General features: G+C 73.7%; 48 protein-coding genes and 1 pseudogene. 33 read left to right on the top strand and 16 right to left on the bottom strand.

Annotated features, from left to right (window positions below; translation table 11 throughout):
- Positions 1-631 (top strand): annotated as a pseudogene (locus AKI01S_RS23320) (hypothetical protein); the annotation flags it as partial.
- Positions 632-637: 6 nt separating this feature from the next.
- On the opposite strand, the gene AKI01S_RS23315 reads toward AKI01S_RS23320, so the two are convergent.
- Positions 638-1570, bottom strand: coding sequence for a pyridoxal-phosphate dependent enzyme (locus AKI01S_RS23315; RefSeq protein WP_084000124.1), 933 nt, complete (start codon positions 1568-1570; stop codon positions 638-640).
- Between the two features lie 123 nt (positions 1571-1693).
- On the opposite strand from AKI01S_RS23315, the gene AKI01S_RS23310 reads away from it, so the two are divergent.
- Positions 1694-2632: a DUF5996 family protein gene (locus AKI01S_RS23310; RefSeq protein WP_067821787.1), complete on the top strand. Its 939-nt coding sequence runs from the start codon at positions 1694-1696 to the stop codon at positions 2630-2632.
- On the opposite strand, the gene AKI01S_RS23305 is transcribed toward AKI01S_RS23310, so the two are convergent.
- From AKI01S_RS23305 to AKI01S_RS54325, 5 genes are all read right to left on the bottom strand, one after another.
- On the bottom strand, positions 2609-4762 hold the full coding sequence (locus tag AKI01S_RS23305) for a transglutaminase TgpA family protein (protein ID WP_157420066.1): 2154 nt from the start codon (positions 4760-4762) through the stop codon (positions 2609-2611). The genes AKI01S_RS23310 and AKI01S_RS23305 overlap by 24 nt on opposite strands.
- A 94-nt stretch (positions 4763-4856) precedes the next feature.
- A complete protein-coding gene (locus AKI01S_RS23300) occupies positions 4857-5990 on the bottom strand; it encodes a DUF58 domain-containing protein (protein ID WP_067821782.1) in 1134 nt (377 codons plus the stop codon).
- Between the two features lie 31 nt (positions 5991-6021).
- The gene (locus AKI01S_RS23295) at positions 6022-7044 is read right to left on the bottom strand and encodes an AAA family ATPase (protein ID WP_245681739.1); all 1023 of its coding nucleotides are present in this window, start codon (positions 7042-7044) and stop codon (positions 6022-6024) included.
- 33 nt (positions 7045-7077) lie between these two features.
- Positions 7078-9456, bottom strand: coding sequence for a fibronectin type III domain-containing protein (locus tag AKI01S_RS23290; protein ID WP_157420064.1), 2379 nt, complete (start codon positions 9454-9456; stop codon positions 7078-7080).
- A gap of 299 nt (positions 9457-9755) precedes the next feature.
- A complete protein-coding gene (locus tag AKI01S_RS54325) occupies positions 9756-11339 on the bottom strand; it encodes a CocE/NonD family hydrolase (protein ID WP_084000122.1) in 1584 nt (527 codons plus the stop codon).
- Positions 11340-11566: 227 nt separating this feature from the next.
- On the opposite strand from AKI01S_RS54325, the gene AKI01S_RS23280 reads away from it, so the two are divergent.
- The 14 genes from AKI01S_RS23280 to AKI01S_RS23215 all read left to right on the top strand — a co-directional run bounded on the left by AKI01S_RS23280 (position 11567) and on the right by AKI01S_RS23215 (position 25425).
- A complete protein-coding gene (locus AKI01S_RS23280) occupies positions 11567-12277 on the top strand; it encodes a M50 family metallopeptidase (protein ID WP_067821802.1) in 711 nt (236 codons plus the stop codon).
- Positions 12278-12431: 154 nt separating this feature from the next.
- The gene (locus tag AKI01S_RS23275) at positions 12432-12869 is read left to right on the top strand and encodes a nuclear transport factor 2 family protein (protein ID WP_067821778.1); all 438 of its coding nucleotides are present in this window, start codon (positions 12432-12434) and stop codon (positions 12867-12869) included.
- 32 nt (positions 12870-12901) lie between these two features.
- Positions 12902-14425: a phytoene desaturase family protein gene (locus tag AKI01S_RS23270; protein WP_067821775.1), complete on the top strand. Its 1524-nt coding sequence runs from the start codon at positions 12902-12904 to the stop codon at positions 14423-14425.
- A 174-nt stretch (positions 14426-14599) separates the two neighbouring features.
- Positions 14600-15013, top strand: a complete 414-nt coding sequence (locus AKI01S_RS23265; RefSeq protein WP_067821772.1) for a hypothetical protein — start codon at positions 14600-14602, stop codon at positions 15011-15013.
- 52 nt (positions 15014-15065) lie between these two features.
- On the top strand, positions 15066-16262 hold the full coding sequence (locus AKI01S_RS23260) for a cytochrome P450 family protein (protein WP_067821769.1): 1197 nt from the start codon (positions 15066-15068) through the stop codon (positions 16260-16262).
- A gap of 126 nt (positions 16263-16388) precedes the next feature.
- Complete coding sequence (locus AKI01S_RS23255) at positions 16389-17360, top strand: LLM class flavin-dependent oxidoreductase (protein ID WP_067821766.1); 972 nt, start codon at positions 16389-16391, stop codon at positions 17358-17360.
- Positions 17361-17756: 396 nt separating this feature from the next.
- Positions 17757-18476 carry a Crp/Fnr family transcriptional regulator gene (locus AKI01S_RS23250; protein WP_067821764.1) on the top strand — a complete coding sequence of 240 codons (720 nt, stop codon included), beginning with the start codon at positions 17757-17759 and terminating at the stop codon, positions 18474-18476.
- A gap of 83 nt (positions 18477-18559) precedes the next feature.
- Positions 18560-19306, top strand: a complete 747-nt coding sequence (locus tag AKI01S_RS23245) for a nucleotidyl cyclase domain-containing protein (protein WP_157420060.1) — start codon at positions 18560-18562, stop codon at positions 19304-19306.
- Complete coding sequence (locus AKI01S_RS23240) at positions 19296-21422, top strand: hypothetical protein (protein WP_067821758.1); 2127 nt, start codon at positions 19296-19298, stop codon at positions 21420-21422. The genes AKI01S_RS23245 and AKI01S_RS23240 overlap by 11 nt, the downstream gene beginning before the upstream one ends.
- Positions 21419-22315: a hypothetical protein gene (locus AKI01S_RS23235; protein ID WP_067821755.1), complete on the top strand. Its 897-nt coding sequence runs from the start codon at positions 21419-21421 to the stop codon at positions 22313-22315. The genes AKI01S_RS23240 and AKI01S_RS23235 overlap by 4 nt, the downstream gene beginning before the upstream one ends.
- On the top strand, positions 22312-22794 hold the full coding sequence (locus AKI01S_RS23230; protein WP_067821752.1) for a Pycsar system effector family protein: 483 nt from the start codon (positions 22312-22314) through the stop codon (positions 22792-22794). Before AKI01S_RS23235 ends, AKI01S_RS23230 begins: the two co-directional genes overlap by 4 nt.
- Before the next feature lie 23 nt (positions 22795-22817).
- On the top strand, positions 22818-23459 hold the full coding sequence (locus AKI01S_RS50790) for a hypothetical protein (protein ID WP_157420058.1): 642 nt from the start codon (positions 22818-22820) through the stop codon (positions 23457-23459).
- A 114-nt stretch (positions 23460-23573) separates the two neighbouring features.
- Complete coding sequence (locus tag AKI01S_RS23220) at positions 23574-24173, top strand: DUF6891 domain-containing protein (protein WP_084000116.1); 600 nt, start codon at positions 23574-23576, stop codon at positions 24171-24173.
- 124 nt (positions 24174-24297) lie between these two features.
- The gene (locus tag AKI01S_RS23215; RefSeq protein WP_067821742.1) at positions 24298-25425 is read left to right on the top strand and encodes an epoxide hydrolase family protein; all 1128 of its coding nucleotides are present in this window, start codon (positions 24298-24300) and stop codon (positions 25423-25425) included.
- Between the two features lie 52 nt (positions 25426-25477).
- On the opposite strand, the gene AKI01S_RS23210 is transcribed toward AKI01S_RS23215, so the two are convergent.
- On the bottom strand, positions 25478-26422 hold the full coding sequence (locus AKI01S_RS23210) for an AraC-like ligand-binding domain-containing protein (protein ID WP_067821738.1): 945 nt from the start codon (positions 26420-26422) through the stop codon (positions 25478-25480).
- A 213-nt stretch (positions 26423-26635) separates the two neighbouring features.
- On the opposite strand from AKI01S_RS23210, the gene AKI01S_RS23205 reads away from it, so the two are divergent.
- Positions 26636-27295 (top strand): dioxygenase family protein, encoded by a 660-nt coding sequence (locus tag AKI01S_RS23205; RefSeq protein WP_084000112.1) that lies wholly within the window; start codon positions 26636-26638, stop codon positions 27293-27295.
- A 70-nt stretch (positions 27296-27365) separates the two neighbouring features.
- On the opposite strand, the gene AKI01S_RS23200 is transcribed toward AKI01S_RS23205, so the two are convergent.
- Entirely contained in the window at positions 27366-28319 is a 954-nt protein-coding gene (locus AKI01S_RS23200; RefSeq protein ID WP_157420068.1) for a helix-turn-helix transcriptional regulator, read from the bottom strand.
- A gap of 67 nt (positions 28320-28386) precedes the next feature.
- Between AKI01S_RS23200 and AKI01S_RS23195 the strand changes: the two genes are divergently transcribed.
- The 5 genes from AKI01S_RS23195 (at position 28387) to AKI01S_RS23175 (ending at position 32236) form a co-directional block, all read left to right on the top strand.
- Entirely contained in the window at positions 28387-28983 is a 597-nt protein-coding gene (locus AKI01S_RS23195; RefSeq protein WP_067821732.1) for a DinB family protein, read from the top strand.
- 1 nt (position 28984) lies between these two features.
- Complete coding sequence (locus AKI01S_RS23190) at positions 28985-29422, top strand: VOC family protein (protein ID WP_067821728.1); 438 nt, start codon at positions 28985-28987, stop codon at positions 29420-29422.
- Between the two features lie 94 nt (positions 29423-29516).
- Positions 29517-31043 carry a sensor histidine kinase gene (locus AKI01S_RS23185; protein WP_084000110.1) on the top strand — a complete coding sequence of 509 codons (1527 nt, stop codon included), beginning with the start codon at positions 29517-29519 and terminating at the stop codon, positions 31041-31043.
- A complete protein-coding gene (locus tag AKI01S_RS23180; RefSeq protein ID WP_067821724.1) occupies positions 31040-31495 on the top strand; it encodes a GerMN domain-containing protein in 456 nt (151 codons plus the stop codon). Before AKI01S_RS23185 ends, AKI01S_RS23180 begins: the two co-directional genes overlap by 4 nt.
- 207 nt (positions 31496-31702) lie before the next feature.
- On the top strand, positions 31703-32236 hold the full coding sequence (locus AKI01S_RS23175) for a hypothetical protein (protein WP_067821721.1): 534 nt from the start codon (positions 31703-31705) through the stop codon (positions 32234-32236).
- Between the two features lie 54 nt (positions 32237-32290).
- Here the strand turns inward: AKI01S_RS23175 and AKI01S_RS23170 are convergent, their stop codons facing one another.
- Positions 32291-33007: a dienelactone hydrolase family protein gene (locus tag AKI01S_RS23170; RefSeq protein ID WP_067821718.1), complete on the bottom strand. Its 717-nt coding sequence runs from the start codon at positions 33005-33007 to the stop codon at positions 32291-32293.
- A 166-nt stretch (positions 33008-33173) separates the two neighbouring features.
- Entirely contained in the window at positions 33174-33899 is a 726-nt protein-coding gene (locus AKI01S_RS23165; protein WP_067821715.1) for a helix-turn-helix transcriptional regulator, read from the bottom strand.
- Between the two features lie 116 nt (positions 33900-34015).
- Here AKI01S_RS23165 and AKI01S_RS23160 point away from each other — a divergent pair, with 116 nt between their 5' ends.
- From AKI01S_RS23160 to AKI01S_RS23140, 5 genes are all read left to right on the top strand, one after another.
- Positions 34016-34516 (top strand): DUF2231 domain-containing protein, encoded by a 501-nt coding sequence (locus AKI01S_RS23160; RefSeq protein WP_067821712.1) that lies wholly within the window; start codon positions 34016-34018, stop codon positions 34514-34516.
- 65 nt (positions 34517-34581) lie between these two features.
- Positions 34582-34989, top strand: coding sequence for a hypothetical protein (locus AKI01S_RS23155; RefSeq protein WP_067821709.1), 408 nt, complete (start codon positions 34582-34584; stop codon positions 34987-34989).
- Between the two features lies 1 nt (position 34990).
- On the top strand, positions 34991-35668 hold the full coding sequence (gene folE / locus AKI01S_RS23150) for a GTP cyclohydrolase I FolE (protein ID WP_084000108.1): 678 nt from the start codon (positions 34991-34993) through the stop codon (positions 35666-35668).
- A 12-nt stretch (positions 35669-35680) separates the two neighbouring features.
- Positions 35681-36052, top strand: coding sequence for an ArsC/Spx/MgsR family protein (locus AKI01S_RS23145; RefSeq protein ID WP_067821706.1), 372 nt, complete (start codon positions 35681-35683; stop codon positions 36050-36052).
- A 75-nt stretch (positions 36053-36127) separates the two neighbouring features.
- Positions 36128-36493 carry a helix-turn-helix domain-containing protein gene (locus AKI01S_RS23140; RefSeq protein WP_067821702.1) on the top strand — a complete coding sequence of 122 codons (366 nt, stop codon included), beginning with the start codon at positions 36128-36130 and terminating at the stop codon, positions 36491-36493.
- A 3-nt stretch (positions 36494-36496) separates the two neighbouring features.
- Here AKI01S_RS23140 and AKI01S_RS23135 read toward each other — a convergent pair whose 3' ends face one another.
- The 3 genes from AKI01S_RS23135 to AKI01S_RS23125 form a co-directional block, all read right to left on the bottom strand.
- Positions 36497-37099, bottom strand: coding sequence for a ClpP family protease (locus AKI01S_RS23135; protein WP_067821698.1), 603 nt, complete (start codon positions 37097-37099; stop codon positions 36497-36499).
- Complete coding sequence (locus tag AKI01S_RS23130; RefSeq protein WP_067821694.1) at positions 37096-37725, bottom strand: ClpP family protease; 630 nt, start codon at positions 37723-37725, stop codon at positions 37096-37098. The genes AKI01S_RS23135 and AKI01S_RS23130 overlap by 4 nt, the downstream gene beginning before the upstream one ends.
- Positions 37726-37807: 82 nt before the next feature.
- Positions 37808-38356: a GNAT family N-acetyltransferase gene (locus AKI01S_RS23125; RefSeq protein WP_067821691.1), complete on the bottom strand. Its 549-nt coding sequence runs from the start codon at positions 38354-38356 to the stop codon at positions 37808-37810.
- A 203-nt stretch (positions 38357-38559) separates the two neighbouring features.
- On the opposite strand from AKI01S_RS23125, the gene AKI01S_RS23120 reads away from it, so the two are divergent.
- Positions 38560-38958, top strand: a complete 399-nt coding sequence (locus AKI01S_RS23120) for a DUF3592 domain-containing protein (protein ID WP_067821688.1) — start codon at positions 38560-38562, stop codon at positions 38956-38958.
- Between the two features lie 82 nt (positions 38959-39040).
- Here AKI01S_RS23120 and AKI01S_RS23115 read toward each other — a convergent pair whose 3' ends face one another.
- On the bottom strand, positions 39041-39862 hold the full coding sequence (locus AKI01S_RS23115; protein ID WP_067821685.1) for a hypothetical protein: 822 nt from the start codon (positions 39860-39862) through the stop codon (positions 39041-39043).
- A 422-nt stretch (positions 39863-40284) separates the two neighbouring features.
- Between AKI01S_RS23115 and AKI01S_RS23110 the strand changes: the two genes are divergently transcribed.
- Together AKI01S_RS23110 and AKI01S_RS23105 are read left to right on the top strand one after the other, a co-directional pair.
- Entirely contained in the window at positions 40285-40725 is a 441-nt protein-coding gene (locus AKI01S_RS23110; protein ID WP_067821682.1) for a MarR family winged helix-turn-helix transcriptional regulator, read from the top strand.
- Between the two features lie 85 nt (positions 40726-40810).
- Positions 40811-41896 carry an FAD-dependent oxidoreductase gene (locus AKI01S_RS23105; protein ID WP_067821679.1) on the top strand — a complete coding sequence of 362 codons (1086 nt, stop codon included), beginning with the start codon at positions 40811-40813 and terminating at the stop codon, positions 41894-41896.
- On the opposite strand, the gene AKI01S_RS23100 is transcribed toward AKI01S_RS23105, so the two are convergent.
- Positions 41872-42255: a hypothetical protein gene (locus AKI01S_RS23100; RefSeq protein WP_218009781.1), complete on the bottom strand. Its 384-nt coding sequence runs from the start codon at positions 42253-42255 to the stop codon at positions 41872-41874. The two genes, AKI01S_RS23105 and AKI01S_RS23100, sit on opposite strands and share 25 nt — an antisense overlap.
- Before the next feature lie 343 nt (positions 42256-42598).
- Here AKI01S_RS23100 and AKI01S_RS23095 point away from each other — a divergent pair, with 343 nt between their 5' ends.
- Positions 42599-43015 carry an NUDIX hydrolase gene (locus AKI01S_RS23095; protein ID WP_067821676.1) on the top strand — a complete coding sequence of 139 codons (417 nt, stop codon included), beginning with the start codon at positions 42599-42601 and terminating at the stop codon, positions 43013-43015.
- A 4-nt stretch (positions 43016-43019) separates the two neighbouring features.
- Here AKI01S_RS23095 and AKI01S_RS23090 read toward each other — a convergent pair whose 3' ends face one another.
- Complete coding sequence (locus AKI01S_RS23090) at positions 43020-43445, bottom strand: ATP-binding protein (protein WP_157420056.1); 426 nt, start codon at positions 43443-43445, stop codon at positions 43020-43022.
- 128 nt (positions 43446-43573) lie between these two features.
- Between AKI01S_RS23090 and AKI01S_RS23085 the strand changes: the two genes are divergently transcribed.
- Both AKI01S_RS23085 and AKI01S_RS23080 read left to right on the top strand, forming a co-directional pair.
- A complete protein-coding gene (locus AKI01S_RS23085) occupies positions 43574-44392 on the top strand; it encodes a helix-turn-helix domain-containing protein (RefSeq protein ID WP_067821669.1) in 819 nt (272 codons plus the stop codon).
- Positions 44389-44580 carry a DUF397 domain-containing protein gene (locus AKI01S_RS23080; protein ID WP_067821666.1) on the top strand — a complete coding sequence of 64 codons (192 nt, stop codon included), beginning with the start codon at positions 44389-44391 and terminating at the stop codon, positions 44578-44580. The genes AKI01S_RS23085 and AKI01S_RS23080 overlap by 4 nt, the downstream gene beginning before the upstream one ends.
- The last annotated feature ends 94 nt before the right edge of the window (positions 44581-44674 follow it).

Raw genomic sequence — 44674 nt, 5'->3', positions numbered from 1 at the left:
GGGCGCGCGGACGCTCCCGCCCGCACCGCACCCGCCCGCACCGCACTCGCCCGCACCGCAGCCGTTCACGCCACAGCCGGTCATGCCGGGCGGGAACACCTCGCCCTCGTGGCCGCCCGAGGCCCCCCGCCCGGCCGAACGCGCCGGACCGCGCCGGGGCCTGATCGTCGCGGCGGCCGTCGCGCTGGTCGGCGGCGCGGCCGTGGGGATCGGCGCGCTCGCCCTGACCGGCGACGAGGAGCCGAAGCGGAACGGGCGGACCGCCGCCCAGAACGGCGGGCGGCCCACCACCGCGTCCGGGGCCCCGGCCCGGCCCATCGGGAAGCAGCGCTACCTGGAGACCCGCCCCGTCGGGCTGGCGGTCAAGGCGGCGGGCCGCAACGCCGTGCTGTCCTGGCGGCTGCGGCCCGAGGCCCGGGAGCTGCCGATCATCGTGCAGCAGGCCCCCTACGGGAAGGTCGCCTTCGTCAACGCGGGCGTCGGCGGTGAGAGCGCGACCGTCTCCGGCCTGGACCCCCGCAAGGGCTACTGCTTCCGGGTCGGCGCGGTGCTGCGCATCAACCCGGGCAAGGAGCCGAACGTCTCCTGGTCGGCCCCCCGGTGCGTCCGGGGCGCCAAGCCCCGCGCCTGACCGGGCTCAGTCGCGGGTCAGTACCTCCGCGTACGCCGGGGCGGTGAGGTTGCGGCCCGACAGCACGGCCACGACCCGCCCGGTGACCTCGACCTTCCCGGCCAGCAGCGCGGCCAGGGCCGCCGCCCCGGCCCCCTCGGCGACCAGGCCGTGCACGGTGAACAGGGCGCGCAGGGCGGCGCGGATCTCGGCGTCGGTGACGGCGACCAGGTCGACGCGGCCGCGCAGCACGCCGGGGGTGACGCAGCCGGGTTCGAGGTTGCCGACCAGGCCGTCGGCGAGGGAGTCGCCGACCTCGACGGGCACGACCCTCCCGGCGGCCACGGCGGCGGACACCGCGCGGGAGGCGGCCGACTCGACGCCGACCACCCGCACGCCGCCGCGTTCGCGGGCCCACAGGCTCAGCCCGGCCAGCAGCCCGCCGCCGCCGACCGGCGCGACCACCGTGAGCGGGCCGGGGGCCTGCGCGTCGAGCTCGGCGCCGATCGTGGCCTGGCCCGCGATGACGTGCGGGTCGTTGTAGGGCGAGACGTAGTGGCCGGGCAGGCCCAGCGCGTGCGCCTCGGCGTCGTCGTAGGACTCGCCGTGCTCGACCAGCCGCACCGGGAACGCGCCGATCCCGGCGACCTTGGCCCGGGAGGCGCGGGTGGAGACCACCACGGTGACGTCGGCCCCGGTGCGGGCCGCCGCGTAGCCCATGCCGAGACCGTGGTTGCCCGCGCTGGCGGTGACGGCGGGCGTGCCGGGCGGCAGCGCGGCGAGGGCCGCCAGCGCGCCCCGGACCTTGAACGACCCGGTCGGCTGGAAGGTCTCCAGCTTCAGCAGCCCGTCCGGGACGAGCCCGGTCGCGACGACCGGGGTGGGTTCCAGCACGGCGCGCACCGCCTCCCGGGCCCGGGCGAGGTCGGCGGCGATGGGTGGGCGGGCGGTGTGCGGCATGGCGTCCTCCGAACGGGTCCGGCCGCGCCATCCTCCCGCCCCCGCCGCCCGGGCCGCACCGCCCGACCGCAAAATCCTCGCCAACCGGGTCCGGGGCCATCGCGCGCGGGAAGGAACCGGGGCATGGACGCCACCCTTCCGGACCTGCCGTACCCCGCGTGGGCGGACACCAAGGACACCCTGCACCTGTGGACCCAGATCGTGGGGAAGATCCAGCTGGCGTCCGCGCCGCCCCGCAACCACTGGTGGCACACCACGTTCCAGGTGACCGAGCGCGGCTACTCCACCGGCCCGATGGCCCACGACGGGGTGCGGTTCCGGATCTCGTTCGACCTGGTGTACCACCGGCTGGTGGTGCACACCGAGCAGCGGGAGGACGCGATCCCGCTGCGGGACGGGCTGACGGTCGCCGACTTCCACCACGGCCTGCTGACGATGCTGCGGGAGCTCGGGATCGACGTCAAGATCAGGGCGAGGCCGTACGGGGTGCCGATGACCACGCCGTTCCCCGACGACGTCGGGCACCGCTCCTACGACCGCGCGCGGATCGAGGCGTTCCGGCGGGCGCTGGTGTGGGTGGACGAGGTGTTCCGGGAGTTCCAGGGCTGGTTCAACGGCAAGGCCAGCCCGGTGCAGCTGTTCTGGCACAGCTTCGACCTGGCCACCGCGCGGTTCTCGGGGCGGCCCGCGCCGGCCGGTGGCGGGGACCCGGTGGCGGCCGAGGCCTACAGCCACGAGGTGATCAGTTTCGGGTGGTGGCCGGGCGACGCGGCCCATCCGAGGGCGGGGTTCTACTCCTACACCCACCCCGAGCCCGCGGACCTGACCACGATGCCGCTCAGCCCCGAACCGGCCGCGTGGGCGGCGACCGGCCCGACCCACCAGGCGCGGCTCGACTGGGACGTGGTCCGGGCGTCCGGCGACCCGCGCGCCACACTGCTGGGGTTCCTGCAGAGCGCCTACGCCGCCGGGGCGGTCTGCGGGAGGTGGCCCTACGACGGGTTCCACTCCTCGTGGTGCCCGCCGCAGGGCCGGGTGTCAGGGCGCGCCGCGCCGCAGTGACCGGGGGTGCAGGCGGCGGCCCAGCCGCCGCGCCCGTCCCGCCTTCGCGGTCACCAGGCGCCCCACCTCGTCGCTGTGCTCCCACGCCCGGTCGGCGGCGCGCGGGTCGGGCTCGCCCGCGCCGAACCGGGTCCGGTTGACCAGGTCCGCGAGCGGCTGGAGGTGCCGTCGCGCGGCCTCCCCCAGGTGCCGGGCGCCGAACCCGGCGACCTCGTGCGCGGTGAGGGTGCGGGCGGTGGTCAGGCCGACGTCGGCGAGGTGGTCGAGGGCCTGGTGCCAGGCCCCGGCGACGCGCTGGGCGGGGGTGCCCGAACGCCGCCGGCGCCGCCGCAGCGCGGGAGCGGCCAGCACCGCCAGCACGTACCCGGCGGCCGACAGCCCGCCCGCGGCGGCCGCGTACACCCACCAGGGCAGCGGCTCGTCCGCGGCGGTCCGTTTCGGCACGGGCGGCGGGACCTGGTCGGTCGCGCCGGGGCCGTTGCCGCGTCTGGCGGAGGCGGCGTTCTTCTGGGCCTCCTCCAGCTTCCGTGTCTCGCCGGAGGCGACGGCGTCGTTCCGCCGGGTCTTCCCGGCCTGGTCGGGCGTGGGGTTGAACGGCACCCAGCCGATCTCCTCGAACTTCACCTCCGGCCACACCATCACGTCGCCGGACCGCACCCGCACGCCGCCGTCGGCCGGGACGCCGCCCCGGAACCCGACCCTGATCCGGGTGGGCAGGCCCAGCGTGCGGGCCAGCACGGCGTAGGCGGTCGCGAAGTGCTCGGGCGTCCCGGCGCGGCCCTCGCTGAGGAAGTAGTCGAGCTGCCGGTAGCCGTGGCCGGGCGGCGCGGTGACGCTGTACCTGGCGTACCGGCGCAGGTGCATCGCCAGCCGGGCGGCCTGCTGGAACGGCGACGCCGCGCCCTCGGTGGCCCGTTCGGCGAACCGCCGGAACTCGGCGACCTGCACCGGCTCCCGCGTCGCGCCCGGCCCCCACGGCAGCCCGGCGGCGGCGCGGGCCTCGGGGTCGGTGGCCAGGGACGCGGCGGCGAGGTCGTCGGCGTTCCAGCGCGGCACCCGCGACCGCACCCGGTAGGTCTGGCCCGGCCGGAGCGGCTGGGCGGCGGCGGCCACTCCACTGGCGGGGTCCACGACGACGGTGACGCCGTCGATCTGGCGGGGCCGGTCGGCGGCGGGCAGCCACACGCCCGGCAGGTCCCCGACGGTGATGGTCTGGTCGAGGTCGCGGCGTTCCACGACGGTGCCGTCCTCGGGGACGCTGCGGCCGGTCGGCGCGAACTTCGCCGTCGAGGTCCAGGTCACCCCGTCGAAGCGGTCGAGCGCCACCAGCCGCCACTCCCCCGCGTTCCCTCCCCGCGCGGTGAACATGACCTGGTCGGGGCTGAGCAGCCACCCGCCGACCCGGTCCAGGGGGCTGATGCTGTCGCGGCGCTGCGGCGGCGGGGCCTGCACCTGCTCGCGCGGGTTGTAGGGCTCGGCGCTGACCGGCACCAGCGGCGCGGCCAGCCACGCCATCGTCCCCAGCGCCGCCGCGACCGGCAGCCCGAGGGCCAGGGGCCGCCAGCCCTGGTCGGCGCGCAGCGGCACCAGCACGACCAGCAGCACGACGGTCCCGGCGGCCAGCGGCAGGTTGGAGCCGGGCCCGTCCACGCCCAGCAGCAGCGCGACACCGAACACCGCCAGCGGCGGCAGGCCGGGCGCGGCGCGCAGCCCGGTCCGCAGCGCCAGCTCCGCCGACGCGAACGCCGCCAGCCACACCAGCACGTGCACCAGCACCAGGAACTCGGGCCGGGCGGGGGCGGGCAGCAGCGTGGTCAGGATCGACTTCCACGAGCCGAGCAGCCCCTCCCGCAGCGCCGCCGGCAGCGTCCCGTCGGACAGGGCGGGCCGCAGCACGGTCACCGCGACCGTCCCGAACCACGCCGCCACGGTCAGCACGAGCGAGATCCACAGCGGCCGGACCCCCTTCTTCCGGGGACCCGACAGCGCCGCCGACAGCACCGTGGGCACGACCGCCGCGACGCCCGCGACCGGCAGCACCGGCCCGAGCCCGAACACCCGCTGGAACGCCAGCCCCGCCACCGCCGCGAGCAGCGCGGTGACCGGCAGCGCCAGATACCGGCGGTTCACCGCCCCCACCCCGAACACGGCCACCCGGCGGCCAGGCCGTCCAGGTCGGGCACGCCGATCGACAACGCGGTGGCCGGTGGTCCCGGGTGCCGCCTCATCGGCCCCTCCCCAGTCGCGGCCACACGGCGGCCAGGGTGTCCAGGTCGGGCACGTCGGCCAGCAGCACGCCGGGCGGGGCCGAGGCGGGCGCGCCGGGCCGCACGCGCAGCACCACCAGCCGGTCGAACCGGCTCCGCACTGCCGCGATCCGCCCCAGCTCGGCCCCGTCCTGCACGATCACCACGAGGGAGCCCCCGGCGCGGACCCGCCGGGCGGCGTCCACGACCGTGTTCGGACTCTCGGCGAGGGTCACGCCGGTCAGCCGGTCCAGCAGCTCCTCCACGTCGTCGGGGCCGCCGCGCGTGTCGGCGACGGGCCCGGAGCCGGTGAGGACGCGGACGGGGAAGTTGGCGCGGGCGGCGGCGACGGCGACCGACGCCGCCGCGTCCACGGCCAGCTCGAAGTCGTCGGGGTCGCGCCAGGCGTCCGGGCGGGTCTCCAGCACGACGGTCGTGGTCGGCAGGCTGGCGTCCACGAGCTGCCGCACCATGAGCGTCCCGGTGCGGGCCGAGGACTTCCAGTGGACGTGCCGCATCTCGTCGCCGACGACGTACTCGCGCAGCGCGTGGAACGTGGTCGTCCCGGCCGGGGACCGGTCGCTGGTCGGGCCGTCCAGGTGGTGGGCGCGGCCGGACGGCAGCAGCGACAGGTCCACGGTCCGGGGCCGCACCAGCAGCGTCCGCGGCGTTCCGTACTCGCGGACGCGCCGCGCCAGCTGCAACGGGTCGGCGCGCACCAGCCGCAGCGGCCCCACCGGGATCCGCCCGCGCCGGTCGGTGGGCAGCCGGTAGGTGACGGTGCGGCGGCCGCCCGGGCGCAGCCGGGGGACGTCCACCGCGACCGTCGTGGCCCCGGCGGCGTCCCGCGCCGACAGCCCGGAGCGGATGCCGCGCCCGGCGTTGGTGACGTGCAGCACGCCCACGGCGGGCTCGCCGCGCGCCACCCTCACCGGCGCGATCTCCCGGCGGACCTCCAGCTTCGGGCGCGGCAGCGTCCACACCAGCGCCACGGCCACGGCGACCAGGCCCGCCAGCGCCAGCACGGCGGGCTCGGGGTAGCCGAGCCACCAGCCCAGCGCGTACAGCACCGCCGACCCGGCGGCCGTCCCCCATCCGAGCGGTGTCAGCACCCCGGAACCCCCCTGCTCAGCCCGCGCCCGCTCAGACCGCGGCGGCCTGCGGCGTGGGCACCTGCGCCAGCACGTCGTTCACCACGTCCGCGCCGGTCCGGCCGCGCAGCTCGGCCTCCGGCGTGACGATCAGCCGGTGCGCGATCACGGGCACGGCCAGGGCCTTGACGTCCTCGGGCACCAGGAAGGACCGCCCCGCCGCGGCGGCGCGGACCCGCGCGGCGCGCAGCAGCGCCAGGCTGGCCCGGGGGCTGGCGCCCAGCCGCAGGTCGGGGTGCTCGCGGGTCGCGGCCACGACCCGCACCACGTAGTCGTACAGCGGCCCGGCCACGTGCAGCCGCGACGCGAACTCGATCATCCGGGCGACGTCCTCACGGCCCGCGACCGGCGGCAGCCGGTCCAGCATCTGCCCGGTCGGCATGCCCGCCAGCACCGCCACCTCGGCCTGGTGGTCGGGGTAGCCCATGGAGATCCGCATCAGGAACCGGTCGAGCTGGGCCTCCGGCAGCGGGTAGGTGCCGTCCATGTCGACGGGGTTCTGCGTCGCGATCACCATGAACGGGCGCGGCACCGGGTGCGCGGCGCCCTCGACGGTGACCCGCCGCTCCTCCATGACCTCCAGCAGCGCCGACTGGGTCTTGGGCGAACCGCGGTTGATCTCGTCGGCGACCACCAGGTTCGCGAAGATCGGACCGGAGTGGAACTCGAACGCGTTCTGCGCCTGGTTGAAGATCGACACCCCGGTGATGTCGCTGGGCAGCAGGTCCGGCGTGAACTGGATGCGCGCCCACTGCGCCTCCACCGACGCCGACAGGGCGCGGGCCAGGGTCGTCTTGCCGACACCGGGCACGTCCTCGACCAGCAGATGGCCCTCGCTGAGCAGGCAGACCAGCGCCAGGTCGACCTTCTCGCGCTTGCCGCGGATGACGCGCTCGATGTTCTGCGCCAGCGCGGCGAACATCTGCGCGAAGCGCGCGGCGAGCGCGTCGGCGTCCACGGCCGCGTGGTTCGCCGCGTGGTTCGCCGCGTGGTGGGCGGCCGGGTTATCGGTCACGGTCGTGCTCCCCCGTGTGGCGTGAACTCGTGATCAGTCGGCGCATTCGAACGTCTTCCCGCCGGGCGCGCGCGGCCCCTCCATGAGGGTCACGCTCAGGTAGCCGATACGACCTTGCCACTCGATCCGGTTCCAGACGTTGCTGGTCTCGTTGGTCTCTTCCTCGGTGACCGACTGGCCGTACACCTGGCAGATCAGGGTGAGGGAGCGGTACTCGCCCCTCGGGATGGAACCGACCTGGCCCTCCTTCTTCGGGCCGGGGCGGACGATCGTGTTCGTCTGGTTGTTGGCCTTGTTCCGGTGGGAGGACCGCACATAGGCGAGGTTGGCCGTCGCGGTCGCGGCCCTGCCGGTGCCCGCTCCGTTCTTCGGCGTCACCGTGATGGAGTGCGTGGTGTTGTTGGTCAGCGCGTTGGTGATGTTGTACGAGGTTCCGGCGGTCTCGGCGCGGCCACCGCCGGGCCACTCCACCACGTAGCTGACCTCGCGGCCCTTGGCCGTGTTCCAGTTCAGGTTGGCGCCCTTGTTGACGCCTTCCGCGGTCAGCCCCGTCACGGCGGCGGGCGGGTTGCAGGGACGCTTGCTGACGTTCTCGGTGGACAGGGCGCGTTCGGCGGTGGGGGACTTGGGCCTGGCCGCGACCCGGTAGGTGTACTCGTTGCCGCAGGACAGTCCCTTGTCGACGCGGAACGTCCCGCTCCCGCGCCCCGGCGCGACCGGGGTCACACCGGCCACCGGGTTGCCCAGGTCGTCGGTGAGGACGTAGTCCTTCACCCCGTCGGTCTGTGCGCCCTCGTTGAACGACACGTTGATGAAGCCGTCACCGGACTGCGCGGTCAACCCTTCCGGAGCGCCGGGGACGGCGCAGGCGGGTGTGCTGTCGGACTGCGACCAGCGCGTCCGCTTCCGGTGCGACCGGGGATCGGTGTAGACGACGCCGACCTGGAACGCGTAGACCTTGCCGCACGGAAGGCCGTTGAACTCGAAGCGGTGCGGGCCCTCCGCCGAGACCGGAGAGTGGCCCGGCAGGGCGGGGCGGCTGCGCAGCACGTACTGTTCCGGCCGGATCCGCTGGTACTGGCTCGGCGTGAACGCGACGGTGATCTTCCCGCCCTCGCCGCTCGCCTCGATCTGCGGCGGGAGCGGCGGGTCGTTGGGCTTCATGCGCGGCGGGCGGACGGGGTCGTTGCCGCCGCCGTTCCCGCCGTCGCCGCCGGGGCCGCCGCCGTTGCCGCCCCGGTCGTCGGGGAGGGGCTTGCGGTCGCCGCCGGGGACCTTGTCCTCGTACTTGCGGATGGGCTTGCGGGAGCCGCTGGAGTCGATCGACAGGGCCTTGTCGCCGTTCGGGTCGTTGGCCCACAGCAGGCCGTCCTTGACGAACACGTCCAGGGGCCCGGGGCGGCCGGAGACCGGGATGTGGGGCTCCATGCGGCGGGTGGCCGAGTCGTAGACCAGCAGCGAGCCCGCCGTCTCGTCGGGGATGTAGACCTTGGAGCCGAGGATCTGGGGCTCGCCCAGGGTGTGCCGGGAGGCCCGCAGCGCGACCGAGGTGTAGCCGCCGGTGCTGGTGTCGAGCAGGGTGAGTTCGCCGCCGCGGCCCAGCAGCGGGACGGTCAGGCTGTCGGCGACGGCGGGCAGCCGCACGCCCCCGGTGGCGGCCGTCCGGGTGACGGTGCCGGGCAGCTTCACCTTCTGGGCGCCCTCGGGGCGGACGACGACGGCGGCGGCGTTGGCGGAGTCGACGGCCACCGGCATGCCCGCGACGATCGACAGGCCGAGCGCGGTGCTGGGCCCGGCGATCTCGACGGGCTGCCCCTGGCGGCCGCCCTGGAACGGGACCAGGCGGCCCTCCCCGGCGGCCGGGACCCACAGGGTGCCGCGCTGGTCGAGGGCGGCGCGGCCGAGCGGCGGGCGCAGCGCGGCGGGCTGCCCGACGGTGGCGAGGGTGAACGGGTCGATCTGCTGGACGGTGCCCTTGTACCGGTCCACGCTGTAGGCGGTGCCCGCGCCCGCGACGATCTGGAGGCCGACGCCCAGTTTGCGGCTCTGCTCGACCTTGAGCTGGGAGGGGTCGATGCGGCTGACGACGCCGGTGGTGTCGTCGATCAGCAGTACGGTCCGGCCGTCCTGCACGATCCTGATCTTGTGCCCGCGGGTGCCGGGCAGGTCGGTCTTGCCGTCGACCTTGCCGGACAGTCCGTTGACGTGCACGACCATGCCCTTGGCGGTGGCGGTCAGCCAGGACCCGACATCAGAGATCTTGTACTGGGCGCTGGCCATGCCGACGCCGTAGACCAGGGCCGACACCAGCAGCGCGCCGACCAGGCCGACGGCGATCTGCCCGGTGGTCCGGTCCCGGCCCAGCAGGGCGCGCGGGTGCGGCACCCGCGGGCGGGGTCGTCGAGCACCCAAGGTCCCGTCACCTTCCCGTCTCCGCCGCCGGGCGCGACGTGCTCCCGGCGGGAGCGGGGGGTGTCCGCCCGGACTCTGTCCGTCGTTCCGGCCGCGGCGTCCTGCGTGAAACGTTCGGCCCGCGGCCCTGCACGAACGGATCAGCAGGGTATGCGCGAAGTGCACCCTAATGCGTCGTACGGAACCCCCAACCTAACGGGGGCGTCCGTGATCCGCCCGGCGAACCCTGAGACTGGCGGGACGGGGCGACGGTTGCGTGACATGGGTCACTCCCGGTGCCCCGGAGGTGACGGTGACGGTCAGCCGAGCGGCAGGTCCAGGGTGGAGGGGGCCCGGACGGTGAGCGCGCCGCCGGGGGTCCCGGCGTCGGCGTAGATCGGGTCCCTGGTGTCCAGGACGAGCATCAGGCGGTGTCCGGCGGGCACGTCGTAGGCGGTGGCCTGGAGGTTCACGGTGATCTTGTGGGGCTTGCCGGGGGTGCCGCGCAGCAGGCTGTGGGCCTCGTTGGTGATCAGCCGGGCGGTGCCGCGCGCGTCCACGTCGTACAGGTAGGACACGAGCGTCCCGGTGCGGCGGGACGGGGTGACGGTCAGGGCGAGGCGGGGCGCGCCGCGCAGCCTGCGCGTGGCGGTGAGGACGGGGGTGGACCAGACGGCGGCGGCGCGGCGGGAGACGAGGCGTTCGGGCATGGCGTTGGGGAGGCCGAACGTCTGGAGCCCGCCGCTGACGATGACGATCCCGGCGTTGGCGCCGCTGTCGCGGCCGGTGCGCAGGGTGCGGGTCCAGCCCGCCGGGGCGGGGGCTCCGAGGGTCCCGTCGCCCCGGGCGGTGGCGCCGGGGGCGCCGAGGCCGAGGCGTTCGACGCGCCGGGTCATGGCCGCGACGTCGCGGTAGGTCTCGATCCGGCGGGTCCAGGCGGTCTCGGAGGCGATCGGCGGTTCGCGGTCGATGCCGTTGGCGACGCCGCGCAGGTGGCGGTCGAACCAGCGGTGGGCGTCGTTCCAGGTGCGGCCGTCCAGGCCGAGCAGGCCGGTGAGGTGGGCGGTGGCGTGGTCGCCGATCGACAGGTTGAGGCGGCGGGGGCCGGTGAGCCCGGCGAAGTGCCGCAGGAGCTGGTTGGGGGCGAACAGCGTCTCGCCGTAGGCATTGCTGATCAGGATGGGGACGCGGCGGGCGTTGAGCCGGTCGCGGTAGGCGCCGGGCGAGCGCACCTTCCCCCATCGGACCAGTTCGGGAACGTTCCGGTTGGCGCCGAAGTCGTTCATGATCCGCTCGGTCTCCGGGCTGAGCCGCCCGGTGAGGCGGCCGGACAGCGCCAACAGGGTGTAGGCGCCCATGTGTCGGGTCTCGTTGGCGTACAGCGACTCGACCAGGTCGCCCCAGGTGTCCATGGCGACGACGGCGGAGACGCGCTTGTCGCGCGCCGCGACGATCTGGCTGATGCCCGAGCCGTAGGAGATGCCCGCGAATCCGATCCTGGAACGATCCACCGGGGTGTGCGCGAGCAGCCAGTCGATGGCCCTGGAGCCGTCGGCGGCGTCCTTCGGCCCGGCCACGTCGATGCCGCCGCCGGAGTTGAAGAACCCGCGCGCGGTGTAGCTGAGGACGATGTAGCCCTTCGCGGCGAACTTGGCGGCCTGGGCGATGTACTCGTGGTCCTCCAGGCTCCAGCTGGAGATGAACACGATCGCCGGGTGCGGGCCCCTGGTGCGGGGCACGAAGACGTTGCCGTCCAGGCGCACCCCGCCGACGCTCGGGATGGAGATCTCCCGGTAGTCGTAGGGCACCCCGGCCCGGGCGACGGCGGCGGGCGGAACGGCGACGGCCGCCGTCCCGGCCGTCGCGGCGAGGGCCAGGACGGCGGCCGCGCGATATCCGAACAACGAACGCTCCCAGAGATGACCAGTCAGCGATCACTGACGAGTAGAACGGCGTTCAGCATGGCAGAAGGCGATCATCACTGTCATGGTGACGCCCGTCACTGGACCTGACGTCCAATACGCGCGGCGCGCGGCGCGGACCGAACGCGAACGTTACGCGCCACGTCCTACTCTGTGACCTCTCGACTCGAAGGACCGGGGTGAACGTGGACGCGGCGAACGTGGGCGGCATGTGGGAACGACTGACCGGAGCGCAGCCCGACCCGCCGTGGTGGCTGGTGATCCTGGTCGGGCTGGCCGCGCTCGCCGCCGTGCTGCACACCCCCACCTGGCGGGTCGCCCGCAACGTGGTGACGATCGCGCACGAGGGCGGGCACGCGCTGGTGGCGCTGCTGACCGGCCGCCGCCTCACCGGGATCAAGCTGCACTCCGACACCTCGGGGGTCACCGTCTCGCGCGGCAAGCCGCACGGGCCGGGCATGGTGTTCACCGCGCTGGCCGGGTACGCGACGCCGCCGCTGCTGGGGCTGCTGTTCGCGGTGCTGCTGGCGTTCGGGCGGATCACGCTGCTGCTGTGGCTGTCGCTGCTGCTGCTCGGCGGGATGCTCGTGATGATCCGCAACGCCTACGGGATCCTGTCGCTGGTCGTCACCGGCGGGACCGTGTTCGCGGTGTCGTGGTTCGCCGGGCCGACGCTCCAGGCGGCGTTCGCCTACCTGGCCGCGTCGTTCCTGCTGCTGGCGGGCACCCGCCCGGTGGTGGAGCTCCAGCGGATGCGGTCCCGGCGGATGGCCCCGACCTCCGACGCCGACCAGCTGGCGCACCTGACCGGCGTTCCGGGCCTGACCTGGGTGCTGCTGTTCTTCGCGGTCGCCCTCGGGTCGCTGGCGCTGGGCGGGTACCTGCTGACCCCCGACACCCCGCCCGTGCCGCGCTTCTGACGGCCCGCCGGGGAACGCCACCGGCGGGCCCTACCCGCGAGGTAATCGTCCCCGGCCGTCCGCGCCCGCCAGGATGGGCGTCCTTCCGCGCCACCACGGCCGCGCCACCACGGCCGCGCCACCACGGCGCGGCCCGAGACCAGGAGGACGCGCCATGCCCACGGCGACATCCACGACCACGCGGGCGGTGGTGGAGGAACTTCTGCGCCGGATCGGTGAGGGCGACCCCGAGCGCGTCGCCGAGCTGTACGCCGACCCGGCGGACTGGAAGCTGAGCTGGCCCGAGGCCGAGCACGGCCGCGCCGCCACCCCGTGGATCCGCCACCGTTCCACCCGCGCCGACGCCGCCGCCCACTACCGGGAGCTCGCCGACCACCACGTGCCCGAGGGGGTGGACACCGAGGTCGAGCGCGTCCTCGTCGACGGGGACGAGGCGGTCGTGCTCGGCGAGATCCGCCAGACCGCCCGGTCCACCGGACGCGCCTACCGCGCCCGGTTCGCCCTGCACCTCACGGTCGAGCACGGCCTCATCACCCGGCACCACGTCTACGAGGACAGCCTGGCCGTCGCGCAGGCGTTCGGCGAGGGGTAGATCGATCGGACGCGGTGTGGTCTGCTGGGGCCGTGTACGACGTGGTGATCGTGGGCGGTGGGCACAACGGGCTGGTCGCGGCCGGATACCTCGCCCGCGCCGGGCGCCGGGTGCTGGTGCTGGAGCGGCTCGGGCACCTGGGCGGGCTCGCGGTGTCGGCGCGGGTGTTCCCCGGCGTGGACGCGCGGGTGTCGCGCTACTCCTACCTGGTCAGCCTGCTGCCCTCGCGGATCGTGCGGGAGCTCGGGCTGGGCGTGGAGCTGCGGCGGCGCCGGTACGCGTCCTACACGCCGTCCGGGGCGACGGGGCTGCTGGTCGACGACGACGATCCGGCGCGCACGGCCGCCTCGTTCGCCTCGGTGACCGGCGGCGAGGACTCCTTCGCGGCGTGGCGGCGTTTCTACGCGATGACCGCGCACGTGGCGCGGCGGGTCGCGCCGACGCTGCTGGAGCCGCTGCGGGACCGCGGTGAGCTGCGGGACCTCGTCGGGGACGCGGAGGCGTGGCGGGACCTGTTCGAGCGGCCGGTCGGGGAGGTGGTGGCCGAACGGTTCGGCGACGACCTGGTGCGCGGCGTCGTGCTCACCGACGCGCTGATCGGCACGTTCGCCGATCCGGACGACCCGGACCTGCTGGCCAACCGCTGCCTGCTCTACCACGTGATCGGCGACGGCACCGGGGACTGGAGGGTGCCGGTCGGCGGCATGGGCGCGGTGACGGGCGCGCTCGCGGACGCGGCCCGCGCGGCGGGGGCCGAGCTGCGGACCGGCATGGAGGTCGTGGCGATCGACCCGGGCGGCGAGGTGACGTTCCGGGACGCGGACGGCGCCGAGCACGCCGTCGGCGCGCGGCACGTCCTGGCGAACGTTCCTCCCGCGACGCTGGCCCGGCTGCTCGGCGAGGAGGCGCCCGCGCCGCCCGAGGGCTCGCAGCTGAAGGTGAACATGGTGCTGGCGCGGCTGCCCCGGCTGCGGGACGCGAAGGTGGCGCCGGAGGAGGCGTTCGGCGGGACGTTCCACGTCAACGAGTCCGCCGCCCGGCTCGCGGCCGCGCACGCGGAGGCGGCGGCCGGGCGCGTCCCCGCGCTGCCGCCCGCCGAGCTCTACTGCCACTCGCTGACCGACCCGACGATCCTCGGGCCGGACCTGCGGGCGGCCGGCGCGCACACGCTCACGCTGTTCGGGCTGCACATGCCTGCGCGGCTGTTCCGCGCCGACCCGGACGGGGCCCGCGCGCAGGCGCTGCGCGCGACGCTCGCCTCGCTGGACTCGGTGCTGGCCGAGCCGATCGGGGACTGCCTGCTGCGCGCGCCCGACGGCACCCCGTGCCTGGAGGTGAAGACGCCCCTCGACCTGGAGGAGGCGGGCCTGCCGGGCGGCCACATCTTCCACCGCGACCTGACCTGGCCGTTCGCCGAGGACCCGGCCGAGCGCGGGCGGTGGGGCGTGGAGACCGCGCACCCGCGCGTGCTGCTGTGCGGGGCGGGCGCGCGGCGCGGCGGCGGCGTCAGCGGGGTCCCCGGGCACAACGCGGCGCGGGCGGTGCTGGCCCGCTGACGTCCGGCGGCGGCGCGCCGCGGGATGTCTCCCCGGGGCGTACGCGCGTGGTGGGAGGCCGTCGCCCCTACACCCCCTGGCGTAGGGCGGGGATCGGGGTGCGACCGGTGCGGTACCGCGATCCGGTGCCACAGGACGATCACAGAGCGTAGGTGCGCCGACGATGCTGGGGGCATGCACGCAACCGACGAACGGTCCCTCCGCGAACGCCTGGACTGGCCCCTCGCGATCGCCCTCGGGACGGTCGCGCTGGTGCGCCCGCTCTTCTCGATCGCCGGGTGGAGCGACGCGCTCGGCAGGCCCGCCACCCCCCTGCTCCTCACCGCCGTGATCTCCCTGGTGTGGATCCTGGCCGCGGGGCTCGGCCGCGTCCGCGAACCGGTCCCGACGCTGGTCGCCGCCGGGGTGGTCTACGCCCTCGCCTCGATCGCGCTCAGCGCGGTCCTGTCCCCGCTCATGCACGGGGAGCTCCAGGGGCCGCTGGCCACGCCGATCGCGATCATCCCGGTGCTCCTCGTCAACGCGCTGTGGGGCGCGGTGTGCGGGGTGTGCGCGATGGCGCTGCGGAACCTGCGCCGCACCCGTTGAGCCTCCCGCGGGGCCGGGAGACGATCAGATCACTCGACAGGGGAGAGAACCGATGCGCGAACGGCCCGTCCACCTGGGTGACGCCTTCTTCACCGACCCGCACGCCCTGTACCGCGAACTGCGCGACCGGGGCGGCGTCCACCCGGTCGTCTCCGAGCACAACCTGACCGGCTGGATGATCACCGACTACGAGGCCGCGCGCGAGGCGCTGGCCGACCCCCGGCTGAGCAAGTCGGCCGAGCGGGCGAACGCGCTGCTGGCGCGCCAGGGAGACCGCGAGCCGCAGGTCGGCGGGAGGCTGACGTCGAACATGCTGGCCGCCGACCCGCCCGACCACACCCGGCTGCGCCGCCTGGTCAACAAGGCGTTCACCGTCCGCGCCGTGGAGGCGATGCGGCCCCGCCTGGAGGAGGTCACCGCGCGGCTGCTGGACGAGCTGTCCGGCGACGCCGAGACCGACCTGGTCGCCGCCTTCGCCGAGCCGCTGCCGATCACGGTGATCTGCGAGCTGCTGGGCGTGCCGTTCTCCGACCGCTCCGGCTTCCGGGAGTGGACGGCGACGCTGCTGTCGACCGCGCCGCAGGCCGACCGCGCCCACGCCGCCCGTTCGATGGCCGACTACCTGACCGCGCTGGTGCAGGACAAACGCGCCCACCCGGCCGAGGACATGCTGTCGGCGCTGGTCCGGGCCCGCGACGAGGACGACCGGCTCTCGGAGCCGGAGCTGACGTCGATGGCGTTCCTGCTGCTGGTCGCGGGCCACGAGACCACCGTCAACCTCATCGCCAACGGCACCCTCGCGCTGCTGCGCGCCCCCGACCAGTTCGAGCTGCTGCGCGCCACGCCCTCGCTGGTTCCGTCGGCGATCGAGGAGTTCCTGCGCTACGACGGCCCGGTGAACCTGGCGACGCTCCGCTACACCGCCGAGCCCGTGACGATCGAGGACGTCGAGATCCCGCCGGACACGTTCGTCCACGTCGCCCTCCCGGCCGCCAACCGCGACCCGGCCCGCTTCCCCGACCCCGACCGCTTGGACGTCACCCGCGACGCGGGCGGGCATCTGGCGTTCGGCCACGGGATCCACTTCTGCGTGGGGGCGCGGCTGGCCCGGCTGGAGGCGGAGATCGCGTTCCGGCACCTGCTGGACCGCTTCCCCGGCCTGCGCCTGGCCCGCCCCGACGAGGGGCTGCCCTGGCGTCCCAGCTTCCGCATCCGCAGCCTGGACGCCCTCCCGGTCCGCCTGAAGTAGACCCCGGGCGCGCCGCGTCCCGGCCCGTCCCTCCCCGAAACAAGTGGACAGTGCGTCCATATTGTGTCAGCTTAGTGGGCACTGTGTCCGCTTAATGGCGGGCGACGGCCGGGAAGGGAGCACATCGTGGACATCGGCAGGATCGGGATCGTCTTCGGCAGCCTCACGCCGCCGGAGGAGCTCGCGGACGGGGCGGCGCTGGCCGAACGGCTCGGCTTCGGAGAGCTGTGGTTCTCCGAGGACTGCTTCTTCACCGGCGGCCTGTCCGGGCTCACGGGGCTGCTCGCCGCCACCGGCACGGTGCCCGCGGGGCTGGGGCTGGCCAGCGTGATGACGAGGCATCCCGCGATCCTGGCGATGGAGCTGGCGGGGCTGGTGAGGACGTACCCGGGACGCGTCCGGGCCGCCGTCGGGCTGGGCAACACGCACTGGCTGGAGCAGATGGGACTGGTGCCCGAGCGCCCGCTGACCGCGGTCACCGAGACCTTCGACGTCCTGCGCGAGCTCCTCGGCGGCGCGGTGGTCGACCGCCGGACGAGCGTGCACGACCTGTCCGGCGTCCGGCTGGAGTTCGCGCCGCGGCTGCCGCCGGAGCTGTGGATCGGGGCGGTCAACGAGCGCGCGCTGCGCGCCGCCGGGGAGCGGGCCGACGGGGTCCTGCTGTCGGTGCTCGCCGGCCCGGACTACGTGGCCTGGGCGAGGGAGCTGGTGTCGGCGCCGGGACGGCAGGCCCCGCCCCTGACCGCCTTCGTGCTGGCGTCGGTCTCCGACGACGGCCGGGCGGCCCGCGACGCCGTCCGGGACGCGGTCGGCTTCTTCCTGAAGGCCGAGGCGCACACCGCGCTGGTGGGCCGCTCCAAGCACGGCCCCGAGATCCGGCGGCGGGTCGCCGCCCTGGCGGACGGGGAACCGCTCGCCGTCGAGGACGACTGGATCGACGAGTTCGCGGCCGCCGGGGACCCCGACCACGTGCGCGACAGGCTCCAGCGCCTGCTCGACGCCGGAGCCGGTTCCCTCGGCCTGTGGCTGTTCCCCGCCGACCGCCTCGCCGACCAGCTCCGGTCGATGGCGACCGACGTCCTCGGCCGCGCCCGCTGACCGGCCGCCGGCCATGACCGGCGCGGCCCGCGGGGACCGGAAGCGGTCACCCCCCTGTGCGGCGCGGCGGGGCGGGACGCACCATGCCGTATGGCCGACAAGAAACTGGACCGCGCCGCCTACCACCGCAAGCGCCGGGCCCGCCTCCGCCGCACCCGCCGCCGCTCCCGCCCCACCACCGGCAAGGGCAAGGGCCGCTAGGCCGTGTTTCAAAGCCCTGGCCCACGGCGCTCGCCCGGGGCTCGCGCCTAACCAGGTCTTGGCGAGCGCGACATCGCTTCGCGATCTGACCTGCGGGCCCTCGCCTTCGGCGTCGGCCCCGCAGGTCAGGTAACGCGCTCGCCTGCGTGGCTGAGGCCCACTTTGAAACAGGCCCTAGGCGAACGCGAGCCCGGCATGCACTCCGCCCAGCCCTCCCGCCCGAGGCCCGAACCGGCGACCGCCTGGCCGACCTCCAGCCTGGTCGCCGGGCTCGGCGCCGCAACGCGCGCCGCACTTCTCGGCCTGGGCACGGCACGCCGGTTCGCCCCCGGCCACCGGATCATCGAGGAGGGCACGACCAGCACCTTCGTCGTCCTGCTCCGGGCGGGCTTCGTGAAGATCAGAGGACGGCTGGAGGACGGGCGGCAGGCGCTGCTGGCCATCCGCACGCGGGGCGACCTGGTGGGGGAGCTGGCCGCGCTGGACGGTGGGCCGCGTTCGGGAACGGTCACCGCGTGCAGCCACGTCGAGGCCAACGTCATCCCCCAGGGCGACTTCGTGCGCCTGCTGTGCCTGCGCTCCGACGCCGCGCTGGAACTGCACCGGATGCTCGCCTACCGGCTGCGGCAGGCCAACCGCCGCCGCCTGGACTTCGCCGGCTGCGCGGCGGGCGTCCGCGTCGCCCGGGTGCTGGTCGAACTGGCCGAGATCTACGGCCGCCCCACCCCGCGGGGAACGGTCTGCGACCTGCGCGTCACCCAGCTGGAGCTGGCCGACCTCGGCGGCACCTCGGAGAAGACGGTGCAGACCGTGCTGCACCAACTCCGTGAGGCCGGGGTGCTGGACACCGGCTACCGCCGGATCGAGGTCTTCGACATGCCAACCCTCCATCGTGCGGCGCATCTGACGTCCTGATCCCGCAGTAGTGCGGACATCGAACCGGAAACCGGGCGCAGGCTAGTCACGAGACTCCCTCAACCCGAGAGGTGACCGTGACGATGCACGATCCCGACGCGCCCGTCCGCCGTCTGGTCTCGGCCGTCGACATGCACGCCTACAGCGGCCGCCGGGCCTTCCAGCAGGTGGACTTCCAGCGGACGCTGATCGACGCCCTCGACGCGGCGGCCGCCCAGTCCGGCCTCGACCGTTCCGCCTGGTACCTCCAGGAGCAGGGCGACGCCGAGGTCGCCGTGCTCCCGGCCGACGCGCCCGAGCCGGTCGTGGTCGCCGACTTCGTGCGCGAACTCGCCAACCGGCTGGCCCGCGTCAACCACTCCCCCGACCCCGCCGAACGGCTCCGGCTGCGCGTCGCGATCCACTCGGGGATGGTGCACTTCGGCCGCAACGGCCTGCCCGGCCCGGCCGCCGTGGACGCCTGCCGGCTGCTGGACGCCCCCGCGCTGAAGGCGGCTCTCCGGGACGGCGACGCCGACCTCGCGCTGATCCTGTCGGACGGGCTGTTCCGCGACGTCGTGAGCCCCGGCTACCGGGGGCTGCGCGCCGTCGACTTCACCCGCGTGGAGGTGACGGTCAAGGAGTTCACCGGCGTCGGCCACATCCGTCTGCTCGGCGGCCCCGGCACCCGACGGGACCCGGAGCGCGAGAACGCCCCCGCCACCCGCCCGAGCGCGGAGTCCGGCGGCACCGGCCACGGCACGCACCTGAGCATCGGCGCGTGGTCGAGCGGCGGCGGCGACGCCATCGGCCGCGACCAGATCAACCACGGAGACCGCCATGTCCGATGAGAAGGACCCGGACGGCAGTGCTCCGGACGGCGGGGTCCCCGACGGCGAGGCTCCAGGCGAAGGACCTCCGGGCGACGAGGCCCGGAACGGCGGGGCTCAGGACGGCGCGGCGCCCGGCGGCGAGGCGAAGGCGGAGCAGTCCGTGAAACCCGGCGCGGGGGAGGAGGCCGGGAGACCGGACGGGAACGGGCAGGAAGGCGATCCGGACGCCGCGCTGAGCGCCGAGGACTTCCGCCGCCGCCAGGCCGAGGTCCGGGCGATCCGGGCGGCCTCCTCGGGGGCGGGCGACGCGGTCGGCCGCGACAAGATCGTCATGACGGTGTACGCCTCCGACCACGGTCACCGCTGGCAGGTCGGCGTCTACACCGACGACGAGGAGGCGCTCGCCCGGCACCGGGAGCGCTTCGTCGGCGTCTCGTCCCGCAACGCGCTGGCCGCCATGCTCGGCGAACGGCGGCTCGCGGTGCTGCGGGGCGCTTCCCGCACCGGCCGCAAGACCGCCGCGCTGGCCGCGCTGGCGCTGTTCACCGAGCGGATCCGGCTGGTCCAGGGGGAATGGCCGCCGAGCCGGTTGACCGGCGAGGTGGTCGAGCCCGGCTGCGGGTACGTGTTCGACGCCACCGACGCGCTGTGGGCGCGGCGACCGAGCGCGCCGGCGCTGCTGGGCTGCCTGCCGCTGCTGGAGTCGCGCAGCGCCTGGCTGGTCGTCCTGCTGCCGCCGGACTGCGACGACACCGCCGTCCGGGACCTGGTCGTCGGGCACGTGCCGCCCGATCCGAGCACCGTGCTGGACCGCCATCTCCGTGCCGACCTGCGGGACGAGCCAGGCGTCGCCGCCGAGGTCCTGAGCGGGGCGGACCCGCCCGCGACCCCGGCGGACGCCGCGGACCTGGCCCGGTCGGTGGTCCGGGGACGGGCCTGCGGCCGTTCCGTCACGGCCGTCCTGGAGAGCCGGCCGCACCCGCTCCGCGAACTGGCCCGCGAACGGCTGCGGCAACAGCGCGGCGTCGGGCTGGAACAGCGTGACCTGGCTCGGCGTGCGTTCCTCATCTCCTGGTCGGTGTTGTACGAGCGGCCCGCCGTGCAGATCTGCGCGGCGGCCCAGCGGCTCGCGGAGCGGCTGCACTGGATCTCCACCTCCAAGACCGACACCAAGCTGGGCCAGCTCCCGTTCGGCGACGTGCTGGACAGCTGGCTCGGCGACGTACGGAGGGAGGAGGCGGTGCCGACGGCCGAGGTGGACCGCAGGCTGCCGGTCCGTAAGGACTTCGCCGAAGCGGTGTTCCACGTCGTATGGTTCGACTACGTCGTCGCCCGCACGGCGCTGCTGGACTGGCTCACCGACCTCGCGACCGACTCCGACCGGCGGGTGCGGGTGCTGGCCGCCCTCGCGCTCGGGAGGCTGGCGGCCTACGACTTCGACTTCATCGCCCAGCGGTGCTTCGGCCCCTGGTCGCGGAGCTCCTCCTCCGTGCTGCACGAGGTCACCGCCTGGGCGCTGGAGGAGGTGGCCAAGCGGGAGCGCGGCCGGCACCGGGAGATCTTCGCGCTGGCCGACGGCTGGGCCGGGGCGGCGAGCCTGGCGCGGCGTTCGACGGCGGCGCTCCTGTACGGCACCGAGCTGGGCACGCGGGATCCCGGACGAGCCATGCGGGGGCTGCGGCGGATCGCCCGGTCCGACGCCAAACGGCTGCTCCGCCCGGTCACCCTGTCGGTCGTGGAGATCTTCGCCTCCGGCCAGGGGGAGGCGGTGGTGGAGGCGCTCACCGACTGGGCCGCGTCCCCGCGGCCGGCGGTGTGCTGGACGGCCGCCGGGTGCCTGGCCGAACTCGCCCGGCTCTCCGACGAGACCGACCGGCCGCCGCTGCTGGCGCTGTCCGACCGCCGCCCCGACCCGGTGACCGAGCTCTGGCGGCGCGTGCTGACCTCCCGCTTCTGCGGCAGCCGCCCCTGGGACGCGTTGCGGTCCTGGCCGGAACGCGGCGTGGACATCGACGACCTGCGCGACCGGCTGGAACGCGCTGACGAGCGGCTGCGCCGCCCGCTCCTGTTCTACCTGGGCCCGCGGACGCGTCCCGGCCCCCACCCCCCGACCGCCGTCAAGGAGAAGGTGTGAACACCCGATCACAACCCCCGTGCGGGCACACGCACTTCACGAAGTACCCGCTCCCGCCCGAGGGGGCGTGGGCCCGCCTCGGCCGCAGATGGAAGGAGCGGCTTCCCGTCGAACGCGTCGTCCACCGCGACCACATGCTCGAATTCGCCACGCCCGCGCAGGGAGACGGGTACGAGTTCACCGTGAAGGTCCAGTTCACCTGGTGCGCCACCGGGAAGGAGCGGACCGAGCGGCTGGCCGAGCGCGCCTGGAACCAGGCTTCGGCGCTGCGTGACCGGCTCATCGCCAGGCTGCGGCCGGTGTCGCGGCGGTTCGCCCCGTACGAGGCCGCCGATGCCGAGGCCCGCGTCATCGCGGTGGTGGAGGAGCTGTTCGCCCAGACCTACTTCGACCACACGACGGCCGAGGGGTTCAACGGCCGCACCCGTGCCATCGAACCCCTGACCTTCATCCGGCTCGACGACACCGTGCGCGAGGCCCAGCGGCGGGCATGGGACGAGCGGCAGACCGCCGACAACGCCCACGCGCTCGCCGAACGGCTCGTCCCGCAGCTCACCCGGCGGCGCGACCTGTGGCACGAGTTCCTGCGCTCCGGCCAGGGCAGCTGGATCACCCCCTACGCCGTCGCGCTGACCGTCTCCCCCGAGAGGGCCGCCGAGGTCGTGCGGAAGATGTTCGAGGATCGCCGCGAGCAGGTCGGCGAGCTGGCCGAGGAGATCGCCGACCAGGCGCAGGAGTACAGCAGCATGAACGCCTTCGAGCTCATGATGCGCAACGACACCGTGCTCCAGCGACTCATGGACCTGATGGGCATCGACCGTCCGCCGGAGCTGACCGCCAGGCCCTTCGACGACGGCGACCGGGCGCTGTGGAACGGGGATCCGCACGGGTGAGCACCGACAGCGCGTGGAAGGCGCTGGCCGAGGTCAACGGCTGGGTCCGCTTCGCCGACGCCAAGGCGACCGCGGTGTTGTCGCTGAGCGGGCTGCTGGGCGGCTGGATCCTGATGCTGCTGCCCGCCCAGCGCCACGCGGCCCCGCGGACCGTCGTGCTGGCGGCGGCCCTGGTGTTCGCGGCGCTGGCGACGGGGCTGGCGCTGGCCGCGTTGCGGCCCGCGGTCCGCCGCGGGCCGCCGCGCTCCCTGCTGCACTTCGCCGACGTGGCCCGGCTGTACCCCGACGCGGCGGCGTTCGCCGACGACTGCGCGGACCTGCTGGACGACGAGGTCCGGCTGGCCCGCGAGGTCAGCGACCAGGTCTGGGTCAACAGCGTCATCGCGACCCGCAAGTTCCGGCATATCGACAGGGCGCTGCTGACTCTGGTACCTGGTGTGGTGCTGACGCTCGGCGCCGTCCTCATGGGCGCCGGCTGACGGGAGCGGAGGGCGCGGTCGCGATGGGGGATCACGGGGCTTCTCGGGCACCGGCGTGGCGGGGGCTGGTCAACGCCGTGCTGTACACGCTGCTCTTCGCCGACCTGCGCGACCGCGGGCTCGTCGACCGCTGCGTCCGGGGCCTGCTGACCGAACCCCTGCTGGACCTCTCCCCCGAGCAGGAGTACGCCCTGCTCAACGACGCCCTCGCCTCCGGCGGGAGACTGACCGACCCCGAACGGTCGATCCCGCAGCCACACTCCGAGGAAGAGATCCGCGCGTTCCTGGGGGACGTCCTGCGCCGCATGGACGAGGCGCGCCCGTGGCCCGCCCTGCCGTTCCGGAGCGTTCCGCCATGGCCTCCGGAGCAGATCACGTCCGCCACGTACATCGGGAGCGTTCCGATGCGCGAGTTCGACGTGACGGACAGGATCCGCAAGGTGTTCCAGCGCGGGGTGATCGACGGCCGCGAGCGTTCCGTGCTCACCCTGGCGCTCCCCTCGGGCATGGAGGTCACGCTCGTCACGCCTTGGCGGAGAAGCAAGAACGTCGCCGCTCTCGTCCGCGCCGGGGACAGCATGGCCGAAGCGCGGCAGGAGTTCCGTGCGGCGACGGGCCTCGGCCTCGACCGCCCGCCCTGCGGACGAGCCTTCCGCCGCCGGTGACCTCCCCGCCGTCCGCATCCGGGCCGTCCCGGCGGGCGGGGACCGCGAGTGCGGAACGCACCTCCTGGCTGCGCGACGGGACCGCTGTCATCGGAGGGTGGCAGGATCTGCGGCGTGGTTGATGAGGACATGCTCGAAGAAGTGCGGGAAGTCGTCTGGACCGAGGTCGCGCGTGGTGAAGCCGACTTCGACGAGGTGGTGGAGGCCGCTGCCGACTATCTCGCCGGGCAGGATGACGAGGAGACGTTGCGCGCCGTCGCCCACGAGGCGGCGATGGCCGGGTTCGCCGCTCATGCCGAGGCGCAGCGGTCCTGGGGTGACGGACCGCTGGACACCGACCGCCTCGACGCCGCCTTCCGGGAGCTGGACGCGGCGGGCATCGTCGCCCGTGCCGACTTCACCTGCTGCCAGACCTGCGGCTTCGCCGAGATCGGCGGGGAGGTCCCCGAGGGGGAGAGCCCGCGCGGCTTCACCTTCTGCCATCGGCAGGACGTCGAGTCCGCCCTGCACGGCGGGGGCCTCTATCTCGCGTTCGGTTCTTTCGGCGAGGGCGTCGCCCCCGAGGAGATCGCCGCCGAGGTCGTGCGGGTCCTCGTCCGCCACGGTTTCGCGCCCGAGTGGAACGGCGAGGTCGGCCGGCGCGTCTTCCTTCCGATGACCTGGTGCGTCCGCCGGAACAACCACCCTGGTCGCGAGGAACCGGCGGACGCCTAGGCGCATCCCCGTCGCGGCCGAGATCCAAGATCCCTTTTAGTGGAATGGATCGCTCCGTTCCGCTATGATGGAGGAAGTGCGACGGGGACCTTCCGGACCCCACTGCCGACCGAGGGGAAACATCATGACCGCTGACGCCGTCCGGCCGTTCCGCATCGACGTCTCCGCCGCCGACCTGGACGACCTGCGCGACCGGCTGCGCCGGACCCGGTGGGGCACCCAGATCGGCGGGCAGGGCTGGAGCCGGGGCGTCCCGGTGGACTACCTGAGGGAGCTGGCCGCCTACTGGGCCGACGGCTACGACTGGCGCAAGGCCGAGGCCGAGCTGAACGCCCTGCCGCAGTTCGTCACCGAGGTCGACGGCCAGCCGATCCACTTCGCGCACGTCCGCTCGGACAACCCCGACGCCACGCCGCTGCTGCTGATCCACGACTGGCCCGCCTCGTTCGCGGCCTTCGCCCAGGTGGTCGAGCCGCTGACCGGCGACTTCCACCTGGTGATCACCGACACCCCCGGCGTCGCCTTCTCCGGGCCGCTGACCGCCCCGGGCTGGAACACCGGCAGGATCGCCGGCGCGTTCGTCGAGCTGATGACCCGGCTCGGCTACGACCGCTACGGCGTCCAGGGCAACGGCGGCGGCGCCTGGATCGCCGCCGAGATGGGCCGCCAGGCCCCCGACCGGACCATCGGCGTCCACCTCAACGGCCTGATCACCTTCCCCTCCGACGACCCGGCCGACTTCGCCGGCCTCACCGAGGTCGAGCAGGGACGGCTGGCCCGGCTCCAGGAGTTCCGCGACGACAAGATGGGCTTCAACCACATCCAGTCCACGCGTCCCGACACCCTGGCGCACGGGCTGCACGACTCGCCCGCCGGGCAGCTCGCCTGGATCGTGGAGAAGTTCAAGGAGTGGACCGACCAGGCCGCCGAGCTGCCCGAGGACGCCGTGGACCGCGACCTGCTGCTGACCAACGTCAGCCTCTACTGGTTCACCGGGACCGCCGGTTCCTCGGCCCAGCTCTACTACGAGATGGCCCACGACCCCACCGCCTACGCCCCCAAGCCGCGCGGGACCGTTCCCACCGGCGTGATCGCGACCGCCACCACCGACGTCGCCATCCGCCGCTTCGCCGACCGCGACCACAACGTCGTGCACTGGACCGAGACCGAGCGGGGCGGCAACTTCCTGGCCATGGAGCAGCCCCAGATCCTCGCCGACGACGTGCGCGCCTTCTTCGGCTCCCTCCGCTGACCCCGGGCCGTCGTGCCGCCGCGGACGGCGGCACGACGGCCCCGGCGGCGCCTCAGCGCGGGAGGTCCCGGTAGGCGCTGGGGCTCACTCCGTACGCGGCGCGGAACGCGCGGCTGAAGGAGGAGGCGTCGGCGAACCCCCAGCGCGCCGCGATCGCGCCGATCCGCCGGTCGGCGGCGCGCGGGTCGCGCAGCTCGCGGCGGCACCGCTCCAGGCGCCGGGTCCGCACGTACCGCGCCACGGTGTCGCCGCGCACCTGGAAGATCCGGTAGAGCTGGCGCACCGACAGGTGGTGGGCGCGGGCGATCGTCTCGGGCGACAGCGCGGGGTCGGCCAGCCGCCGTTCGATCCACTCCTGGATGTCGCGCAGCAGGGCGGCCTCGACGGGCGGCGGGGGCACCGCGCGGCCGAGCCGTTCGCACAGCGCGCCGGTCAGCAGCTCGGCGATCGCCTCGCCCAGGTGGTGGGCGTGCGGGCCGTCGGCGGCGTCCCCGTCGGCGGCCAGCGCCGACAGCAGCGACGCCACCAGCCGCCCGCTGCGGGCCTGGTCGGTCAGCAGCGTGCCCGCCATCTCCCAGACCCGGTGCGGGGGCAGCGCGACCGCCCCGTGCGGGACGAGGGCGGTGAAGATGTGGTGCGCCCGGAAGTCGATCTCGACGGGCCGGGTCAGGTCGTACAGCACCAGGTCGCCGGGTCCGGCCAGGGCCTCGCGGCCGTTCTGCCGCAGCAGGCAGGAGCCGCGCAGCACCAGGCCGAGCTTGTAGCACTCGCGGGTGTCGCGGTCGACCTGCCGCGCGCTGCGCCGCACCCGGTGCGCCGGGGCGCGCACGTCCCCGGTCAGGACCGGGCCCAGCTCGCGGGCGGCCAGCAGGGCGGCGAACCCGGGCCGGTCGGGCGGGTCCAGCCGCAGCGGCCCGAACGCCGCCGAGACCGTCCGCCGCCAGTGGTCGGCCTGGTCGTCGAGGGGATGGTGGACGGTGGTGACGAGCGTGGCCATCGCGCTCCTTCGCGCCGCGGGGACAGGACGGGCCGGACGCATCCCCGCCAGGCTGACGGGCGCGGCGGGGCGGGTCAATGAGCGAGTCGGAACGACAGACCGCGCCGCTTTCGGCAGGGGATGCCAACCCGTCGGCAGCCAGCGCCAAGACCCGGCCCCGCCCCCCGGGATACACATGTCGCGACGCTCTCCCCCCGCCAAGAAGGAGCTCCCATGTCGGACGACCCCCAGAAGGACGACTCCCGGAAGGACGACTCCCGGAAGGACGGGCGCGGCCTCAGCCGCAAGGACTTCATCGTGGGCGCCGGTCTCGGCGCGCTGGCCGTGCCGGCCGTGCTGGGCGCTGCCGCGCCCTCCGGGGCGCGGCAGCGCACGCTGACGCCGACCCCCAGCTGCGACGACGGCGACGACCCCACGCCGCCGCAGACCGAGGGCCCCTACTTCAAGCGCAACTCCCCGCAGCGGGCCTCGCTGCTGGAGCCGGGGATGACCGGCACCCGCCTGACGGTGACGGGCCTGGTGTACTCGATGTCGTGCCGCCCGGTGGCCCGCGCGCTGCTGGACTTCTGGCAGGCCGACACCTACGGCCGCTACGACAACACCGGCTACCGGCTGCGCGGCCACCAGTACACCGACGCGGCGGGCCGCTTCACGCTGACGACCATCGTGCCGGGCCTGTACCCGGGCCGGACCCGGCACATCCACGTCAAGGTGCAGGCGCCCTACCAGCCGGTGCTGACCACGCAGCTGTACTTCCCGAACGAGCCCCGCAACCAGACCGACCCGATCTTCCACCCGGACCTGGTCATGAACGTCCAGAACGGCCCCACCGGCCGGTCCGCCACGTTCGACTTCATCCTGCGCCTCCCCTGACCCCGCCCCGGCGCGGGCCCGCGCCGCTCCTCCTTCGGCACGGGCCCGCGCCGTTCTCCGGGGCGGGGGTTCAGCCGGTCCCGGTCATCGCCGCGAGGCGGCGGGCGAGCCGGGCGGCGGCCTCCCGCAGCTCCGGCGGCTCCAGCACCTGCGCCTCGAAGCCCAGCCGGGCCACGCGCACGGCGAGCCAGTCCAGATCGTCCCCGCCGACGACGAGCACGCACCAGCCGTCGCGGTCGTCCTCGACGCGCCCCACCTGGGGCGGCACCAGCTCCCGCACCCGTTCGGGCGGGGCGTGCATCCGGATCCGGGCGAGGTGGCGGTACGGCGCCTCGGTCACCGACCGCCGCACGTAGGCGACCGGGTCCGGATGCTCCCTGGCCCGGAAGCGCCAGGTGGTGGCGGTCGCCTCGCGCATCCGGTCCAGCCGGAAGGTGCGCCAGTCGTCGCGGTCGACGTCCCAGGCCATCAGGTACCAGCGGCGTCCGGTGGCGACCATCCGCACCGGCTCGACGGTGCGTTCGCGTTCCGCGCCGTCGCGGCCGGTGTACCGGAACCGCACCCGCACCGCGTCGCGGCAGGCCCGCGCGAGCGTCGTCAGCAGCTCCGCGTCGACCTGGACGCCGGGGTCGACGAGGATCTCGGTGGCGCCGTGCACCGCCCGCACCTCGGCGCGCAGCCGGGGCGGCATCACCTGGTCGAGCTTGGCCAGCGCCCGCAGCGCCGCCTGGCCCGCGCCGACGACCGTGCCGCCCGCCGCCAGCCGCAGGGACACCGCCGTCGCGGTCGCCTCCTCGTCGTCCAGGAGCAGCGGCGGCAGCCGGGTGCCCGCCCCCAGCCGGTAGCCGCCGCCGACGCCCGCCGTCGCGTGGACGGGGTAGCCGAGCGCGCGCAGCCGCTCCACGTCGCGGCGCACCGAACGGTCGGTGACGCCCAGCTCGGCGGCGAGTTCGGCGGCGGTCCAGGACGGCCGCCGCTGCAGCAGCGACAGCAGCCGCAGCACCCGCTCGGTCGTCGCCTCCACGGTCACGCGCCCATCGTCGCACAGATCACGGAACGTTCCTGTCCGCTATGGGCGGCAGGCTGGGGCCATGACCGACCAGACCTGGAACGCCCTGCTCCGGGACCAGCTGACCTGGCACTGGACCGGGCAACTGCGCGACCGCCTCGACGGGCTCACCGACGAGGAGTACTTCTGGGAGCCGGCGCCCGGCTGCTGGAGCGTGCGCCCGCGCGGTGCCGGCACCGGTGCCGGCACCGCGCCGGTGCGGGCCGGGTCCGGCGCGATGACCATCGACTTCGCGCTGCCGGTGCCAGACCCGCCGCCGCTCACGACGATCGCCTGGCGGCTCGGGCACGTGATCGTCGGTGTGCTCGCGGCGCGCAACGCCGCGCACTTCGGCCGCGAGCCCACCGACTACCGGGCGTTCGGGTACGCCGCGACCGCCGCCGGGGCGCTGGCCCAGCTCGACGAGGAGTACGACCGGTGGCTGGCCGGGGTCGAGGCCCTCGGCGAGACCGGCCTCGCCCGCCCGTGCGGGGAGGCGGAGGGCCCGTACGCCGACCGCCCGCTGGCCGCGTTGGTGCTTCACATCAACCGCGAACTGATCCACCATCTGGCGGAGGTGTGCCTGCTCCGCGACCTCTACCTGCACACCCACCGGCGGACCCGACGGGAGACGAGCTGAGATGGCCCGTGACGTACAGATCACTTTCGACTGCGCCGACCCGGCCAAGCTGGCGGCGTTCTGGGCCGAGGCCCTCGGCTACCGGCTCCAGGACCCGCCCGGGGACTTCGCGTCGTGGGAGGAGGCGCTGGAGGCGGCGGGGGTGCCGCCCGAGCGCCGCAACGACGCCTCGGCGCTGAGGGATCCCGACGGTTCGGGGCCCCGGCTGTTCTTCCAGCGGGTGCCGGAGGGCAAGCAGGCCAAGAACCGCGTGCACCTCGACGTGCGGGCCGCTCCCGACCTTGAGGGGGAGGCGCGGATGAAGGCGCTGGAGGAGGAGGCCGAGCGGCTCGTCTCCCACGGCGCCACCCGGCTCGAACGCCACGAGCCCGACCCCCCGCTCGGCGCCGGCCACATCGTGATGGCCGACCCCGAGGGCAACGAGTTCTGCCTCGACTGACCGCCCGCGCGGCGGGACGGTGACGCCGGAGGCCGATGTCCGCGTTTCGTGACATCACTGGACACGTGTCGTCCGGTGTCTGGATGATGTCGCGGTGATCGGCAGGTTCGCTCGACTCGGGTCCCGTCCGGGATTCCCGGCCCCGTCGGGACGGCCGTGGCCCACGGGGCTGCTGGCGCGCCTGACGGCCGGGTTCACGGCGATGGCGCTGGTGTCGTCGCTGGCCACCTCCGCCGTCGCCTACCAGCTCATCCGCCGGGCGATCCTGCAGCGCACCCAGGACGCCCGGCTCTTCGAGACGAGGGCCACGCTGAACCGGCTCGTCCCGAGAACCGTGCCGGCGGAGGACGGGGACCTCACCGCGCGGATCGAGGCGGTCCTGACCAGGTGCGGTCCCAGCGACTGCCGTACCGGGTACGCCTTCCACTCCCCGCCCGGCGCGCCGCTCCCGATCCGGGAGGAGGACCGGCACCACCGCCTGAAGGTCTATGTGACCGACTCCTTCGTGCGGGCCGCCGAACGGGGGACGGCCTTCCGGCGGATGGACCTGGACGGCACCCCCATGCTGGTGATCGGCGCACGGGTCTACTCCGCCGGGAAGCCGGCCCGGCCCACGCCGATCATCGCGTTCGTCACGGTGAGCCTGAACGAGGAGGCCGCCGACCTGCGGTCGCTGGCCTTCGGCGTGGCCGCCGCCGACGCGGCGGTGCTCCTGGTGGCGTTCGTCCTGGCGCTGGCCGCGGCGCGCGGCGTCCTGCGGCCGGTGCGGCGGCTGGGCCACGCGGCCGAGCAGCTCGGGCGGGGGCGGCTGGACGCCCGGGTCACCGTGACCGGCCGGGACGAGCTGGCCGCCCTGGCCCGCACGTTCAACAGCACCGCCGGGGAGCTGGAGCGGACCGTCGCCGACCTGCGGGCCATGGAGGCTGCCTCCCGCCGGTTCGTCGCCGACGTGTCGCACGAGCTGCGGACGCCGCTCACCGCGATGACGGCGGTCCTCGACGTGCTGTCGGAGGAGGAGCGGACCGGCGCCGACGGCGACACCGCCGCCCGCATCGTCGTCGAGCAGACGCGGCGGCTGAGGGTCCTGGTCGAGCACCTGCTGGAGATCAGCCGGCTGGACGCGGGCACCGCGTCCCTGGTCCCGGACGAGGTGCGGCTCGCGGAGGCGGTCCGCCGGAGCGTCCGCGCCCGCGGCCTGGACGGGCACGTCGAGATGGGCGTGCCGGAGGGGTTCACCGTGCGGGCCGACCCGCGCCGGCTGGACGTGATCGTCGCCAACCTGGTGGGCAACGCCGTCGGGCACGGCGCGGCGCCGGTCACCGTCACCGCCGCCGAGGCCGTCAGGGACGGCACGCCCGGCTTCACCCTCGTCGTCGCCGACTCCGGCCCGGGGGTGCCGGAGGACCTGCTCCCCCTGGTGTTCGACCGGTTCGTCAAGGCCGACGCCGCCCGCGCGCAGAGCGAGGGCAGCGGCCTCGGGCTGTCCATCACCAAGGCCAACGTCGAGCTGCACGGCGGCGCCATCGACGTGGCCAACGCGCCCGGCGCCGGAGCCGTCTTCACGGTGTGGCTGCCCGCCGACCCCGAGGCGCGCGACGGCGGTCCGGAGGTGGGGCCGTGAAGGCGGGTGCCGTCCTGGTCGTCCTGGTGACCGTGCTGAGCGCCTGCGGCATCCGGCCCACCGGCACGATCATCGCCGGGGGGCCGCCGCTGGCCGACCGCGAGCATCCGCCCAACACCCTGTACCTCGTCCGCGACGGCAGGCTGGTCCCGGTGCGACGGCCCGGGGTGGAGGACGATCGGCTCCTGGCGTTCCACCAGCTCCGGTCGGGCCCCACCGAGGAGGAGAGGAACCGGGGCATGACCTCGGCGGTCCCCGAGGACCTGAAGGTCGGCTTCGCCGAGACCGGGGTCCGGGTCGACGCCTCCGGCGAGCGCCCCCTCCCCCGTCCCGCCCTCGCCCAACTGGCCTGCACGGCGACCGCCCTGCCCGGGGTGAAGGCGATCGAGGTGGCCGACGGGACGCCGGACCCGCCGACCTACACCTGCGCCGACTTCCACGACCTGCGATGACGCCGGGCGCGCACGGGGCGGGGGGCGACTCCCCCACCCGGCGCCGGGCTCTCCTGCGAGCGGTGGCGCGAACTCGGCAGGGTGCCGCGCGGGACTGGGCGGCGGCCCCGCACCGGGGCGGATGAACGCATGGGCGTCCCGGTCCGGACCTGGCGGGTGCCCGGTGCGTTAGGGGGCGGGTTCGCCCGGTCGAGATCAGGAGGTTTCATGGCGTATCCGTTCGATCCGGAGCAGCCGCTGCCCGACCCGCTGACCCCGGACGCGGCGGCCCGCGTCCGCGACGAGCGCCGGGAACTGCTGCCGGACTGGATCGAGGCGAGCCGCGAGCTGGTCGTCCACCTGGGCGTGCTGTCCCGCTGGGACCCGCCCGAGACGCTCCTCGAACACCCGAGCCACGGCCTCACGCACATGCGCACGATCTGCGCCTCCGAGGACCTGACCCTCTACGAGAGCGTCGGCTACAAGCCCTTCGACCTGCTGCTCACCGTTTATTGCGCCGAGTACATGTTCAGCGACGTCGGCGGCGGATGGGTGCTCGACGAGGATCCGGCATCGCCCACCTTCGCCCGTTTCCTCATGGGCGGGTACGACGCGGACCGTCCGGACGCGACCGTGGACGTCCACGCCGCCGTCACCGCGTTCCTGAACGAGCCCGAGGGCCGCGACCTGGAAACGCTGCTGGAGTCGTTGCAGGAGGCCATGGGCGCCCCGGTGGGCGTCCACGACACCTCCTACCCCTGACGGGCGCGCCGCCCGGGAACGGGTCCCGGGCGGCGCGGACGGCGGGCGGCGGTGTCAGCCCAGGTGCCGGGCGAGGAACCGCGACGCGCTGTCGGTCTCGAAGGCGGGCACGTCCCCGTGACCGCCGGGGTTGGCGTGCAGCGTCCTCTCCTTCGAGGCCAGGGCGTCGAACAGCGCCAGGGCCTCTTCGCGCGGCACCAGCGCGTCGTCCCACTGCACCAGGAACCGCACGGGGACGGTGACCCCGGCGGCGGCCTCGGCCGAGGTCGCCGCCGTCCCGCTCAGCCCCAGCACCGCCGCGCGGATCCGGGGCTCGGCGGCGACCAGCGGAACGCCGAGGGCGCAGCCCAGCGACAGGCCCCAGTACCCCACCGGGCCCATGTCCCCGAGAGCGTCCAGGACCGACCGCCATTCCGGGACGATCTGGGCGGCCAGCAGCGTGTGGAGCTCCGCCAGCAGCGGGGCCGGGTCGCCCGCGCCGCCCATGCGGGCCCGCATCCCGGTGATGATCCGTTCGTGTTCGGCGGACCTGGGCCGGTCGCCGTGGGCGGGGGCGTCGATGGCGGCCGCCGCGAACCCGCACCCGGCCGCCAGCCGGAGGGCTCGTGCCACGACGCCGGGAGCCCGCCGGTGCTGACCGCCGCCGTGCCCGATGAGGACCAGGGCGCGGGGTTCGGCGTCCTCCGGCGCCCACAGCACGCCGGGGATCTCGCCGAGGGTGAAGGAACGTTCGGTGACGCCGTCGGACGACGTCTGAGAGGTGAAGCGCATGCGCGTTCCAAGCCTTTCGGAATGCCTCGCGGGCGCTCCCTAGGCCATGCGAGGGAGGGAGGCCCGAGCTGTCACAGCGTTGATGGGTCTCACCTCCTTCGGTCGCGACGCGGCGCACGGCGACGTCGAAAATATCACGGCGGCGCCCGCCCTCACGGCCTCCCGTTCAGTCGTCGTCGGGCCCGGCCTCCCGTTCGCCGGCGGGCGCTCCCAGCTCGACGCAGCACGCGCCGGGGCGGGGGGCCAGGGTCGCGGTGACGGTGGCGGCGTCCAGCCCCTCCAGGAACGCCGCCAGGAAGGCGTGGTTGATCCCGCAGACCAGGTCGGGGTCCTGGGCGGCCATCGGATGGAACGGGCAGTTGGCCAGCCGGACCAGGGTGGGGCCGTGCCGGGCGGGTTCGAACCCGTGCCGTTCCAGCATCTGGCCCGCGCAGGTCAGCGCCCGCTCGACGCCCAGGCGTCCGGGCTTGAGCCGGTCCCGCTCGGCCCGCCCGAGCCGCCGGCCGCGTTCGGCGGCCACGCGCAGCGCGGCCTGGACGCCGCTCTCGCCGGGCCGCTGCTCCCGGACGGCCGCCAGCAGGATCTCGGCGAGCAGGCCGTGCTCGCGCTGCGGGATGCTGAGCTGCACCTGCCGGTCGGAGGGCCGGTAGACCTTGGGGGCGCGTCCCACCCGCCGCAGCCCGCCCGGCTGGGCGTACTCGGCCACCAGCAGCCCGACGGCGACCAGCTTGTCCAGGTGGAAGGCCGCCAGCTTGCGGGAGATCCCCACGCTCTGCGCGGCCTGGTCGCGCGTCACCGGCTCCGCCGAGCGGCGGATGAACTCGTACATGTCGCGGCGCAGCTCATCGCTGAGCGCCGCCACCGCCTGCAAGGCGGACGCGTCCTGGGTCACGCTCCAAGATTACACCTACTGAGATGGGCAAAAAAGACTTTGACACGATCTCTGCGCAGGTCATTGACCCGCCTCGGCAATAAGACTAAAACTTGTTGGTGAATTGGAGGTGGACAGTGACCGATCCGCAACGAGCCAAGCGGCCTGTCACGGCGCTGGCCGGCCCCTACGGGCATCCGCTGCACCCGATCCTGGTGACCGTGCCGATCGGGAGCTGGGTGGCCAGCCTGGTCTTCGACCTGGCCTCGCACGTCGTCGACGAGCCCGCCTTCCTGGTCCGCGCCTCGCTCTGGCTGATCGCCCTCGGCGTGATCGGAGCGCTGGCGGCGGCGGTGTTCGGGTTCCTGGACTACTGGGCGATCCCGCCCGGCACGGCCGCGTTCCGCACCGCGCGGGTCCATCTGGTGCTGAACCTGGCCGTCACCGCCGCCTACGGGGCCTCCTGGGCGTGGCGGGCCGGTCCCGTCTCCGCGCCGGTCGGGGCCGGGCAGATCGTCCTGTCGGCGGTCAGCCTGGCGGCGCTGGCGGTCTCCGGCTTCCTGGGGGGCAGGCTGGCCTACCGCTACGGCGTCCGGGTCGCCGACGAGACCACCCAGGCCGAGGGCTTCCGCTCCTGAACGGCCGCCCCTCCGACCTCACGAACCGACAAGCTCCGACCCGCTCGGAAAGGCAGGACGACACCATGGCCGTCGCCGCACTCGTCACCTGGCTGCTCACCGCTCTCGGCGGTTTCTCCATGCTGGGCCTGTGGATCAGGCGCGGAGGGCTGCGCGACCGGGGAGCGGGCCGCACCCGCTTCCCGGCGCCGGTGGTCTTCGGGCACATGCTGCTCGCCGCGGCCGGTCTGGTCGCCTGGATCCTCCATCTGGCCACCGACACCACCGCACTGGCCTGGACCGCGCTGGCCGTCCTGCTGCCGGTCGCGCTGCTGGGCTTCGTCATGCTCGCCCGCTGGATCCCGACCCACCGCGCCCGCACCACGACCGACGTGCCCGAACGGGCCATCCCCCTGCCCCTCGTGGTCGGCCACGGCCTGCTGGCCGTCGTCACCCTCGCCCTGGTCCTGGTCGCCACCCTGAACGGCGGCTGACATGCTGCGATCCGACACGGAGTCCGAGACGGGAGCCGGCGCCGGCGGGCTCGGCGGCACCGCGCTCGGCTGCCGTCCGCCCGGCAGGGGCGCACCCGGCAACGGCGCGCCCGGCGGGGACGCGCGCACCGGCGGCGTGGACCTGGCCGCGGCCGAACAGGCCGCCCGGCGGTTCCTGCACGCGCTGGGCGTACCGACCGACGGCGAGAGCCTGCGCGACACCCCGGCCCGCATGGCCCGCGCCTACGCCGAGCTGTTCACCCCCCGCCCGTTCGAGCTGACCACCTTCCCCAACGACGAGGGCTACGACGAACTCGTCCTGGTCCGCGCGATCCCGATGCGGTCGGTGTGCGAACACCACCTGCTGCCCTTCACCGGCATCGCCCACGTCGGCTACCTGCCGGGCCCGCGCATCGTCGGCCTGTCCAAGCTCGCCCGCGTCGTGGAGCACTTCGCCGGCCGTCCCCAGGTCCAGGAACGCCTCACCCGGCAGGTCGCCGACCTGCTGCACCACGAGCTGGCCCCCCGGGGCGTCGGCGTCGTCATCCAGGCCGACCACACCTGCATGACCCTGCGCGGCGCGCAGGCCACCGGCGCCCGCACCACCACCTCCACCCTGCTCGGCGCGCTACGCGAGGACGCCCGCGCCCGCGCCGAGTTCCTCTCCCTCACCGCCTGAGAACAGGACGCCATGGAAATCTGGATCAACCCCGACTGCTCCAAGTGCCGCGTCGCCCTGGAGACCCTGGACGCCCACGACGCCACCTACACCGTCCGCCGCTATCTGGAAGATCCCCCCACCGAGGAGGAGATCCGCCGGGTGCTGGCCGGGCTCGGGCTGCAACCCTGGGACATCACCCGCACCGGCGACCCGGCCGCCGCCGAGCTCGGCATCGCCCACTGGCCCCGCGACGCGCGGAACCGCGACCGCTGGATCACCGCCCTGGCCCGGCACCCGGCCCTGCTCCAGCGACCGATCATCACCGCCGACGACGGCCGCGCGGTGGTCGGCCGCACCGCGCAGGCCCTCTCCTCGGTCGTCACACCGCCCGGCCCCGCCTGAGAACCGGTCCCGCCGTCGTTCCGCGATCAGCGGAACGCGTGGTGCCCGTTCGCGCCGCCGGGTTACGGTGGGCGCATGGCCGAGATCACCCGACCGCCCGCGCCCGCCGACGAGACGCCGCACGGGCCGGGCGCGCCGCGCCGTCCGGCGGAGCCGCTGTGGCGCGACGCGCTCGGCCGGTGCCTGCGGCGCCTGCGCGTCGAACGCGGCGAGATCCTGGTGGAGACCGCCCGCCGCGCCGGGATCTCCCCGCAGTACCTCTCCGAGATCGAACGCGGTGTCAAGGAGCCGTCGAGCGAGATGATCGCCGCGGTCGCCGGCGCCCTGGACCTGACGCTCGCCGACCTCACGTTCGAGGTCGCCAGGAGCCTCCTGGCCGCGCCCGCCGCGACCGCTCCGGCGGGCCCGACCTGCCAGGCCGCCTACGCCCTGGCCGCCTAGCCGCTAGGCGGGGAGCGGCTGCCGTTCCTCCAGCACGTGGTCGACGAGGCCGTAGTCCAGCGCCGTCCGCGCGGTGAAGACCCGGTCGCGGTCGGTGTCGGCGCGCAGCGTCGCGGTGTCCTGCCCGGTGTGCCGGGACAGGATGCGCTCGATGTCCGCGCGGACGCGGACGACCTCGTCCGCCTGGAGGATGAGGTCCGGGATCGCGCCGCGCCCCTGCCCCGTCGGCTGGTGCAGGACGACGCGGGTGTGGGGCAGCGCGGCGCGCTTCCCGGGAGCGCCCGCGGCGAGGAGCACCGCGCCGACCGCGACGGCCTGCCCCACGCACGTCGTCGCCACCTGCGGGCGGATGTAGCGCAGCGTGTCGTACACCGCGAGCATCGCGCTCGGGTCTCCCCCCTCGCAGTTGATGTAGAGCTGGATGTCGCGGTCGGGGCTGTCGGCCTCCAGGTAGAGCAACTGCGCGACGAGGGCGTTGGCGACGCCCGCGTCGATGGCGGTGCCGAGGTAGATGATCCGCTCGGTCAGCAGGTGCGAGTAGACGTCCATGATCCGTTCACCGCGGGGGTGCTGCGCGATGACGTTCGGGATCGTGTAGGTGCTCATCGGGTGGCTCCTCCGGACGGGGCGCCGAGCCCCACGGGACGGTGACGGACCGGCACGAGCTCGTCGTAGGCGCTGACGATCGCGTCGACGAACCCGTACTCGACGGCTTCCTGCGCCGTGTACCAGCGGTCGTGCAGCGAGTCCTCGAAGACGCGCTCGAAGGGCTGGCCGGTGTCCTCGGCGATGAGCCCGAGCACCGTGTCGCGGGTGTGGCGCAGGTCGTTGGCCTGGAGTTCGATGTCGACGGCGGCGCCGGCGATCCCGGCGGAGCCCTGGTGCATCAGCACGCGGGCGTGCGGCAGCGCGCGGCGCTTGCCGGGGGTCCCCGACGACAGCAGGAACTGCCCGGCGCTGTAGGCGATGCCGAGCGCCACCGTGGCCACGTCGCACGGGATCAGCCGCATGACGTCGCGGATCGCGAGCATCGACGGCACCGACCCGCCGGGGGAGTGGATCCACAGCGCGATGTCGGCCGAGGGGTCCTCCCCCGCCAGGGTGATCAGCTGGGCCGCCAGCAGCGTGCCGTTGTCGTCGTCGAGCGCGCCGTCCAGCACGAGGACACGCTGCGCGTACAGCTCGCGCCGCATGCGCTCGTCGAACAAAGGGATCTTGTGTTCCTCGCTCATGCCCTTCACTCTGCGGCAGCGCGCGCACCGCTCACAGCCCGATCCGCCCACGGCGGATCCGCTCTGAGCAGCGCCGTTCGGATCAGACCTCGGGGAGGGACGGGTCGGGCGTCCAGGGTTCGGGGGTGGTGACGGCCCAGCGTTCGTGGTCCCGCCACTCCCCGTCGATGTAGAGGTAGGCGGGCGAGAGCCCTTCGTAGTGGAAGCCCAGCCGCTGGACGAGGGCCAGGGACGCCTTGTTCGCCGGCTGGATGTTGGCCTCCAGCCGGTGGAGCCGCAGGTCACCGAAGGCGTGCCGCAGGGTGAGGGTGAGTCCCTCGGTCATGTACCCCCGCCCCGCCGAGGGGGCGAAGGCGGCGTAGCCGAGGGACGCGCCCTGGTAGCGGCCCCGGATGATCGAGTTGATGTTGACCATCCCGGCGGCCGCGCCGGTCTCGCGGACGCGGACCAGGAGGCCCCGGTTGGTGCCGTCGTCGAAGCGGCGCATCCAGTCCCGGAAGTCCTCGGCGGTTGCGGGCAACTGCATCCACGGTAGGTGCAGCCCGGTGCTGGCCCGCACGAGCGAGCAGAACTCGTCCTGGTCGGAGAGGGTGAGCGGGCACAGTTCGACCCGCGAGGGCATCGTGGACATGGACCCACGCTAGAGCTTGCGGCGATGTTGCGGATGCCGCGCCGATCCCAGCGAAACGGAGAAAAGAAGACAGCATGCGGAACCGCACCCTCGGGTGAAGGCGTCCCAGAGATGACGCAGGGGGTGCTGTGGACGAACGGCGGCGACGAGCACGTACGGTCCGCAGGCCGCACGGGGCGTGGGTTCCGGGCCTGGGCACGCTCGTGATCGCCTTGATCACCGGGCTGGCGGCGGCCTTCGCGGTGGCGGCCACCTTTGATGCGGTCCAGCGCGACCGTGAGTCCGTCGAGGCGGACGGCACCGTCGTCAAACGATGGAGAGAGCGCAAGATCAGCTACGCGGACGTGGTCTTCACGACCGCGACCGGGACACGGGTGCGGGCCTCGCTCTCGAAGGGCGACTGGACGTCGATGCCGAAGGTCGGAGCCAGGGTCCGGGTGCGGTACCTGCCCACCGATCCCGCCGACGGCGTGGCCGATGCCAGGCAGGGCCGCATCAGCCGGTACAGGATGCCCATCGTGCACTGGGCCGTCGTCGTGGCCTTCGCGATCGCGGCCGGCTGGAGCCAGCGCCAGTCGATAAAGGACAGAAGACGCGACTGACCGGCGGCCCCGGACACGGGCTCATGTCGGTGGGCGAGGGCGGCTGCCGGAGGAGCTCACGATGGTCTGGGGGTCGGCCGGGTCAGGCCAGCCATTCGCCGATGCCGTCCCAGTGCGCGTTGAGCCTCCGTTGGGCCATCCGGCGCTCGCTCAGGCTGCCCGCCCGCTCGGCGACCGACTGCATCAGCGGCAGTCCGCCCTGGCGGTTGAGGCGGTGTCCGATGGCCCGGATCTCGACCCGGTGGACCAGTCCGTCCGGGGGCGAGCCATCGCGCACCAGGCGGTCCACGTAGTCGAGGTCGAGCCAGTGCTCCTGGTCCTGCTCGCTGAGCCCGCCGTACGCGCGCTGGTCGGCCGCCACCAGTTCCACAAGGCGAAGAGCCGTCTGCTCGGCCTCGTCGGCGATCTCCTGTTCGAAGAAACCTCGCCGGTCGTGGGGACAGGCCGACCGCAGCAGCCGGATCGCGCGCTCCGCCTGGGCCCGCGAATGGCCGGAGGGCACCAGACCACGGGACAGCACGGCGTTGAGCACTTCATGCACGCCCGTGTCGTCCATACGCCAGACGGCCTCGGCGGCCTCGGCGGCCACCGGCGAGTCGACGAGCAGGTCGGCCACCGTGACCGTATGCCAAACGACGCTCTCCAGATATGGGGAGCGGAGGCACTGGAGGACGACGTCCCGCTCCGGGTGACGCAACAGGACCATGACCCACATACGGCGCATGGCCTCGTCGTCCTCGCCGAGGTAGGCGTTGAACTCCTCGTCCTCCGGCCAGATCGAGGGCATCGGGCGTTGGTCGAGGAAGGACTCGACATCCAGCGTCGCGGGGACCCGGATGGGCTGGCGCCGCCAGATGTCGGCGGTCCAGTCACCGTTCAACAGCAGGATCTTCCCGTCCGCCACGGAGCCGGGCTTGGTCCGTGCCTCGGCGGGTTCGCCGGGGTCAGCGGGTACCGGGTCTCGCTTCCTGCGTCGGAAAAACAAGAGGGACCTCCTGGAGGGTGACCGTCCAGACGCATCGCGGCACTTCCCAGATGATCGCATTTCCGCCCGGTGGGCAAGCGGCCGTTGCGGTCATCGCCGCGTCAGCACGGACTCGACATGAGCGCGATGCGTTCCCAAGGGCTCCTCCGGCAACCGCGCGCCGCACACCACGCACGTCCGGGCCCGGTCCACACCCCAAGTCCCTGCCGGGCAGCTTGGTCGCCGGAGCCACCGCGAACAGGTTCCGCATGAGGAGGTTCGGCGCGCGCAGCGAATGTCCATGTAGGGGAAAGGCCCAAGGCGACTTGATTGTTAGCTATGCAACAGTTAGTGTGTTAACTATGAGCGGACCGAAGCGGGAGAGCACGTTGGAGCTGATGCGGTGGGTCGTGTGGGGACAGCGACGCATCGCCGATGACTGGATACGGGAACGCGGTCTCACCCACGAGCAGAGCGCCGTGCTGGCATACCTGTCGAAGAACCCGGACGCCATCCAGCGCGACGTCGCGCGGGCCACGCGCACCAGCGCGCCGAGCGTCTCGCGGCTCCTGGCCGGGCTCGAGCGCCGCGGACTCGTGGAACGCCTGACGCAGGAGGATGACACGCGCAGCCGCCGGGTGCGCGTCACGCCGGCGGGCTCCGAACTGATCCAGGGTTTCGAAGAGGCCATGGACCGTGTCGAGGAGTCGATCCTCGCGCCTCTGGGCGCCGCAGGGCGGGCGCGGCTCCACGACCTCCTGGAGCAGCTCGCATCCCGGATCGAGCCACCCGGCTCCCCCTGACCCGGCCCTGCCACTCCGCGTGGTGGCCGGGAGCCCCCGCGGGCCGGGCCGCCGGTTCACCCCACCAGCAGTAAGGAACGCGCGCATGACTCAGATCACGATCATCGGTGCCGGTCTCGCGGGACTGACACTGGCACGAATCCTGGCGGTGCACGGCATCCCGTCCACGGTGTACGAAGCGGAGGCGTCCGCGAAGGCCCGAGGCCAAGGCGGCATGCTCGATATCCACGACTACAACGGGCAGCACGGGATCCGTGCCGCCGGCCTGATGGACGGCTTCCGCTCCCTCGTCCTCGAAGGTCGCCAGGCATCCCGCGACGTGGCACCTGACGGCACCGTCCTGGCGGACCAGCCCGACGACCCCGCCGGAGGCCGCCCCGAGGTGCAGCGTGGCGAGCTCCGGCAGCTGCTGCTGGAATCCCTCCCTGCCGACCGGGTCGTCTGGGGCCACAAGACCCAGAAGGTCCGGACCCTGGAAGGGGGTCGTCACGAAGTGACCTTCGCCAACGGATCGACGATCGTCACCGACATCCTCGTCGGCGCCGACGGCGCCTGGTCGAAGGTCCGGCCGCTGCTCTCTGACGCCACGCCCGTCTACGCCGGACGCTCGATGGTCGAGACGTACCTGTATGAGAGCGACACCCGGCACCCCGCCACCCTGGCGCTGGTCGGTGACGGGTCGATGACCGCCTACGACGAAACCACCCGCATCGGTCTCGGCGTGCAGCGCGAGCGCGCGGACACCCTGCACTCCTACGCCATGTTCGACCAGCCGCTCGACTGGTTCGACGGCATCGACTTCAACGACGGCCCCGCGGCCGCCCGCACGGTCGCGGCGATGTTCGAGGGGTGGGCGCCGGAGCTCGTCGCGCTGGTCGCGGACAGCGACATCCCGCCGATGTTCCGCCCCCTGTACGGGCTACCGATCGGGCACCGCTGGGAACATGTACCCGGGGTCACGCTCATCGGAGACGCCGCCCACCTGGCACCGCCGGACGGCGAAGGAGCGAACTGGGCGCTGTTCGACGCCGCACAGCTCGGCAACGCCATCGCCGAACGGCCTGAGGACATCGACGCGGCCATCCGCGCCTACGAAGCCGCGCTCTTCCCGCGGAACATCGACACCGCCACCGCAGCCGCGGCCTACTACCCCGACTTCAAGCCGTACTGACCACAGCGATCAGGTGAGCACGAGGTCTTACTGATCGTTTCAGAGTGAAGGGTGGACGCTGGGCGGGTCATGCTGCTGACGCCGGCGTCGCGGACGATGAGCCCGTCTGAGACCCGGAAGTAGCGGCCTTCGAGGGCTTCCCCGCTGGCAGCCCATCGCTTCATGAGGGTCTCGACCTGGGAGAGGGTGATGATGGTCGCGCTCCATCTGGAGCCGTCTTCGAGGTCCACGAAGACGTCGGCGTCGACCACCGTCTCGGGGTCTTCTCCAGCGCTCGGCAAGAACGCCGCCTCGAACTGCTCGGTGCGGACGCGATACCAGGGTCCGTCCCAGGTACCGGGTGTGGCGCTGTGGCTCATCGGCGAGGTTCATCATCGCGTTGAGGGCGCTGGCGTGGTTCGCACCCGCGCCCCGTGTGCGGGCTCATGTCCGCGGGCGAGGGCGGCTGCCGGAGGACCTCGGCACGGTGCTCGCCGTACATCGGTTCTCCCCCGTCGGCGCGAAGGGTCTCGAAGGCGAGGCGCAGCCGGTCGCCGGAGAAACGTGGGCGCGTCCAGTGGAAAGAGCCGTACATGCGGACGGATCCTGCCACCGCGCCCCATCGCGCACAGCCGAGTTCCGTCCCGGCGAGGAGACCCTCGCCCGCGTCACCGCGGAGTACGGCACGGCCGGGCGGCCGACGGCCCGTGTTACGTTCCGGCCATGACTCCCCCCTTGGTCTGGCCCGTCTCCGTCAAGGGTGTCGCCGTCGGCGGCGGCGACCGCGTGGTCCTGCTGAGGAACGAACGCGACGAGTGGGAACTGCCCGGGGGCCGCCTGGAACGCGGCGACCTCACCCCCGAGGCGACCGTCGAACGGGAGATCTCCGAGGAGACCGGCTGGACGGTCGAGGCGGGACCGCTGCTGGACGTCTGGATCTACCAGCCGTTCCCCGGGACACGGCCCGAGGCCCGCATCGTGATCGTCACCTACGGGTGCACGGTCCTGACCCCCGACCTGGCGCCACGGCTCAGCCACGAGCACAAGCAGGTCGGGCTGTTCACCGCCGACGAGGTTCCCGGGCTGCCCATGCCCGACGGTTACAAGGCCTCGGTCGCCGCGTGGTTCCGGCGGCGGTGAGGCATCAGCCGGGCAGGTCCAGGAGGGCGTAGACGGTCTTGCCGCCGCCCGGCTCGCGGCGCTGCCCCCAGTGCCGGGACAGCGCCGCGACGATGTGCAGGCCCCGCCCGTTTTCGAGCAGGTCCCCGGTGGCAGCGGCGGGTACGGCGTCCTCGGAACTCTCGTCGAAGACCTCGATGTAGAGGACGGCGCGCCACTTCATCAGCCGGAACCCCATCAGGTGCCGGGGCTTGGCCTTCACCGCGTTGGTCAGCAGCTCGGAGATGACCAGCGTCGCGTCGTCCACGACCGAGGCGAGCCCCCACTTGTTGAGATGCGCCTCGGCCAGGTCGCGCAGCAGCCCGACCGAGGAGGGCGTGGCGAGAACGGCCCGTTCCAGGACCTCGTCGGCCATGAAGCGGGGCGAGGGGTGGTACTCAGGTGTGCACATGGGCTCGTCCTCGGCGTAGGGCGGTCGTCGCGCATCGTGTCGTTCCGCTCCCACAGCGTGGCCTTCGAACCTACGCTGAGGAACACAATCGATTGCCAACTCGCGGAATGGCAAAAGGACGGCCTCCCATGTCCCGACCGCCCAAGCCGATCGACGGCACGAAGAGCATCTACGCGACGTTCGCGTACGCACTGCGTTGGTGGCGAGAGTCCAAGGGCCTCACTCAAGACGGCTTGGCCAAGGAGCTGTACATGGCCAGGTCCACTATCCAGGCGTACGAAGCACAGGAGTACGAACCCGACGAGGAGTTCGCCAAGAAGCTGGACGCATACTTTGGCGCCGGCAGGCTCTTCTACTACCTCTGGTATCACTCCCAGCGGGAATACCTACTGGAACGCTGGGAGGACTACCTCAGGCTGGAGCCGCAGAGTGTGCAGATCCGCTCCTTCCATCCCAGCACTGTCCCTGGTCTCTTCCAGACCGAGGCTTACATGCGTGCTCTTTTCCAGGCTGCGTACCGCCCGGAAGCCGTGACCGAAGAGTGGGTGGGCACACGGCTGGAACGTCAGAAGCTTCTCGAACGCTCCGACCCGCCTCTCTTCTGGTCGGTCATCGACGAGTCGGCACTCCTACGACGGGTGGGCGGCAAGGAGGTGATGAAGGAACAGTTGACGCATGTCCTCAAGCTGATGGCCATGCCGAACGTCGCCATTCAAGTAGTACCTCTGTCCGCTGGCTCGTACCCGGGCCAGAGCGGGCACTTCGTACTACTGCACTTGCCGGAACGCGTGGTGGCCTACGAGGAAAGTCAGTCCGGACCACGGTTGCTTCAAGATCCCACTATTGTGCGCCAGTACCTCGTGACGCACGATCAGATCAGGCTCAAGGCCCTACCGGAGGAGGCGACCCGGCAGTTGATCGTAGAGAGCATGGAAGGCTTGGGATGATCAGGACTCTCCTGTGGCGGAAGGCGAGTCGCAGCGGCGACAACGGGCTTGAGTGTGTCGAACTGTCCACGAACGCCACCGACGTGACCTACATTCGCGACTCCAAAGACCCCGAAGGGCCGAGGCTCTCTCTGCCACACCTCGACCTCGCCCACCTCATCCACAGCATCAAGGGGCACGACCACTAGGTCGCGTATCAAAATCCCCCTCACCTGAAAGCCCACACACCCACGGCCAGAGGCGCAAAGGGAGGGGCGTAGGGGCGGAGCCCCACGAAGGGGG

Source organism: Actinomadura kijaniata NBRC 14229 (genome assembly GCF_001552175.1).
GTDB lineage: Bacteria > Actinomycetota > Actinomycetes > Streptosporangiales > Streptosporangiaceae > Spirillospora > Spirillospora kijaniata.
The sequence above is the reverse complement of the archived record's forward strand: the minus strand, read 5'-3'. Positions and strand labels throughout refer to the sequence as shown.

What these genes read in the sequence shown, in the direction of transcription:
- AKI01S_RS23310 (WP_067821787.1), top strand. Translation starts at nt 1,694, where the DNA reads ATGGACGCCACCCTTCCGGACCTGCCGTACCCCGCGTGGGCGGACACC.
- AKI01S_RS23250 (WP_067821764.1), top strand. Translation starts at nt 17,757, where the DNA reads ATGCACTCCGCCCAGCCCTCCCGCCCGAGGCCCGAACCGGCGACCGCC.
- AKI01S_RS23155 (WP_067821709.1), top strand. Translation starts at nt 34,582, where the DNA reads ATGGCCGTCGCCGCACTCGTCACCTGGCTGCTCACCGCTCTCGGCGGT.
- AKI01S_RS23175 (WP_067821721.1), top strand. Translation starts at nt 31,703, where the DNA reads ATGGCGTATCCGTTCGATCCGGAGCAGCCGCTGCCCGACCCGCTGACC.
- AKI01S_RS23130 (WP_067821694.1), bottom strand. Translation starts at nt 37,725, where the DNA reads ATGAGCGAGGAACACAAGATCCCTTTGTTCGACGAGCGCATGCGGCGC.
- AKI01S_RS23280 (WP_067821802.1), top strand. Translation starts at nt 11,567, where the DNA reads ATGTGGGAACGACTGACCGGAGCGCAGCCCGACCCGCCGTGGTGGCTG.
- AKI01S_RS50790 (WP_157420058.1), top strand. Translation starts at nt 22,818, where the DNA reads ATGGGGGATCACGGGGCTTCTCGGGCACCGGCGTGGCGGGGGCTGGTC.
- AKI01S_RS23110 (WP_067821682.1), top strand. Translation starts at nt 40,285, where the DNA reads ATGAGCGGACCGAAGCGGGAGAGCACGTTGGAGCTGATGCGGTGGGTC.
- AKI01S_RS23100 (WP_218009781.1), bottom strand. Translation starts at nt 42,255, where the DNA reads ATGAGCCACAGCGCCACACCCGGTACCTGGGACGGACCCTGGTATCGC.
- folE (WP_084000108.1), top strand. Translation starts at nt 34,991, where the DNA reads ATGCTGCGATCCGACACGGAGTCCGAGACGGGAGCCGGCGCCGGCGGG.
- AKI01S_RS23245 (WP_157420060.1), top strand. Translation starts at nt 18,560, where the DNA reads ATGCACGATCCCGACGCGCCCGTCCGCCGTCTGGTCTCGGCCGTCGAC.
- AKI01S_RS23135 (WP_067821698.1), bottom strand. Translation starts at nt 37,099, where the DNA reads ATGAGCACCTACACGATCCCGAACGTCATCGCGCAGCACCCCCGCGGT.
- AKI01S_RS23210 (WP_067821738.1), bottom strand. Translation starts at nt 26,422, where the DNA reads ATGGCCACGCTCGTCACCACCGTCCACCATCCCCTCGACGACCAGGCC.
- AKI01S_RS23145 (WP_067821706.1), top strand. Translation starts at nt 35,681, where the DNA reads ATGGAAATCTGGATCAACCCCGACTGCTCCAAGTGCCGCGTCGCCCTG.
- AKI01S_RS23315 (WP_084000124.1), bottom strand. Translation starts at nt 1,570, where the DNA reads ATGCCGCACACCGCCCGCCCACCCATCGCCGCCGACCTCGCCCGGGCC.
- AKI01S_RS23190 (WP_067821728.1), top strand. Translation starts at nt 28,985, where the DNA reads ATGGCCCGTGACGTACAGATCACTTTCGACTGCGCCGACCCGGCCAAG.
- AKI01S_RS23215 (WP_067821742.1), top strand. Translation starts at nt 24,298, where the DNA reads ATGACCGCTGACGCCGTCCGGCCGTTCCGCATCGACGTCTCCGCCGCC.
- AKI01S_RS23170 (WP_067821718.1), bottom strand. Translation starts at nt 33,007, where the DNA reads ATGCGCTTCACCTCTCAGACGTCGTCCGACGGCGTCACCGAACGTTCC.
- AKI01S_RS23140 (WP_067821702.1), top strand. Translation starts at nt 36,128, where the DNA reads ATGGCCGAGATCACCCGACCGCCCGCGCCCGCCGACGAGACGCCGCAC.
- AKI01S_RS23085 (WP_067821669.1), top strand. Translation starts at nt 43,574, where the DNA reads ATGTCCCGACCGCCCAAGCCGATCGACGGCACGAAGAGCATCTACGCG.
- AKI01S_RS23275 (WP_067821778.1), top strand. Translation starts at nt 12,432, where the DNA reads ATGCCCACGGCGACATCCACGACCACGCGGGCGGTGGTGGAGGAACTT.
- AKI01S_RS23125 (WP_067821691.1), bottom strand. Translation starts at nt 38,356, where the DNA reads ATGTCCACGATGCCCTCGCGGGTCGAACTGTGCCCGCTCACCCTCTCC.
- AKI01S_RS23240 (WP_067821758.1), top strand. Translation starts at nt 19,296, where the DNA reads ATGTCCGATGAGAAGGACCCGGACGGCAGTGCTCCGGACGGCGGGGTC.
- AKI01S_RS23205 (WP_084000112.1), top strand. Translation starts at nt 26,636, where the DNA reads ATGTCGGACGACCCCCAGAAGGACGACTCCCGGAAGGACGACTCCCGG.
- AKI01S_RS23265 (WP_067821772.1), top strand. Translation starts at nt 14,600, where the DNA reads ATGCACGCAACCGACGAACGGTCCCTCCGCGAACGCCTGGACTGGCCC.
- AKI01S_RS23260 (WP_067821769.1), top strand. Translation starts at nt 15,066, where the DNA reads ATGCGCGAACGGCCCGTCCACCTGGGTGACGCCTTCTTCACCGACCCG.
- AKI01S_RS23090 (WP_157420056.1), bottom strand. Translation starts at nt 43,445, where the DNA reads ATGTGCACACCTGAGTACCACCCCTCGCCCCGCTTCATGGCCGACGAG.
- AKI01S_RS23105 (WP_067821679.1), top strand. Translation starts at nt 40,811, where the DNA reads ATGACTCAGATCACGATCATCGGTGCCGGTCTCGCGGGACTGACACTG.
- AKI01S_RS23195 (WP_067821732.1), top strand. Translation starts at nt 28,387, where the DNA reads ATGACCGACCAGACCTGGAACGCCCTGCTCCGGGACCAGCTGACCTGG.
- AKI01S_RS23095 (WP_067821676.1), top strand. Translation starts at nt 42,599, where the DNA reads ATGACTCCCCCCTTGGTCTGGCCCGTCTCCGTCAAGGGTGTCGCCGTC.
- AKI01S_RS23080 (WP_067821666.1), top strand. Translation starts at nt 44,389, where the DNA reads ATGATCAGGACTCTCCTGTGGCGGAAGGCGAGTCGCAGCGGCGACAAC.